This window comes from Geobacillus sp. BK01, from assembly GCF_052220245.1.
GTDB lineage: Bacteria > Bacillota > Bacilli > Bacillales > Anoxybacillaceae > Geobacillus.
This window is the reverse complement of sequence record NZ_JBQPTH010000007.1, coordinates 56,960-113,104: the sequence shown is the minus strand read 5'-3', so window position 1 is coordinate 113,104 and position 56,145 is coordinate 56,960. Positions and strand designations below refer to the sequence as shown.

Genomic DNA, 56,145 nt, shown 5'->3' with positions numbered 1-56,145 from the left:
CGGAAGCGATGGAAACGGTTATTCGCCGGACGTTTTCAACGAAGGCGCCGCACTTGATTGAAGCGAACGTTCGCGCGTTTCGCCGCGGCTACGAAGAAGTGCGGTTTCATACTGCTGCCGCTTCCATGGAGGCGAAGAAGTTCGTTCGGCCGCTCCCCCGGTTCGGCTATGAAACCCAGTTAATCGGCGGGGTCATTGTCGCCGGCGGGAACAGTTTGTTGAAGAATGTAAGCGGTTCCCGGCAAGGGTTTTTGCCGCGCTGGGAGGCGGACAAATGCATTCATTGCGTCGCCTGTGACAATGTCTGTCCCGACCTTTGTTTCGTCTGGGAAGAACGGGTGGACAAAAAAGGGCGGAAGCAAATGTTTTTAGCCGGTCTTGACTACCAATATTGCAAAGCTTGTTTAAAATGCGTCGAAGCGTGTCCGACGGCCGCCTTAACAGCCGAGCGGGAGACGCCGGGGTTTGCCGAAGCGCATTCGCTGAAACATTCGTTTTCGTTTAGGAAAGGGGGAGCGGAAGCATGGCAATGATTGAAAAAGAGGTCGAGCGGACGAATCGCGCTGTGCAGGAGACGACGTTTGCTTCTGGCAATGAAATGGCGGCGTTGGCGGCGAGCCAAATTAACTATCACATTATGGGGTACTTCCCGATTACCCCATCTACGGAAATCGCCCAACTGCTCGATCAAATGAAGGTGCGGGGGGAACACGATACAAAACTCATTCCCGCTGACGGCGAGCACGGTTCGGCGGGGATTTGTTACGGCGCATCGCTGATGGGGGCGCGCGTACTGAACGCGACGAGCGCCAACGGGCTCATGTATATGCTTGAACAGCTGCCGGTGCAATCAGGCACCCGCTTCCCGATGGTGCTCAATCTCGTCACCCGTTCGGTCAGCGGCCCGCTTGACATTCACGGCGACCATTCTGATTTGTATTTTACACTCAACACCGGCTGGGTCGTGCTGTTGGCCCGGACGCCGCAAGCAGTCTACGATATGAACGTCATGGCGCTCAAAATCGCCGAACACGAAGACGTCCGCCTTCCGGTCATCATCGCCTATGACGGGTTTTTTACGTCGCACCAAAAACGGAAAGTTCATTACTTCCGCGACCGCGAAACGGTGCAGGCGTTGATCGGCCCGCGCAAAGAAGGGTTTCCGACCGCGGCCGATCCGAAACGGCCGGTGACGATCGGCGCGCATATGGGCGGCGATGACTTGATCAACAACCATTATCAGCAATCGGTCGCTTTATACCGGGCCGGCGACGTGTTCCGGCAGGTGGCGGCCGAATACGAAAAATGGTCAGGGCGCCGCTATGAGCCGCTTGATTTGTATCGGATGGACGATGCCGACGTGGCGCTGTTTTTGTTGAACTCGGCGGCTGAGACGGCGAAAGATGTCGCCGACCGCTTGCGGAAACAAGGAGTGAAAGCGGGCGTCGTCAGCCCGAACATCATTCGTCCGTTCCCGGCTGATGAAATCCGGCAGGCACTGAAACACGTGAAAGTGCTCTTAATTGGCGAACGGGCCGATTCGTACGGGGCTTACGGGGCGAACATGACGCATGAAGTGAAAGCGGCGCTGCAGGAAGACCGCGACAATGAGACGATCGTGGTAAGCCGCGTCTACGGCCTTGGAGGCAAAGATTTTTACACCGAAGATGCGGAAGCGTTGTTCCGCATGGCCATCGAGGTGATGGAAAACGGCCGGGCCGAAAAGCCGTTTGACTATTTCGGCCATGTGCCCGGACAGCCTGAACAGCAGCCGAAGCGTCTGCTTGAGCCGCTCCACGGCGATGCGTTCCGCACCGGGCTGATCCATGTGGCAATGGATGAAAAAACGAAACGGTTGAATGTGAAAATTCCGCCGCTTAGGGCGCTGACCGCCAAGCCGAAGCGGCTCGCCCCGGGGCATGGGGCATGTCCGGGATGCGGCATTTTCCCAGGGCTTGAACTCTTTTTCAAAGGAATTGAAGGCGATATCGTCGTCTTGTTCCAAACCGGGTGTGCGTATGTCGTCTCCGCCGCTTATCCGTACAGCGCGCACAAACAGACGATGGTGCACAACTTGTTCCAAAACGGGGCGGCGACGCTGTCGGGGATGGTTGAAGCCTTCTTTGAACTGAAACGGCGCGGGGAACTGAACGTATCGGACGATGTAACGTTTGTGATGGTGACGGGCGACGGCGGAATGGACATCGGCATGGGGTCGGCCATCGGGGCGGCGCTGCGCAACCATAAGCTTATCATCATTGAATATGACAATGAAGGCTATATGAACACCGGGGCGCAAATGTCGTATTCCACCCCGATGGGGCACATGACCACCACAACCGGGGTCGGGAACACGCAGCGCGGGAAATCGTTCCACCATAAAGATACGCCGCAAATTATGGCGGCGACGAATATCCCTTATGTTTTCACCGGTACGGAGGCGTTTCCGCAAGACTTGGTGAAAAAGGCGGCGAAAGCGCAATGGTACGCCCAACATGAAGGGACAGTGTACGGCAAGCTGCTCATCACTTGCCCGTTGAACTGGAAATCGGAGGAGCGATACGGGGAAAAAATTTTGGAGGCCGCTGTGAATTCGTGTTTCTTCCCGCTGTATGAAGTGGAACGGGGGAAAACGACGATCACGTACGACCCGGAAGCGAAAGGGCGCCGCGTCCCGTTAAGTGAATGGTTGAAGTACATGGGGAAAACGAAACATTTGTTGCAGAAAGAAAACGAGGGTCTGCTACACGAGTTAGAACAAGAGGTCGAGCGGAGATGGAGCATTTTAAAAGCGAAACATGAGCATCCATATTTATAAGAAGCAGCGGTTCGCTGTTTTTGTTGCACGCTTGTTGCGTGCCCTTTTTTTGCCGAGGTGTGTGATATCGCTCACAACGGCGAAGGCGTCACCCGCGGTATAATGGAGGCAACGAACCGAGCAAAAGGAGGAGTCGATGATGCATTCGTTTTGCCATATGGGAGGACCTGAAGGAGTAAAACTATGCGCCGGGTTGGCGCAACTAAAGCAGGAGCATGGCCCGTTGCGCGCCCAAATGGAGCAGCTGCTCGCCACAGCGGAAGCGATCGGCCAAGGGGCAGACCGTAACTGGCGTGAGCCGCTCGCTGAGCTGCGGAAAAAAACAGCGTCATTTGTTGCGGTGTTGGATCCGCACTCTGAGCGGGAAGAGGGCGTCTTATTCCCGATGATGGCCGAATACATCGGGCGGACGAGCGGGCCGATCGCGGTGATGGAATACGAACACGAGCAGGCGAAAGCGCGTCTTTCGATGTTTTTGGAGAAAACCACCCATTTGCCGGAAACGGTGGACAGCGAACAGGCGTTAACGCTCGCCGGCGCGGTCATTGAGGCGCATCATATTTTGGATGAGCATTTTATGAAGGAAGAAAATGTGCTGTTTCCGATGGCGGAGCGGCTGTTATCGGCTGAGGAGAAAGAGGAGTTGTTGGCACGCATTAACGAGTGACGATGGAACGAAAAACGGGATGCTCCATATAAGGAAGCATCCCGTTTTCTTCATGGCGCGCCGATTGATCAGTTTGGCGCCGGACCGTGATGGAGAGGAACGGGATGCGGATGAACGGCATCCCGTTTTCTGTGATGACGGTCTCGGGTGTGGGTTTCATGCTGTTTCCCGCTTACTGGGCGCGGTCAAGCGAATCAACGGATTTTGGCACCCGCTTCCGGTAGACGACGTAGCTGCGCTGCAAGTAGCGGAGCGGGAAACTGAATACGTGAACGAGACGGGTGAACGGCCAGACGGCGAACAAGCCGAACGCGGACAGAATATGGATTTTGAACCAAAGCGGCACCGTTTCCATGTAGGCTGAATCCGGACGGAACGTGAGAAGGCCGCGGAACCATGGACCGATCGTCGTCCGGTAGTCAAAGCCGTGTGAGTTGACGTTCAGCAGCGTCGATGATAACCCGCTCGCGATCACGGCGAGCAAAAATCCGAGCGCGACCCAGTCGCCGGTGCTGCTTGTCACCCGCACGCGCTTGACCGTCAGGCGGCGGCGGAATAAGATGACCAACCCAACAAACGCGGCCAAGCCAGCCGGAATGCCGCCCGCCAAGGCGATGACGTGGTATGTCTCCTCCGTCACGCCAAGCGCTTCATAAAACGGCTCAGGAATGAGAATGCCCATCACATGGCCGACAAACACGAACAAAATGCCCCAGTGAAAGAGCAAGCTGCCAAGGCGCAGCTGTTTTTTCTCCAACAGCTCGCTCGATTTGGACGTCCAACCAAACTGGTCGCGCTGGTAGCGCCAAATATGGCCGGCGACAAATAGGACAAGCGCCAAATACGGAACAATCACCCAGAGAAATTGGCTAACCATGCCGTTGCACTTCCTTTCGGAATCGGCGTCACGCCGAGTTGAGTTAATGTGTGATTCAACACTTGAAACAGCTGGGCATATGGGCTGCCCGCCGCGGCCAGCCGGTCGCCGATTTCACGGATGTGGCTGGCATAGTCGGCAAGCAAGGCGATGGCATGCTCCTGATCCGCATACGCCATCCATTCGAGCATCAGCGGCAAGTAGTCGGGCAGTTCGTGATCGGGGATGGCGAATCCTGCCGCTTCGTAGCGCGCTTTTAAGGCGACGAGTTCAACCCCGCGCTCCCGCTGCTCGCCGTTCGTCATATACGTCAAGTACAAATTCGTTTTTTTGCCGAAATCAAACGTGTCCACATACCGCTCCATCCGCTTTCGGGCCGGGATGGCGGCGATTTGTTCAGCAAACGACAAAAGCGGCGTACGAACGGCCTCATCGTCAAGCGAGCGGATGGCGTCTAAGCAGTCTGAGAGCGATTCGGCCCACTGTTCGTCCGGATAAGACAACAAATACGACACACACAAAAAGATCGTTTGTTGTTGTTCGCTGTTCATCATAAATCCTCCATTTTTATTGTTCAAGGGGAAAGGGGGCGGGGCCCCGCCTTCTCCCTCTACAGCGTGCCGCAAGCGCCCGGGCCGCCGGCGAATGCCAGTCCGCAGCTGCCTTGTTCCGCATACAAGTCGGCCACTTCTTCGCGGTGCGACGCCGGGATAACAAAGCGGTCTTCGTATTTGGCGATCGCAAGCAGGCGGTACATTTCTTCGATATCTTCGCGGCTTAAGCCGAGCGATTCGATGAGGCGAATGTCCGGTTGTTTGTTTGTTTGTATCGCCCGCATGTACGAACGCATCGCCGCCATTTTTTTCAATGTCGTGCGGATATGCGCCGTATCGCCCGCCGTCAACAAGTTCGCCAAATATTCGATCGGAATGCGCATGTTGTCAATCGCCGGGAAAATGTCATCGGCGCTGGCGTTGCTTCCTTTTCCTTCGATCGTATTCATGATCGGGCTAAGCGGCGGAATGTACCACACCATCGGCAGCGTCCGGTATTCCGGATGGAGCGGCAAGGCGATTTTCCAGTCGACGATCATTTTGTAAATCGGCGAACGCTGCGCGGCGGCGATCCATTCGTCCGGAATGCCGGCTTCTTTCGCGGCGGCGATGACGGCCGGATCGTTCGGATCAAGGAAAATATCAAGTTGGGCGTGGTACAGCTGTTTCTCATCTGCGACGCTCGCCGCTTCTTTCACTTTATCTGCGTCATACAACATCACGCCGATGTAGCGGATGCGGCCGACGCACGTTTCCGAACAAATCGTCGGCAAACCGGCTTCGATGCGCGGGAAGCAGAGGGTGCATTTTTCCGCTTTGTTCGTCTGCCAGTTGAAATACACTTTTTTGTACGGGCAGCTTGTCACGCAATACCGCCATGCGCGGCAGGCGTTTTGGTCGACGAGGACGATGCCGTCCTCGTCGCGTTTGTACATGGCGCCTGACGGGCAGCTTGATACGCATGACGGATTGAGGCAATGTTCGCAAATGCGCGGCAAGTACATCATAAAGACGTCCTCAAATTCCGCCTGAATCGACTCCTCCATTTTGACGACGTTCGGGTCGCGCAGCCCTGTGACGTGGGCGCCGGCCAAGTCGTCTTCCCAGTTCGGCCCCCATGACAGTTCCATCCATTCGCCGGTGATGCTGGATTTCGGCCGGGCAACCGGCTGGTATTGTTTTTGCGGGCTGTTCGTCAATGTTTCATAGTCGTAGTTCCACGGCTCGTAATAATCGTCGATCGTCGGCTGGTACGGGTTGTAGAACAAGTTGACGAGCCGCGTCGCCTTCGGGCCGGACTTGAGCCGCAATTCGCCGTTTTTCAACTCCCAACCGCCTCTATATTTCTCTTGGTCTTCCCATTGTTTCGGGTAGCCGATTCCCGGTTTCGTTTCGACGTTGTTAAAGTACATGTATTCAGCACCAGGGCGGTTCGTCCATGTGTTTTTGCATGTGACGCTGCATGTGTGGCAGCCGATGCATTTGTCCAAATTCATCACCATGCCGACTTGCGCTTTAATCTTCAAGCCAATCAACCTCCTCGAGTTTGCGGATGACGACGTACAAGTCGCGTTGGTTGCCCGTCGGTCCGTAATAGTTAAATCCGTAGCTTAATTGTGCATACCCGCCGATCATGTGCGTCGGTTTCACATGAATGCGCGTCGGGCTGTTATGCGTGCCGCCGCGGTTGTTCGTCAGCTTCGTGCCCGGCACGTTAATATGGCGGTCTTGCGCGTGATGCATGAACGCCATGCCGCGCGGCAGCCGGTGGGAGACGACAGCGCGGGCGACGACGACGCCGTTTTCGTTGAAACATTCGATCCAGTCGTTGTCGCTGATGCCGGCTTCCGCCGCGTCATCTTTGTTCATCCAGACGGTCGGCCCGCCGCGGAAAAGCGTCAACATCGGCAAGGAATCGAAATACATGCTGTGGACCGACCATTTGTTATGCGGCGTCAAATAGTTCAGGACGACTTCTTTGCCGTTTTCTTCAGGGTGTTTGTTTGAAAACGGACGGTGCGGCAACACCGGTTTGAACGTCGCCATCGCTTCGCCGAACTCGTGCATCAGTTCGTGGTCGATGTAATACGACTGCCGGCCGGTTAACGTCCGCCACGGAATGAGCCGTTCGACATTCGTTGTAAACGGCGAGTAGCGCCGCCCGCCTTTTTCCGAGCCGCTGAACGCCGGCGAGGTGATGACCGTTTTCGGCTGGGCGGTGATTTGTTCGAATGTAAAGCATTCTTCTTCGCGCTCTTTCGCTAAATCGGCGAGTTCTAGATCCGTCTTTTTCTCGAGCGCTTCCCACGCTTTGACGGCCATTTTCCCGTTGGTGGTCGACGACAGCGTCAAAATCGCTTCCGCCGCTTTTTTCGCCTCGCTAATGTCCGGGCAGCCATCGGCGATCGAAGCGCGCCGGACGGTGCCGAGCCGGCGTTTCAATTGTTCGTACTCGTCTTTCGCCGACCAAGAAATCCCTTTTGTGCCGATCGGTTGGCGGGCGACGTTCGGACCTAAGGCGGTCATCTGGTCGTAAATCAGCGTATAGTCGCGCTCGATGACGTGAATGTTCGGCATCGTTTTGCCCGGGATCGGTTCGGTTTCTCCCTTGCTCCAGTCTTTCACTTCACCGAACGGCTGCGCGAGCTCTTGCGCCGTATCGTGCAGCAGCGGGGTGGCGACGACTTCTTTCATCGGCTTTAAGCCGGCTTGTTTCGCCACATCGGATACCGCTTTGGCGAGCGATTTGAAAATATCCCAGTCCGAGCGCGCTTCCCAAAGCGGAGGCACGGCCGGGTTGAACGGATGGACGAACGGGTGCATGTCGGTGCTGCTTAAGTCGTGTTTTTCATACCAAGTCGCCGCCGGCAAGACAACGTCCGAGTAAAGCGCCGTTCCGGCCATGCGGAAGTCTAGGTTGACGAGCAAGTCAAGCTTGCCTTCCGGCGCTTCGTCGCGCCAACGGATTTCTTCCGGGCGCAGGCTGTCGCGGTCGTCGTTTAACAAGCCGTTCGTTGTGCCGAGCAAATGTTTTAAGAAATATTCGTGCCCTTTGCCGGAGCTTGAAATTAAGTTGGCGCGCCAGACGATCAAGTTGCGCGGGAAGTTGGCCTCATCGTCCGGATCTTCAATGGCAAACTGCAGCTTTTGCTCTTTCAGCTGTTTCGCGACATAGGCGCCGATTTCTTCCGGCGTGCGGGCTCCATGGCGCACTGCTTCTTCATACAATTCAATGCCGTTTTTGTTAAACGTTGGGTACGACGGCAGCCAGCCGAGCCGCGCAGCCAAGACGTTGTAATCGCCCGGATGCGAGTAGCGCGATTTGTTGGCCAATGGCGAGACGAGCCCATCGACGGGCTGCTGTTCATAACGCCACTGGTCGGTCGCAAAGTAGAAGAACGATGTGCCGTTTTGCAGTTTCGCCGGCCCGACCCAGTCGCGGGCGGTGGCGATCGTTTGCCATCCTTCCGCCGGCCGCAGCTTCTCCTGCCCGACGTAATGCGCCCAGCCGCCGCCGTTCACCCCTTGGGCGCCGACGAACAACACTAAGTTCAACACAGCGCGGTAAATCGTATCGGAGTTGTACCAATGGTTGATTCCCGCGCCGACGATAATCATCGACCGGCCGTTTGTATCAATGGCGTTGTCAGCGAATTCGCGGGCGATTTTGACGACAAGTTCGCGCTTGACGCCGGTGATGGCCTCTTGCCACGCCGGAGTGAACGGAACGTTGTCATCGTACGAGCGGGCGACCGTGCCGCCGATGCCGCGGTCGATGCCGTAGTTGGCCAAAATTAAATCATAGACAGTTGTGACATAGACGTCGCCCGTTTCGGTTTGCACTTTTTTGACTGGAACGGCGCGCTCGATCGTTTTGCCGCCCTCATCAGTGAAATACGGGAGCTGGATGGACATGACCTCATCTTCGCACCCTAAAAACGACAGGCGCGGCTCAAGCGGCTGTCCCGTTTCCTCATCGACAAGGCGCAAGTTCCATTTTCCTTTGTCTTCCCAGCGCGTGCCGATCGTTCCGTTCGGCACGGCAAACGAATCGGTGTTCTCATCGTAGACGACCGGTTTCCATTCAGCGTTTCCGGTTGGTTTGCCAAGATCTTTCGCCAAGAGGAAGCGGCTGGCCGTCCATGCGCCGCCGTCTTGTTTTAAGGTGACGACGAACGGAAAATCGGTGTACGTTTTCGCATATTGTTCAAAATATGGAATGGTTCGTTTGACATAATATTCGTTTAAAATGACGTGCCCCATCGCCATTGCCAAGGCGCCGTCCGTTCCTTGCTTCACCGACAGCCAGTCGTCGGCGAATTTCGTCGACTCGGCGTAGTCCGGGCTGACGGATACAACTTTTGTGCCGCGGTAGCGCACCTCAGCCAAAAAGTGGGCGTCCGGCGTCCGGGTGAGCGGGACGTTCGAGCCCCAGGTGATGATATAGCCGGCGTTGTACCAGTCGCTCGACTCCGGCACATCGGTTTGATCGCCCCAAATTTGCGGCGAGGCCGGCGGCAAGTCGGCATACCAGTCGTAAAAGCTTAACATCGGTCCGCCCATCAGCTGCATAAACCGCGACCCGGCGGCATGGCTGACCATCGACATCGCCGGAATCGGCGAGAAGCCGACGTTGCGGTCCGGTCCATATTTCACAACCGTGTACAACAAGGAAGCGGCAACCAGTGTCAACGCTTCATCCCAGCTGATGCGGACAAACCCGCCTTTTCCGCGCGCCTGTTTGTAGCGTTTTGCTTTTTCGCGGTCTTCGACGATGCTTTTCCACGCTTCAAGCGGGTTGTTCGGATGAGCTGCGAGCGCCTCGCGCCACATGTCGATCAACACGCCGCGCACGTACGGATATTTGACGCGCAGCGGGCTGTACATATACCACGAGAAGCTCGCGCCGCGCGGGCAGCCGCGCGGTTCAAAGTCCGGCATATCCGGCCCGGTCGACGGGTAGTCGAGCTGCTGCCCTTCCCATGTGACGATGCCGTTTTTAACATAAATGTTCCAGCTGCATGACCCGGTGCAGTTGACGCCATGGGTCGAGCGGACGACTTTGTCGTGCTGCCAGCGGCGGCGGTATGCGTCTTCCCAGGCGCGGTCGCCGTAAGTTGTCTCACTGTGGCCGTCGGCTTGGCGCTCAACCGGCCGAATATATTTGAAACGGTTGGTGAGCGGGGATCGTTTTCGTTTCATTTCGTTCACTCCTTATTTGCGTTTTGTACTTTTAACTATAGCCATGATGTCAATAACGCGATGTTAACTTTGTCACACTTCGCGGCATTGTCACAAATTCGTCAAAGAAACGAACAAATATTCTTTCGTGTGGTATAATGGGGAAAACGAGGGAGGTTTGAGGGGATTTTTGTGCGATATTCAAGTCATGTCATTGCTTCGTTATGTCTCGGCGCGGCAGCGGCAGCGCATACGGCGCTGCCGTTTACCGCTGCTTATACGGCGGGGCTTGCCATCGGCAGCTTGCTTCCGGATATTGATGAGCCGTCTTCCTATGTCGGACGCCGTTCGTTTGGCATTTCAGGCAAAGTGAAAGAAGCGTTCGGCCATCGCGGCATGACCCATTCGCTCATCGTCTGGGGGGGGCTCGCCGCGCTCGTCTGGCGCGACTCGGCGTCGCCGTTTGCCGCGGGGCTTGTGCTCGGCTACTTGTTTCATATTGTGGAAGACTTTTTTTCCGTCCAAGGAGTGCCGCTGTTTTGGCCGTTTTCATCGAAGCGGTGGAAAGTGCCGCTCTATCGGACAGGAAAAGGGATGGAAAAAGCGCTTGTGTACATGGCATTAGCCGGATTCGTATACTTTGGCGTCAACGGCTTGTTCCGGGAATGGTGGCGGTCGCTGCTGTTCGGTTGGTAAGTTCGGTTATAGTGGGGAAAAAGAGGAAATAGAAGGGACGGCGGCGAATACGTATAACGAAGGGACAAAAGAGACGGGGGAGAGAGGAAGATGCGCGAACAATATCCGGTGCTTCCCGGCGCCGAGCCGTTTTATGCCGAACATGGGCCGGTCGGGGTGTTGCTCGTACACGGATTCACGGGCACGCCCCACAGCATGCGTCCGCTCGCTCAGGCGTATGCGAAGGCGGGGTATACGGTTTGCCTGCCGCGCTTGAAAGGGCATGGAACGCATTACAAAGAGATGGAGCAGACGACGTTCCATGATTGGATTGATTCGGTTGAGGAAGGATATGAATGGCTGAAAGAACGGTGCGGGACGATTTTTGTCACCGGGCTGTCGATGGGCGGGACGCTGACGCTTTACATGGCGGAACGGTATTCGTCCATCCGCGGCATCGTGCTCATTAACGCGGCGATTGACATTCCGGCCATCCGCACCGGGATGGCGGCCGAAGGCGAAGTGCCGCGATATTTGGACTCAATCGGCTCCGATTTGAAAGATCCGGAGGCAAAAGAGTTGTCGTACGAGGAAACGCCGACCGCTTCGCTCGTGCAGTTGGATGGGCTGATGGAGCTGGTGAAAAGCGAGCTGGAACGCGTGGCATGCCCGGCGTTGATTTTCGTCTCGGACGAGGACCATGTCGTGCCCCCTGAGAACGCCGATATCATTTTTCGCGGCATTCAATCGTCAGACAAAGAGATCGTTCGGCTCGAAAACAGCTATCATGTCGCGACGCTTGATTACGATCAACTGTTCATAATCGAGCGGTCGCTCCAATTTTTCGCCAAGCACTCGGGATAACCGGGTCGATTTTGCGCCCATCCTGGCCAAAACGGGATGGGTCATTTCTTTTTCATTGGTCGTTATGTTTCTCAAAAAAATGGATGGCTGTTTCCGAAAGATTGTTCTAAACTTTAGTAGGTAGCAAGAAGCTTAGACAGATGAAACGAAGGAGTTTCGTTATATGAAAATAGAAACGATCGCATCGCTTGTGAAAGAAAAACGAATCATCGACGCCCTCGCTGAGGTGCGGCCATATCTTGAAACGACCGGGCCGTTTCATTGGCGGTCGCTGCTCGGGGCATGGGACAATGTGGAACCGTTTCAGGCGCTCATCCGCTTGTTCGATTATGCGCTCATGTACCGCCATAGCGGACTTGTCGCCCGGTATGCCCATCGCAAGTTCAACACGCTGCAGACGCTCGCTTGGATGTGTGACGAGTGGCTCGATCAACGCCGGCCGCTTGATGTCGAGGACGCGCTCATGCCGCGGCTTTCGGCCGCGCTCGAAGACAAGAAGGACGAGTCCGATGAATCGATCGCCCGAGCGGCGTTTGCGTTGGTGCGCGCTTTGCTCGATATGCAGCGGATCGACGAGGCGCGCAAATGGATGGAGGTGGTCGCCCGTTATGAAGTTGTACCAATGAACGATAAATGGGGCTATTTTTATATGGAAACGGGCGACCGGAAACAGGCGGAACACGTTCTCCGCGCCGGACTGAACGATCCGGAGCGCGGCGATATGTGCTATTTGCTTCTCGCTGATTTGTACGCGCTTGACGGCCGCCACGACGAAGCGCTGGCGGCGTTGGAAGAAGGAAAGCGGCGGTTTCCGCAAGTGTTGGCGTTTGACGCTGAGCGCGTGCGCCGCCTGCGCGATGTGCGCGCTTACCGGGAGGCGCTTATGGCGATGGAGGAGTTGGACCGGGTGAACCCGTTTCATATGCACCGCCGCTATTTTGCTCATATGCGCGCCGAGTTGTACTACCGGCTTGGCGAATGGGAGAAGCTTCAATCGCTTGTGAGAGAAGAGCCGCCATTGGAAAAAACGCCGTATGCCCGCGCCCTTAGGCGGCGAGACGAGCGGGCGGTCGCGCTGCCGCTTGTGCCGGTCGTGCAAAAGCATAACTATTGCGTGCCGGCGAGTTTGGAAATGATGCTTCGCTTGCTCGGCGCTCCGCGGACGCAAGATGAGGTGGCCGAGCATATTTTTGATGTGCGCGGCTCAAAGTTGTCAACGACCGTTCATTATTTGGAACAACTCGGGTTTGTTTGCCGCTTTTTCACCGGCTCGCCGCCGCGTTGGAAGCGGCTTATTGACGAAGGCGTGCCCGTGCTGCTCAGCGTCGATTACGAGCAGTCGTCCCATGTGCAAGTGCTGTTCGGCTACGACGAACGAATGCAGTCGTTTTACGTTCAAGATCCGAACTTCTTTGACCCGTTTGTCGTCCCAGAAGAGGAGCTCGAAACGTGGTATGCCGGAACACATTATTTGTCGATTGTTGCGCTTCCCCGGGAAAAAGCGGCGCTTGCCGCCGCGCTCCCGGAAGAGGAAGACCGCTATTTCCGCGGGTTGCACGCGTTGGCGGAAAAAATGGATGAGGATGAACAGGCGCATTTTGATGCATTCGTCGCCTTTTTGCGCAAGCATGAGCACATCCCGTACACATGGCTGTATGTGATGAAGCATTTTGGCAGCGATGAGGCGAAGCCGCTTGTATTGGAGTGTACGAATCGTGTTCTAACGGAATACCCCGGGCATAACGATTTGCTGCTGATGGCGGCGAAAGCCTACATGCATGCCCAAGAAATAGAGCGGGCGGAAGAGGTGCTCGAGCGGGTGAAAGGAAAGGCGCAAAGTTCGTTGTACCACTATTTGCGCGGCCGCATCGCCTTTTTTGCCAGCCGTTACGAAGAGGCGGCCCGCTATTTCCGGACTTCGCTCCAGCTTGATCCCGACCAGCCGGAAGTGTGGAGCTATTTTGGACTCGCGCTGGCGTATGCCGGTCAGATCGAAAAGGGGCTGCTCGGGTCGCGCACGGCAGTCCGTTTGTACCCAGGTGATGTGTTTATCGAAACGAATCACGGTGTGCTGTTGTTTCATGCGAAGCGATTTGTGGAAGCGCGCGACTGGTTTGACCGCCTCGTGCGCCGCGAGCGGCGTGATGCGTATCTTTGGTATGAGCGGGCCCGCTGCGACCGGGAGCTCGGCCGCCGGCGCAAGGCAGAGCGCGGCTTTCAGGCGGCGAAAGCGCTCGACCCGCGCGAACCGCACCCGTACTTGGCGCTTGCCGACTTATATGCCGACCTTGGCGAACGCCAAAAGGCGAAGGCCATGCTTGAAGAAGCGCTTTCCGCCGCGGAACGATTGACCCCGCTATACGTCCGCCTTGGCGATCTTTATTTAGAGGAAGGCGAGACGGAACAAGCGGTTTCGTGCTACCGGGAGGCGATCCGCCATGATGGTGAGGACGTGTTCGCGCATCTCGGTTTGGCGGCCGCCCTTGCAGAACGCGGGGATATGGATGAGGCGCGCCGATATGTGATCGAGCAGCGCACCCGGTTTGCCGCCAACAGCGAATATTGGCTGAACGCGGGAAGATGGCTGATCGCTCACGGGTTCGCCGATGAGAAAACAGAACGGGAAACCGCATTGTCATGGTTGGAGGAGGGGCTGCGCCTCGCCGAGTTTGACGCCGAGGAAGCGTACGAATTTTATATCGAGCAGTTAACAACACCCGCCCTTGTGAAGCGCGGCCAGGCGTTTTTGGCACAACTTGTCTCGGCTCGCCCAAAACTCGCTTCAGCCCATTCCGCTCTCGGCGTCCTTTATGAGCGGCAAGGACGGCCGTCGAAAGCCATGGCTTTGTACCGCGAAGCTGCCGCCATGGGCCATGCGTCTTCTCTCTTTCGGCTGGCGGAACTGTGCGCCTCGCTCGGCCGATACGAAGAGGCGAAACGCCATTATGAAACGTGCCTGGCGGCCGACCCGTCGCTTGCTCTCTGCCATTTTCGTTTGGCTGCGCTCAATGAGGCAGAGGGAAATGAAGAACGGCAGCGCGCGCATTTGCTTCAGGCGGTTCGCCTTGCCCCGTTGCGCGCAAATATTGAACAGCTGGCAGCGATCATCGACCCCCAGGCGCTGCTTCAGGCGTTGGCTGACGCCCGTCCGCACGCGGGGGATGCGTGGTACTATGACAGCATCGGATACGTGTATGGAGCGCTCGGGCGCCGCGATCAAGAAAAGGCGGCGGTCGAGAAGGCGCTTGCCCTTGCGCCGGATCATCATGAAGTGCTCCGCCATTTGGCGATGGTGCTCATGAGGGAAGGGCGCCAAAAAGAGGCGGTCAAACTGCTCGAACAGTTGATGGTGCGCCATCCTGACGATGAATCGTTGTATTCGGCGTACGTCGCTCTGTTTCCGAAAACGATGCGCGGCTTAGGGAAGCTTCGCCATCGGTTGGAGCGGCTAAAGACAAGCCGTGAGGTGAAAAGCGTTATGTATCGGAACGCGGCCGCCGCCCTCCTTCCGTATTTGGAAGAGGAACAGAACGAAAACGACGAGCCGGTGCGGTGGTGGACAAAAGCGAAGAGATGGATCGGGACGGTTACCTTGTTTTCTATCGTGACCGACTTGTACGAAGACGCGATCCGCCTCAATCGACGCCATGTGGAAGTGTACGGGCAGCTCGCTCGCTTTTATGCGGCGATCGAGCTGGAGGATGATGCCATCAACACGTGGCGCAAAGCGCTCGCCCGCGTGTGGGATTCTTCATTGGCGCGTGAATTCGTCGAACACTTGTTGAAGGACGACGATGAGAAGAAGCGCCAAGAAGCCAAGCGGTGGCTTGACCGGCTGGCAGCTGATGACCCGGACGATGTCGAACTGCGCGTGTTGCAGGCGGTCGTTTGGCTTCAAGAAGGGCAACACGAAAAAGCTGAGCGGGAGCTGCAGGCGATCGTGGCGGAAGAACCGCTCGCCCGTGAGGCGCTCATATTGCTTGGCGAGCATTATATGGAAACAGACCGCGATCAAGAAGCAGCGGCGCTTTGGGAGCGCTGCGCTGATTGGTACCCTGAGGACGAAGAATTTCACATGCACCTGGCGGCTGCTTATGAAGCAGTGAGCCGCATCGATCAGGCGCTCGCGGCAATTGAACGATGCGTTCACGCGGCTAAAGATGCTCGACTTCGCTATGAACGAGCCCGCTATCTCGCGCTGCTTGGCCGCCTTGACGAGGCGGGGCAAGAGCTTCGGGCGGCGCTGGCGGCCGATGAAAGCGGGGAGCTGGCCGTCTTGGCGGCCGACGAGCCGGCGTTTCAACGCTTAGAGCGGATATGAACCAATTGTTGCTTTTCTTTTCGTTGAAAGTTTGCTATCGTAGGAAAGGGAACAATCGAAAGGCGAAAGAGAGGTGGACGCATGGAAGCGCCTATTGATTTGCTTGCCTATATGTCGCTTGTCGGTGCGCTGTGGATCATCATGAAAGGATATATGGGCGTGCACCGGGCGACGAAATCATTGTTTTATGAGCCAACGTTAGCCTCGGTTCGTGAGCGGGAGGCGGCAGGAGGCGTCAAACGAGCGGCTCTTCCATCGCGCCCCTTGTTTTTGCCGCAGCGGCGGAAAATTCCGGTCCGGGAACGGGCAAACCGGACGGATGAGGATGGAAGGCCTTCGTCTTCATCAACGTAACGCACTTTTGCTAGATGATGAAGGAGGGCTTTTCATGAAAAAATGGTTGTTTGTTCTGCTTGGTGCAGCGCTGCTTCTTTCCGGCTGCAACCGCAATGAACCGATTGACGAACATAGCCAAGGGATTTGGAACCATTATTTTGTTTATCCGATGTCGAAGCTCCTTTTGGCGCTTGGACACTGGTTCGGCGACAACTACGGCATTGCCATTATTGTGTTGACGCTGATCGTCCGGTTTTGCTTGCTGCCGCTCATTTTGAAGCAGTTTCGCGCATCGTTCGCCATGCAAAAACTGCGCCCGGAACTGTTGAAGCTGCAAGAAAAGTATAAAAGCAAAGACCCGGAAACGCAGCGCAAGCTCCAGCAGGAAATGATGCAGCTGTATCAAAAGCACGGCGTCAACCCGGCGAGCGGCTGCCTGCCGGTGCTCATTCAAATGCCGATTTTTATGGCGCTTTATTACGCGATTTCGCGGACGCAGGAAATTAAAACGCATTCGTTCTTATGGGTCGAGCTCGGCCATCGCGATCCGTATTTCATTTTGCCCGTTTTGGCGGCGCTGACGACGTTCATTTCACTTCGCCTCTCGCCGTCAATGACCGAAGAACAACTGCCGCAACTAGCGATGATGTCGTACATCATGCCGGTCATGATTTTTATCGGCGCCAGCTCCGTCCCATCGGCGCTGTCGCTTTACTGGGTTGTCGGCGGCTGCTTCTCGATCATCCAGTCGCTCATTTTGCGCAGCCAGCTGAAGGCGGCGAAAGCGGCGGAAAACAACTAACACCATGATAAATGTCCCCTGTCTGCTTTCCAAACAAGAGAGCAGGCAGGGGATGCTTTTTGTTTCAGGCTATGGCTATACAATGATGATGGCAACTATTCGTAAAGACCATTCGTCAGAAAGGAAGCGCTTTTCCACTGAGCGATGGAAGGCGAGTTTTGCATCATCGAATCGCTTTCTTATGCCATCTTCTGCTTGCTTTTCGCCATACGTTAGGCGCAGAAATAGTGGAATAATGGGGAAAACGTGATAGAATAGACGGTGAACATTGTTTTACTCGGCGGCGCATGCATTCGTGTGTTGGAGGTTGCAAACATGAGCGAAAAATATGCGGATGATAGTTTAATGCTCCATACGGACTTATATCAAATCAATATGGTCGAGACGTACTGGGAAGACGGCCTTCACGAGCGCCGGGCCGTCTTCGAAGTATTTTTCCGCAAGCTGCCGTTTGGCAACGGCTATGCGGTATTTGCCGGGCTTGAGCGGGTCATTCAGTTTTTGCAGCGGTTCCGTTTTTCCGACAGCGACATCGACTATTTACGCAAAGAACTTGGCTACCGCGATGATTTTTTGGACTATTTGCGGACGCTTCGCTTTACGGGTACGGTCCGTTCGATGCGCGAAGGGGAAATCGTGTTTGCGAACGAGCCGATCATGCGCATCGAGGCGCCGCTTGCCGAAGCGCAGCTGATCGAAACAGCCATTTTAAATATCATCAATTTCCAGACGCTCATCGCCACGAAAGCGTCGCGCATTAAACATATCTTGGGAACGGAGCCGGCCCTAGAGTTTGGCAGCCGGCGGGCGCAAGAGATGGATGCCGCGCTCTGGGGCGCGCGCGCGGCTTATATCGGCGGGATTGAGGCGACATCGAACGTGCGGGCCGGGAAGCTGTTTGGCATTCCGGTCGCCGGCACGCACGCCCATTCGATGATTCAGGCGTATCAAGACGAATACGTAGCGTTTCATAAATATGCACGCCGCCATAAAGACTGCGTATTTTTAGTTGATACGTATGATACGTTGAAGTCGGGGGTGCCTAACGCCATCCGTGTCGCCAAAGAACTTGGCGACCAAATCAACTTTATCGGCATCCGCATCGACAGCGGCGATTTGGCCTATTTGTCAAAAGAAGCGCGGAAAATGCTTGATGAAGCGGGATTCCCAAACGCGAAAATTTTCGCCTCTAACGATTTGGACGAAGATACAATTTTAAATTTGAAATCGCAAGGGGCGAAAATTGATGTCTGGGGAATCGGCACAAAGCTCATTACCGCGTACGATCAGCCGGCGCTCGGCGCCGTGTACAAAATGGTGGCGATTGAAAATGAAAACGGCGAGATGGTCGACACGATCAAAATCAGCGGCAACCCGGAAAAAGTGACAACGCCGGGATTAAAGCGGGTGTATCGCATCGTCAACAAAATCAACCATAAAGCGGAAGGGGATTATATCGCGTTGGAAAGTGAAAACCCACAGCAAGAAGAGCGGCTGAAAATGTTTCATCCGGTGTACACGTTCATCAGCAAATTCGTCACCAATTTTGAGGCGCGCGATTTGCATGTGACGGTGTTTGACAACGGCCGGCTCGTATACACGTCGCCGCCGCTTCAGGACATTCAGGCGTATGCAAAGGAAAGTTTGCGTCTCTTTTGGGAGGAGTATAAACGGACGCTCAACCCGGAGCAATATCCCGTCGATTTGAGCCAAGCGTGCTGGGATAATAAAATGGAAAACATCCGCAAAGTGAAAGAAGCGATCGCGCATATGTCCGCGAACGACTGAGCGCCGCATCCGGAGCATAGACAGGCTTAGAAAGCGAAGCGGCCGGGCACAATGCAGAAAAGGCCGCCGTGCCGCCAAAGAGGAAACAGATGAAGCCGGTGGCTGCGAATAAAAGGTGTCCCATCCAACGGGACACCTTTCTCTGCATGGCTAGGCCTGCTTGTTGGCCAGCTGTTTATCAAGCTCGTCAACAAGCGCAGCGAAATGGCGCAAAACGCGTTCGACCGGCTCCGGGCTTGTCATATCGACGCCGGCCCGTTTGAGCAGGCGAATCGGGTCATCGGACGTGCCGGAGCGCAAAAACTGTTTGTACCGTTTCAACGCTTCGCCGCTTTGGTCGTCCTTGATATCGCTCACGATGGCGTAGGAGGCGGCCAGCGATGTTGCGTATTTGTACACGTAAAAGGCGTCGTAAAAATGCGGGATGCGCAGCCAGCCGCGCGCCGCTCCTGGATCGGCGGCGTACGCCGGGCCGTAATACGTTTTCAGCAAGTCAAGCCAAAGGCGGTTCAGTTCGTCCGCCGTCAGGCTGCCGCCCCGGCGCACTTTGTCATGAATCATCCGTTCAAATTCGGAGTACATCACTTGCGTGTACAACGTGCCACGAATTTGCTCGATTTGTTCAATGAGCAGGCGGAGCTTTTCCTCTTTTGTTTTGGCTTGCGCATACAAGTAATCGAGCATCAGCCATTCGTTCGCGGTCGAGGCGACTTCCGCCGTAAAAATCGAATGGCCGGCATAATGGTACGGCTGCGCGCGGTTTGTGTATACAGAGTGCATAGCGTGCCCGAGCTCATGCGCCATCGTCAACACGCTATCGAGCGACCCGTTGTAATTGAGCAAGATGAACGGATGGGTGTCATACGCGCTCGTGTTGTAGCCGCCGGTATATTTTTTCGGGCGCGGGTAGACATCGAGCCATCGCTCTTGAAACGCTTGCTCCACGTGTTTAATGTAGTCGGCGCCGAGCGGTGTCAGTCCTTCTAATATCCATGTTTTGGCTGTTTCAACCGGGATCGATTTCGCCGTTTTGCCGCCAAGCGGCACGTACATGTCATAGCTGTGGACGCGGTCAAGCCCGAGCGCGCGCCGCCGCAGTTCGATATAGCGGTGGAGTGCCGGCAAGTGGCGGCGGGTGGTGGCGATTAAGTTGTCGAACACTTCTTCTGGGACATCGTCGGCGGCAAGGGCGGCGGCGAGGCCGGACGGATAGCGGCGCACGTTCGCGTACAGTTCGTCCGCTTTCACGGATGCGTACAGCGTCGCGGCGGCGGTATGTTCGAGTGCCTCGTAGCTTTTCGCTTTCGCTTCAAACGCCGCTTTCCGGTAACGGCGGTCCGGATGTTGGAGCGCGGCGGCGTAGTTGCCGTCGGTTAGTGTCACCGTTTTTCCGTCCGGCATACGGACGGACGGCGGCTCGTAATCGCCGCGCGAGGCGTGGTCGTAAATGTTTTCCGCCTCGCTAAGCGCCGGCGATAGTTTCGCGAGCAGCCGTTCTTCGCGTTTCGTGAGCGTATGCGGCTTTTGTTCCCGCAGTTCGGTGAAATAATAGCGATACGGCTTGAGCAGCTTGCTTTTTTGCAGCTTGGCGAGCGTCCGCTCCGGAAGGGCGAGCAGTTCCGGCTCGATGTACGCTGTTTTTGCCGCGTATTGGGCGGCGAGCGCTTCCACTTTCGCCCCGAGCCGGGCCGCCGCCTCGTCTTCAATGTTCAGATCGCGTTTTAAATGGGCATAAAGCGACAGTTTTTCAAGCTTGCGGGCCGTTTGTTCGTTTAGGGCGAACAGTTTGGCGATCGTTTTGGCATCGTCAAGTGTACTTTCAAACGCCGCCAGTTTCGGCAGCGCGTTTTGCACTGCCTTGTAGTCGCGCATCCACTCGGCTTCGGATGGATAAATGTCGGCCAGGTTCCATTCGTATGCCGTTTCGGCGGCTGCCGCCGGCCAGGGGGAGGCCAAAAGGAGTACAGCGGCGAACGAAAGAAGCCAGCGTTTCATATGATCACGTCCTTTCCGTTTTTTTCCTCTTGTCGGTAGTATGCGCAAACGGGACGATTTTAGCCAAAAAAGAAAGGAAGACGATCATGGAACGAATTCAGTTGGCAGACGATTTGACGTTTTCCCGTCTCATTCACGGCTGTTGGCGGCTTGCGGATTGGGGATACTCGCGCGAGCAGCTGCTGTCGCTCATTGAATTTTGTCTTGAGCGCGGCATTACGACGTTTGACCATGCCGATATTTATGGCAACTACACGTGCGAATCGCGCTTCGGCGAAGCGTTGGCGTTAAAGCCGAGCTTGCGCGGGCAAATCGAACTTGTCACAAAATGCGGCATTAAGCTGCCATCGAAGTACGGGATGAAATCGTACGATACAAGCAAAGACCATATCATCGCCTCCGTCGAGCAGTCGCTCGCCCATTTCCGCACCGATTATATCGACGTCTTGCTTATTCATCGCCCGGATCCGTTCATGAACCCGGAAGAAGTGGCCGAGGCGTTTTTGAAGCTGAAACAGGACGGAAAAGTGCGCTATTTCGGCGTCTCGAACTTTAAATGTTCGCAGTGGGAAATGTTTCAGTCGTATTTGCCGTTCCCGCTTGTGACAAACCAAATCGAAGTATCGGCGTACCGCCTTGAAAATCTCGAAGACGGCACCGTTGACCTTTGTCTTGAGAAGCGTGTTCCGCCGATGGTATGGTCGCCGCTCGCCGGTGGAGCGATTTTTTCCGCTGACGATGACCGGGCGGTGCGTCTGCGCGGGACGCTTGAGCAAGTGCAAGAGGAACTCGGTGCCGGGACGATCGACGAAGTGCTGTACGCGTGGCTTCTCGTTCATCCGGCGCGGATGATGCCGATTGTCGGCTCGGGGAAACGGGAACGCATCGAGCGGGCGGTGCGGGCGCTGTCTCTCCCGCTTTCCCGCGCGCAATGGTTCGCCATTTTGCAAAGCTCTATGGGGCATGATGTGCCGTAAGGGGAGAAGCCGATGAAAGTCATTATTGCGGAAAAACCGGACCAAGGGGCGACGCTCGCCTCGATTTTTCGGACGAAAAAACGGCAAGGCTATATCGAAATTTTGCCGAATGACTTGTTTCCCGACGGGGCGTATATGACATGGGCGATCGGGCATTTGTTCCAGCTCGCCCCGCCTGAGCGGTATCGGTCGGAGTGGAAGCGATGGACGCTCAGCACGCTGCCGATCATCCCGGAACGGTTCGAGTATGAGATCGAGAAGGCAAAAGCGAAACAGTTTCATGTGGTCAAAGAACTGTTGCGAAAACCGGAAGTGACGGAAATCATCCATGCCGGCGACGCCGGGCGCGAAGGGGAGCTCATTGTGCGCAACATCATCCGGATGAGCGGCGTCCGCAAGCCGATCAGGCGGCTTTGGCTGTCATCGTTGACTCCGAAGGCGATTGAAGAAGGGTTTCGCCGCCTGCTCGATGAGCAGACGACGCGGCCGCTCTATGAAGAAGCGTACGCCCGCGCCTGCGCCGACTGGCTTGTCGGCATGAACGCCTCGCGCGTGTACAGCCTCTTGCTGAAAGAACGCGGGATGAACGACGTCTTTTCCGTCGGGCGCGTGCAAACGCCGACATTGGCCTTGATCGTCCGGCGCGAGCGGGAAATTGAGCAGTTTCGCCCTGAACCGTTTTGGGAAGTCGTCGCCTCGTTTGTCATCGGCGATAAGCGCTATGAGGGAACATGGACGGACGAAAACGGTCAAACGCGTCTCAAGGACGAGGAGACGGCGAAAAGGATCGCTGCCTTTTGCCAAGAAAAACCGGCGGAGGTGGCCGACGTCCGCACGGAACGGAAAACGTTCCAGCCGCCGCTGTTGTTCAACTTATCGACATTGCAGGCGACGGCGAACAAGCTGTACCGCTTTTCACCGAAAAAGACGCTTGATGTGCTGCAATCGCTCTACCAAAAAGGGATCGTTTCGTATCCGCGCTCTGATTCGATGCATGTGACGAAAGGGGAAGCGGAAACGTTCCCGGCGATTTTGCAAAAGTTGTCCGCGTTTCCGGCGTACGCTTCTTATTTTCCGTTGCCGCGGCCATCGATTTTACATAATAAACGTTATGTTAACGAGAAGAAGGTAACGGACCATTACGCCATTATCCCGACTGAGCAAGTAGCGGATCCAGAAAAGCTGTCGGCCGACGAGCGGAAGGTGTACGATTTGGTCGTCCGCCGCCTGATCGCCGCCCACCACCAGGCGGCGGTCATCGATTATACGACCGTCGCAACGCTCGTTGATGGCCGGGCCCGCTTTGTTTCGAAAGGAAGGCGGGTCGTCGAGGAGGGGTGGCGCGCCGTCATCCGTCCGCATGAGGAGGAAAAAGATGCGGTGCTGCCTCCGCTCGAGCAGGGCGAGGCGGGGAAGGTGGCCGCTGTAAAGGTGAAAGCAGGGAAAACCGAGCCGCCGAAACGGTATACGGAGGGTGAACTCATCACCTTGATGAAAACGGCGGGAAAATTTTTGGACGATGAGGAATTGGAAAAAGTGCTGGCCAAAACGGAAGGGCTCGGCACGGAAGCGACAAGGGCGGCCATCATTACAATGCTGAAAGAGCGGAAGTACATTGAAGTGAAAAAGAACCTCGTGTACGCGACTGACAAGGCGAAAGTGTTGATCGAGGCGCTCGGCGGCACGATTCTCGCCTCGCCGGAAATGACGGCGAAATGGGAGCAGCGCTTAAAGGAAATCGGCGAAGGGAGCGCCTCATCAGCCGCCTTTATGGAACAGGCGAAAAAGCTGGCGCAAAAAGTGGTCGCCGACGCCATCGCCGCCGCGCCAAACTGGAAATTCAGCGGACTCGATACCGCTTCGATTCAGCGGGGGAAGGCGAAAAAAACGGCAGGTGAAAAGGTCGGAACATGTCCGCTTTGCGGCGGGACGGTTGTGGATAAAGGAACGTTGTACGGCTGCGACCAGTACGCGAAAACAAAATGCCCGTTTACGATTTCCAAACGCATTCTCGGCAAATCGATTTCGACGGCCAATGTGAAAAAACTGCTTTCGCAAGGAAAGACGAATGTCATCAAAGGATTCAAGAAAGGTGCGAAAACGTTTGACGCTGCGCTTGTCTGGGACGGGAATGAGAAGAAGTTGTCGTTTCAATTTCCGAAGCGGTGACGAAAAGGCGGGCCGATGCGGACCGCCTTTTTGCCGTTTACTCCGTTCGCGGCTCTTGAATCCGCTCCATCAACCACTCCGGCTCGCCCGGCGCGGTGAAGCCGAATTGTTCGTACAGTCCGTGCGCGTCTTTCGTTGCAAGCATCACCTTGCGGACGGCGGCGACGCCGGGATGGGCGAGCACGCACGATAGCAGCCATTTTCCGAGCCCTTGCCCGCGGTACGCTTCGTCGATAAAGACGTCGCAAAGGTAGGCAAATGTTGCTCCGTCGGTGATGACGCGCGCCATGCCGATCTGCCTTTCACCGTGAAAAAGGGAGAAGCAAAGCGAATGGTCGAGCGATTTGACAATCGTTTCGCGGCTGCGCCCGTTCGCCCAGTACGAACGGGCGAGGAAGTAAACCACGCGCTCAAGCTGAACGCGGCGGCGGTCCGTCGTTACGGTAAACGGTCCGTTTTGGTAGTCGGCGATCGTCCACATGATCTTGTCCTCCCCTTTTTTTGAAGAATGAATGGAGCCAAACGAAAATGTATAAACCATAATTATATTATGTAAATACCCCCTAAAGGGCGGTCAATGACGGGGCGGTCGGCGGCACGAAGCGATGCGGGCTGGGCGGTCAGGGTAGTCGGTAAACACGCCGTCCACGCCCATCGCGCATAAGTGTTCTAGATCGTGTGGAGCGTTGACGGTATAGACGTGAACAATAAGCCCGCGGCGATGGGCGGCGCGCACCGACTTTTCAGTGACGACTGAAAACGGCAAGCCGATGCCATCGGCATAGACGGCAATTTGTTGCAACAGGGCATCCCGGCTGCTTCGTGCTTCCTTTTCGCCGATCAATTGAATGAGCGGGATGCCGCGCGGAATAAGCGGACGGAGCGCCTGCAAACTTTCTGGATGGAACGATTGAAACATGACGCTTCCGCGCTGGAGAACGCCGTGTTTTTGCAATAGGCGGGCGACCTCTTGTTCGATGCCGGGCTGTTTCGTTTCGATGTACAACGGAACGTTTACACGTTCCGCTTTCAGCATCCGAACCACCTCATCAAGCGTCGGAACGCGTTCGCCGGCAAAGCGTGGATCGAACCACGATCCGGCATCCAACTTTTTGAGCTCATGCAATGAAAAATCGCTGACCCGCCATGGCGACCGGTGCGGGTAAACCGTTTCGACATTTGTCGTCCGGGCGAGTGTTGCATCATGCAGGGCAACGAGCTTCCCGTCTTTAGTTGACCGCACATCGACTTCGATATAATCGGCATTCATGCGGGCAGAGAGGCGATAGGACGCGAGCGTATGCTCCGGCGCGTGTCCGGACGCGCCGCGGTGGGCGATGACGGCGGTTTTCGGCTGGCTGGGTGGCTGCCAAGCAGCCGAGGCCGCTAAGACGATCGGCAGCGATAACAAAAACAATGCGCAAAGATAGAAGCGAAAAACCGTGATCCGGCGCATGTCCATCTCTCCCTTTCCAAATTCAATGTATCATACTGGGAAAACGAGTGCGAGGGAAAAACGAAATGATATATGGTAGGAAAAGGACGTTTGTATCGATAGTTTCGCACACCAGGCAAAAGGATATTCAGTTTGATGCATAAAGTGCGCCATCATGCCGCATACTGTAAATGACAACAAAACGTTGGGCTATAGCCAAGCGGTAAGGCAACGGACTTTGACTCCGTGATGCGCTGGTTCGAATCCAGCTAGCCCAGCTGAATCGCCGGACGGGGCTCGTTCGTCCCGACGGCCAAAACGGCTTCCGCCATGTCGTGCGGGGCCGTTTTTTTCGTTCGCCGGAAAGCGACGGCGAGCGAATCCTTTTGTCGTTCAGCGGTCCCGCAACGACACGCATCCGATTCCCGAGCAGAAACAGCGCCACAAAAAAATGTGGAGTCGGCAGGATTTTGACGAATGATGACGAATGAAAAAAACGAAAGGGGAGAGGATCATGAAAACAGCTGATTTATGCGATCAATTTTTAGATGAGTTGCAAGTCTGTGAGTTGCCGTTTCAATCGTACGGCGGAAAACGGATGTTTTCCGGGCCGATCGCGACGGTCGACGTGTTTGAAGACAACGTTCTTGTCCGTGAAGCGCTCGAGACGGTGCCGCCGGGGACGGTGCTTGTGGTCGATGGAAAAGGCTCGCGCCGCGTGGCGCTATTAGGCGACCGGTTGGCGCAAATCGCCTGCGACCGGGGGCTTGCCGGCGTCATCATCCACGGCTGCATCCGCGATTCAGCGGAAATCGGCCGCATGCCGCTTGGCGTTATGGCGATCGGCACGTGCCCGGTGAAAAGCAAAAAAGAGGGAAAAGGCGCTCGCGATGTTGTGCTCGAGTTTGGCGGCGTCCGCTGGGAGCCGGGCGCATACGTGTACGCCGATGCGGACGGCGTTGTCGTTGCCCGTGAAGATTTGTCGGCAAAAAACGGTTGACGGCCGCCATCAAGTTGTACTACGATGAAAAAGGATGCTTGTTCCATGACAGTGTACATATGGCGAAGAACGAACAAGGTGCCTAAGCCTGCGGAAAGGCTTGGGTGAAAAGGGAAGACCGGTGAAAATCCGGCACGGTACCCGCCACTGTGATGGGGAGCTTTGCGGCAACAAGTCACTGAAGGATGCTTCGGGAAGGCGCCGCCAAGCGATGATCCTAAGTCAGGAGACCTGCCTTGTTTCGATCGGACGGATGCCTACGGGACTATAGGCAGACGTGCGGGAGAATGATGGCTGCATCAGGCCTGTTTGGGGCCGTTTATGGCTTTCGTATACATTTTTCTGCACCTCTGCGATGGAGGTGCTTTTTCTTTTGCCTGAAACCTGCCCGTCTGTCTGCATCTGAATTCTATTATTCTAGCCAAAAGGGGGGATTCGATGGCGACATGGGACTTAACAGGGATGAAACACCATGTGTTCATCTGCAACGGAGGGACGTGCCTCCGTCATGGCGGGGACGGCGTGACAATTGCGGTCCGCGAGGAAATCACCCGCCTCGGGCTCGATGACGTTGTCCATACGACACGAACGCGCTGCAACGGCCGCTGTCAAGACGCGTGTGTCATGATCGTCTACCCGGATGGCGTCTGGTACCGGCTCATGACTCCCGAGCGGGCGAAGGAAGTCGTGCGCGCCCATTTGGGCGAGGGGGTTCCGTTGCGGGAGTGGGCGACGTATGAATACGAAAGCGGATTGGTGTTGACGCCAGCCGGTGAACGAGAGGCGCCAAGCGGAAAACGAAAAACGGAACATGGCCAGAAAGGAGCAGATAAATGAAAAGGATCATTCGATGGAGCGCGGTCGCCACTTTACTCGCGGTGTATTTTTGGATGACCAGCGAACAGGAAGCGTATGCCATGCATATTATGGAAGGCTTTTTGCCCATCAAATGGGCGTTATTTTGGTGGTTATTGTTTTTACCGTTTTTCGTGCTTGGTTTGCGCCGGCTTGTTCACACCTTAAAGCAACATCCGGAACAAAAGCTTCTGATGGCGCTTGCGGGTGCGTTTACGTTTGTGCTATCAGCGTTGAAAATTCCGTCCGTCACAGGAAGCAGTTCACATCCGACTGGAATCGGATTTGGTTCCGTTTTGTTTGGACCATGGGTGATGGTGGTGATCGGGACGGTCGTCCTTCTTTTCCAAGCAATGCTTCTCGCTCATGGAGGGTTGACGACGCTCGGTGCAAATGCTATGTCGATGGCGATCATCGGTCCGTTCGTTGCGTACGGAGTGTATCAATTGTGCCGAAAAGGGAAAATGTCCAATCGTGCCGCATTGTTTTTGGCGGCCTGCTTGTCTGATTTGGCGACGTATGTGACGACTTCATTGCAGCTCGCTTTGGCATTTCCTGCTCCAGAGGGTGGGATCATCGTTTCGCTTTTGAAATTTGCTGGTATTTTCGCGATCACCCAAGTACCGTTGGCGATAACTGAAGGCATTGTAACGGTGGTTGTCTGGAACTGGCTTGCTTCGTACCAAGCTTCTCCGTTGTTCCAAAAAGAAAAGGAGGTGTGAAAGGATGAAAAAAAATCGTTTGTTATTGTTGTTAGCTGTTTTGCTGATTATGGTGCCGCTTTGGTGGGCACGCGGATCGGAGTTTGGGGGAACAGACGATCAAGCGGAAAAAGCAATTCAGTTGCTCCATCCCCATTACCGCCCATGGTTTGAATCGATTTTCACTCCACCCGGGGGGGAAGTCGAAACATTGTTGTTCTCACTGCAAGCCGCGCTTGGTGCTGGCGTGATCGGCTATGTCATCGGGGTGTACAAAGGGAGGTCGGAGCGGAAGAGCAGTCATGATTCGCGAGTTTGACCGTTGGGCGTATGACAACCGGCTTCGCACATGGCGGGCAGAATGGAAATTGCTGCTGACGTTCGCCATGCTTTTCTTTGCCATGATCGGGGACTGGCGAGAGCAATGGCTTGTTCTTGTTGGAATGGCATATTGGACTATGGGGCGTGCACGGGTGCCGTTTTCTTTGTATGGAAAAGCCATGTTGGCTGCCAGCGCCTTTTTAGGGATTAGCTTGTTGACGTTGGTCGTATCGGTGTCCTTCCCCTTTCGGTTGTCGATCGTTGACAGCCAGTTGCAGCCAGCAGCTGAGCTTGCTATCCGTTCACTTGCCGCTTGGTCGTGCTTGTTTTTTCTCCTGGTTACGACTCCGGTGCCGGAGTTGTTTGCTGTGTTGCGGGGGATGGGGCTCCCAACAGCATTGGTTGAACTTTGTGTCCTCATGTATCGCTTCATCTTTTTGTTGGAACAGGCGGCGGCTGAGCTGATGTTGGCGTTGCGTGCCCGCAATGGGGGAAGGCATTGGCGGCACGGAGGGATGCTCATGTATCAATTGTGGATGAAAGCGTGGCAGTCGTATGAGGCGTTCAGTCGTTCGCTTGCTGCCCGCGGGGGAATGGCTTCCATTGTGTATACATCTCAACCGCCGAAAACGAATATGCACCTTGCCGACATCGCAGCCGGCGTCGTAATGGTGGTGTTGCTCGGTTTGGAATGGTGGGGAGGATGAGGGGGATTTGTTGTTGCGAATGGAACGAGTGCGATATGCCTATGATTCGACGCGCGATGTGCTTAATGGAATTGATTGGGAGATTGCGGAGCAGAAAAAATATGCGCTTATTGGACCGAACGGATGCGGAAAAACGACGCTGTTTCTCCATTTGAATGGGCTATTGCGGGCGCAAGAGGGAATCGTGTATTGGAAAGGCCGGAACATGTATGAACGCGGCGCTGATTGGGCCCAATGGCGGCGTGAAGTCGGCATTGTCTTCCAAAACCCGGAACATCAAATTCTTGCGCCGCTCGTGCGCGATGAGTTGGCCATCAGCCTCGCTCATGCCGGGATGGACATGGAAAATATCGAAGAGATGCTTGTCTCTATTGTAGAAGAATATAAGATCGATTCTTGGTTGGACCGTCCAACCCATCAATTGAGCCTCGGACAGAAAAAATGGCTGACGCTTTGCTGCACCATGGCGACGAAGCCGGATTTGCTTGTGCTTGACGAGCCGACTGCCTACTTGGATCAACACCAGACAAAACGATTTCTCGAGCAAATCGAGACGATTCATCGGGCGGGGACGACCGTGTTAATTACCACGCATGATATGGATTTTGTCTGGCAGTGGGCGGATGTTGTCGCTGTCATGCATGAAGGGCGAATCGTGATGCAAGGGACGCCGGAAGACGTGTTTGCTGACCGCCAACGGCTTTTGGATGTTCGTTTGGATGTTCCGCTGTTTGTGCGGCTTTGGCAAGCGTGGCGACCGGAGGAAAAACAGGTGCCTCGGCGCCTTGTGCAATAGAAGAGAGAGCGTTGCTGACACCGTCGCAGAAGATTTTAACATTTTTCCGAAAGAAGTCTTCCACTTCTAAGCGAAGGGAAAGTGGGAGATGAATGTCGGTTGGCGTTAGACAACGAATAGGGTGGAATATGGCTAGAACGGACAACTTCGGAACGAAGGGAAGCGTAAAGGGTTCTTGTGTGTGGCTTACCGTTCGGCGAACACACAAGTCGCTTGAAGCCCCCACCTCTAAGCGAAGTGTAGGTGGTGGGTAGTTGGCACACGACAACTGCAGTAAACGTTTTGTTTCAACCGGCAAAGGAGGGAATGATGATGAACGGCAAACTGCTCATTATTGGCTTTGGCCCGGGAAGCGCCGACCATATGACGAAACGGGCTCGCGAGGCGATTGAAGAAAGCGACGTCATCATCGGCTACAAAACATATATTGAGCTGGTGCGCGATCTTATTGCTGGAAAGGAAATCATCAGCACCGGCATGACTGAAGAAGTGAGCCGCGCCCAGGCGGCGGTGAAATGGGCCGAGCGCGGTAAAACGGTCGCCGTCATTTCAAGCGGGGACGCCGGGTTGTACGGCATGGCCGGGCTCGTGTATGAAGTGTTGATTGAAAAAGGGTGGACGAAGGACAGTTCGATTGAAGTCGAAGTCATCCCCGGCGTTTCCGCCATTCATTCGTGCGCCGCGCTGCTTGGGGCGCCGATTATGCACGATGCGTGCACGATCAGCTTGAGCGACCATTTGACGCCGTGGGAGCTGATTGAAAAGCGGCTCGAAGCTGCGGCGGCGGCCGATTTTGTCATTGCGTTGTACAATCCGAAAAGCGGGCGGCGCACTCGGCAGATCGCGGAAGCGCAGCGCATCTTGCTTCGTCATCGGGCGCCGACGACCCCTGTTGGACTCGTAAAAAGCGCGTACCGCGAACGCCAACATATCGTCCTCACCGACTTGGCGCATATGCTTGACCATGAGATCGGCATGTTGACGACGGTCATCATCGGCAACTCGACGACGTTCGTTCATGACGGACTGATGATTACCCCGCGCGGCTACCAGCGCAAGTATCAACTCACCGCCGCCATCCAGCCGCTCAAGCCGCATGAGCGGCTGCGCAAAGAAGCGGAGCCATGGGCGCTCGATCAGACGAAGCCGCCAAAAGAGATGCCGGGGGTGTTAGGATCGTCCGAAGCGGCTGTCTTCGCTGAAAACAATCAGAAAGATCACTCGTTCACCGCCTTGGCCACCGCGGTGGCGAAGGAGGCCGAGCCAATGCCGCCGGCTTCCGGTTTGACACAGCTTTCCATACCGCCTGCCAACAAAGCGGGACAGCAGCCGACCGCCCAGCCAAAACGGGTGAAAGAAACGGCCGAAGACGCGCTCGCCGCTTTCGAGAGACGGAGAACAAGAAAGACGACGTCCGTGCTGTTGGAAGCAGCGGTGAGCCCGGGGGTGGCCAATAAACAGTTCACCCCGGAACAGTTGATCGTGATTGCGGAAGTGGCGGGAACGGATGGAAAAATCACGTACACCCCGGATCATTACATACAGATCGAACGGCTGACGGAAGATCCAGATGGACTGATCGCCCGGCTCAAGGCCGTCGGGCTGACCGTCACGCCGGTCGGCGATGTGTTGACGGTGAAGGCGTGTGATTTTTGTGACGGGGAGAAAAAAGACGCCATTCCGTACGCCGAAGAATTGGCGCGGCGGTTAGGCGGCATGGCGTTGCCAAAAGAATTGAAGCTTGGCATCAACGGCTGCGGGATGGCGTGCTACGGGGCGGTGCGCGAAGACATCGGGCTTGTGTACCGGAAAGGGAAATTTGACTTGTTTTTGGGCGGAAAAACGGTCGGCCGCAACGCCCATCCGGGGCGGCTCGTTGCGGAAGGCATTCCGCCGGAGGAGATGGTGGCGGTTGTGACGGACATCATTGAGCAGTACAAAGAACACGCCTATCCGAACGAGCGGTTTCATAAGTTTTTCGCTCGCGTGAAACAAATCGGCCGCTTTTCGCACGAAGAGGCGAAGACGGCGGTCATGATCGAAGCACCCGCATGCGGCGACTAACCGCCAGGTTGAGCGACACGAAAGAGAGGGGAATGAACATGAGGGCCATTTTGTTTGTCGGCCATGGAAGCCGCGACCCGGAAGGAAACGAGCAAGTGCGGGAGTTTGTCGAACAGCTGCGGCCGCGCCTTGCCTCTTCCTTTCACGTTGAAACGTGTTTTCTTGAGTTTGGCCGTCCGTCAATCAGCGAAGGAATCGAACGCTGCGCGGAAGCCGGCGCAACGGAAGTGGCCGTCGTCCCGCTCATTTTATTGCCGGCCGGGCATTCCAAACTGCACATTCCGGCGGAAATTGATGAGGCGAAAAAACGCTACCCGCATATCGCGTTTCAATACGGGCGGCCGATCGGCGTTCACGAAGAGACGTTTGAAATTTTAAAAGAGAGATTGCGAGAAATCGGCGAACAGCCGGAACATCCGGACAGCGAAACGGCGGTCATTTTGCTTGGCCGCGGGGGGAGCGACCCGGATGCGAACAGCGATTTGTACAAGATCGCCCGCCTGTTTTGGGAACAGACTGGGTATGCACTCATTGAACCAGCGTTTATGGGGGTGACGACGCCGTCGCTCGATGACGCCGTCCGCCGCTGTTTGGCGCTTGGCGCGAAACGGATCGTCGTCTTGCCGTATTTTCTGTTCACCGGCGTGCTCATGAAGCGGCTTGAGCGGCAAGTGGCACAATACCAAGCTGAGTACTCGCATATCTCATTTGCGCTTGCTGGCTATTTCGGCTTTCATCCGAAGCTTGAGGCGATCGTGCTTGACCGCCTCCACGAGGTGCTCGGCCAGGCGGTGGCGATGAACTGCGACACTTGTCAATATCGTCTGCACGCCGCCCACCACCATCATCATCACCATCATCATCATTAAAGGGGGAAAGCGTCGATGATTTTGATGTTAGCCGGAACAAGTGACGCCCGCGAATTGGCGATGATGATCCGGCAAGCTGGTTATCGCGTAACCGCGACAGTCGTCACCGACCATGCGGCCGAACAGCTCCGGTCGGCCGGCATTCGCACTTATGTCGGCCGTTTGGCTGCATCCCGGCTTGCTGAACTCGCGAAAGCCGAAGGGGCGAAAGCGATTGTCGATGCGAGCCACCCGTTTGCCGAAGAGGCGTCAAAAAACGCCATGCAAGCGGCAGCGGACAGCGGATTGCCGTACATTCGCTATGAGCGGCAATCGTCAGCCATTGCGTCCGATAAGGTGACATTTGTCGACAGCTATGGAGAAGCGGCTGATCTGGCGGCGGAAAAAGGCGGCGTTGTGATGCTGACGACCGGCAGCAAAACGCTCGACATTTTCGCCGCCCGGCTTCTCGGACGCCCAAACGTGAAGGTGATCGCCCGGATGCTGCCGCGGAAGGACAATTTCGACAAATGCGAGCGGCTCGGGTTTTCGCAAGAGCAGATCGTCATGATGCAAGGGCCGTTCACAAAAGAGCTCGACCGGGCGCTGTACCGTCATTTCGGCGTTACGGTCGTCGTCACGAAAGAAAGCGGCAAGGTCGGGTTTGTCGATGAGAAAATCGCCGCCGCCGAGGAGCTCGGCATCGACGTCATCGTCATCCGCCGCCCACGGTTGTCATACGGCATTGTGCATCACGATTTTGCCGGCGTGCTGGCGGCGTTGAAGCAACATGCACCGCTTCCGCTCGCGTAAAGCAAAAGATCGAGAGGAACAAAGAGAAAAACGGGTTCGGACTTATACGTTCGATGAAGCGAGATGTTTCGAGCTCGTTCTAGCCAAACAACAAAGAGAGGGGAGAACAGAGAATGGAGTTCCATACGACTTTCCGCCCGGTCACCGTCCAACCGGAACAAATTGAAGCGCGCAGCTTTCAAATCATTGATGAAGAAATCGGCGACCATTCGTTTACCGCTGAACAGTATCCGATTGTCCAGCGCGTCATTCACGCGTCCGCTGATTTTGAACTTGGCCAAAGCCTTCTGTTCCATCCCGATGCGGTGCGCGCCGGCATTGCTGCCATCCGCAGCGGCAAGCCTATTGTCGCCGATGTGCAAATGGTGCAAGTCGGCGTCAATCGGACGCGCCTTGCCAAATTTGGCAGTTCGGTGCACGTCTATATTTCTGATGACGACGTCATTGCCGAGGCGAAACGGCTGAATACGACGCGGGCGATCGTCGCCATGCGCAAGGCGGTCAAAGAGGCGGAAGGGGGCATTTTCGCGATCGGCAATGCCCCGACGGCTCTGCTCGAACTCATTCGCCTAATCAAGGAAGGGGAAGCGCGGCCGGGGCTTGTGATCGGCCTGCCGGTCGGGTTTGTCTCGGCAGCGGAGTCAAAAGACGAATTGGCGAAACTCGATGTGCCATTTATTACGAACCGCGGCCGCAAAGGGGGAAGCACGGTGACTGTCGCCGCCGTAAACGCCTTATCGCTGCTCGCCGAGCGAGGGTAAAACGCCATGGAAACAAAAAAAGCGTTGCGTGAAGGGTATACGACCGGATCGTGCGCGACAGCGGCAGCAAAAGCGGCGCTCACCGCACTCATCACCGGCAAGGCCCAGACGGAAGCGACGATCCGTCTGCCGATCGGGCGGGTGGTGACGTTTGCCATGGCGTCGTGCACAGTCGGCGGATCATCGGCGACAGCCTCGGTCATTAAAGACGGGGGGGACGACCCGGATGCAACGCACGGAGCGACGATCGTCTCCACGGTCTCATGGGCGCTCGATTCCGGCGTCCATATTGATGGCGGCGAAGGAGTCGGGCGCGTGACGAAACCGGGGCTGCCGGTGCCGGTCGGCGAAGCGGCCATTAATCCGGTGCCGCGCCAAATGATTCGCGAAACGATCAAGGAAGTGCTCGAACAATACGGCCTCGACCGCGGGGTGAACGTCGTCATTTCCGTGCCGGGCGGCGAGGAGATCGCGAAAAAAACGTTAAACGCGCGCCTTGGCATTATCGGCGGCATTTCGATTTTAGGGACGCGAGGCATCGTCGTTCCGTTCTCGACCGCTGCCTACCGGGCGAGCATTGTGCAGGCGCTCGAAGTGGCCAAAGCGAACGGCTGCCGCCATGTCGTCATTACGACCGGCGGGCGGAGCGAAAAGTATGCCATGAAGGAATACCCCTATCTGCCGGAGGAAGCGTTTATCGAAATGGGCGATTTTGTTGGCTTTACGCTGAAACAATGCAAACGGCTCGGCATGGGGAGAGTGTCGATGGTCGGCATGATGGGGAAATTTTCGAAAGTCGCTCAAGGAGTGATGATGGTGCACGCCAAAAGCGCGCCGATCGATTTTGGTTTTTTGGCGGCCCTTGCCGAGCAGGCCGGCGCTTCTTCCGAGCTGGTGGCGGCGGTGCGTGAAGCGAACACGGCGGCGCAAGTCGGCGACATGATGCAAGAAGCCGGTTGTACGAAATTTTTTGAGCTGCTCTGCGAGGCGTGCTGCCGGGCCGCCCTTCGGGAAATCGGGGGCGGACTGGTAGTGGCGACATCGATTTACACGATGAGCGGACAACGATTAGGAAAGGCGGTGCAAGCAGATGGGGACGATGAAACTGATCGGCGTGGGGGCTGACGGGCCGGCGAGTCTTCCCGATTTGTACAAGCGATGGATCATGGAAAGCGACCTGCTTGTCGGCGGCGAACGCCAGCTTGCGATGTTTCCGGAATACAAAGGAGAAACAATGGTCATCCGCCGCGGGTTGGCCGAGCTTGTCGAGCGGCTGCGCAACGAGACGCGCAATGCGGTCGTGTTGGCGTCTGGCGACCCGCTCTTTTACGGTATCGGCAGCTATTTGGCCGGCAAATTGCCGATTGACGTCTACCCGGCGGTCAGCTCGGTGCAATGGGCGTTTGCGAAACTAGGCGAGGCGTGGCAAGATGCGGCGTTTGTCAGCGTCCATGGCCGTCCGTTAACAGGCTTGGCGCAACGAATCGACGGGCGGCGCAAAGTCGCGGTGTTAACGGATGAGGCGAATTCGCCGGCGGCTATTGCCCGCTATTTGTTGGCATATGGCATGACCGAGTACGAGGCGTTTGTCGGCGAGGAACTCGGTGGCCCGAACGAGCGTTGCCGCCTGCTTTCGTTAGAAGAGATGGCCGAAACCGAGTTTCTTCCATTAAATATAGTCATTTTGCGGCAAATAGCGCCAAGCCCGGTTTGGCCGCTTGGCATTGATGATGACGAGTTTTGCCAGCGCAAGCCGGACAAAGGATTGATTACGAAAAAAGAAATCCGGGTCCTAAGTCTAAGCGCCTTGCGTTTGCGGCCGGACAGCGTTGTTTGGGACATTGGCGCATGTACCGGCTCGGTGGCGATTGAAGCGGCGAAAATCGCCCGCGACGGCGCCGTGTTTGCGATTGAAAAAAACGAACAGGACATCGAACGTTGCCGGCAAAACTTGCGCAAGTTCCGCGTCGACATCACGCTTGTGCACGGCAAAGCGCCAGACGGGCTTGATGCGTTTGCCGACCCGGACGCCATTTTTATCGGCGGCACATCCGGCGCGATGGCGCCATTGCTGGATGTGTGCTGCCGGCGGCTGAAACGAAACGGGCGCATCGTCATCAATGCGGCGACGATCGAGACGCTCGCCGAAGCGTGCCATGGCTTGCGGGCGCGCGGGTTTCAGGTCGATGTGACGCTCGCCCACGTGTCGCGAAGCAAGCCAATTTTAGATTTGACGCGCTTTGAGGCGCTCAATCCGGTGTACATCATAGCCGCGAAGCGGGAGGGAGAGGAATGACGGGAACATTATATGGCATCGGCGTCGGCCCCGGAGACCCGGAGCTGATGACTGTAAAGGCGTACCGCCGCCTAAAAGAGGCGGAGGTGATCGCCTATCCAAAAAAAGGGCGGCAAGCCAAAAGCTATGCGGAACAAATTATCGACGCGTACTTTGCCCCGGATGAAAAGCGACGGCTTGGGCTCCATTTTCCGATGACAAAAGACCCGGCTGTGCTGGAGCCGAAATGGAACGAAGCAGCGGACGCCATTTGGACGGAACTGTCAGCCGGGCGCGATGTGGCGTTTGTCACCGAAGGCGATCCGCTTTTGTACAGCACGTTCATCCATTTGATGCATGTGATGGAGCGACGCTATCCGGACGCGCCGATCGAAGTCGTCCCCGGCATCAGCTCGGCGAACGCCGCCGCCGCTCGGCTTCGCCTGCCGCTTGCGGACGGCGATGAGCAAGTGGCGATCGTGCCGGCACGTGACGACGATGAGGCAATGAAAGCCGCGCTTCTTGCACATGATTGTGTCATCTTTTTTAAAGTAGCGAAAGTGATCGACTTGATGATCCGCCTCCTTCGCGAGCTCGATTTGCTTCATCGGGCGGCAGTGGTGACGAAAGTGACGTCAAGTGAAGAAGTCATTTGGGACGTTGAGCGGCTCGAAGGGGCAGAGCTCGAATATTTGACATTGCTGGTGGTGAGAAAGTGAAACTGTACATTGTCGGAGCGGGGCCGGGGGCGCCGGATTTGATCACCGTTCGCGGCGCTGAGCTGTTGGCCGCGGCGGACGCCATTTTTTACACCGATTCGTTGGTGAGCGACCAGTTGATTGAGCGCTACCGGAAGCCGGAGGCGGAGGTGTTTCATACGGCTGGCATGCATTTGGAACAAATGGTGGCGATGATGGCCGACAAGGTGAGGCAAGGCCGGCTCGTCGTCCGCGTCCATACCGGCGACCCGGCAATTTACGGGGCGACGCTCGAACAAATGGCTTTGTTAAAACGAGAAGGGATCGATGTGGAAATCGTCCCTGGCGTCAGCTCGGCGTTTGCGGCCGCGGCCGCTGTGCAGGCCGAGCTCACCGTCCCGGAATTGACGCAGACGGTTATTTTCACCCGCGCCGAGGGGCGGACGCCGGTGCCGCCGCGTGAGAAACTGCAGGAACTCGCCCGCCACCATTGCACCCTCGTCCTTTTTTTAAGCGCGACCTTGGCGAAAAAAGTGAGTGCGGCGCTGCTTGATGCCGGCTGGAGGGGTGATGCGCCGGTGGCGGTCGTCTATAAGGCGACATGGCCGGACGAGATCATAATTCGCTCAACGGTGGCGACATTGGCTGAGGATATGCGGCGCCACGGCGTGACGAAGCACGCCATTATATTGGCCGGCTGGTCGCTTGATCCGCATATTCATGAACAAGGCTACCGTTCGAAGCTGTATGACCGGACGTTTACGCACGGATATCGAAAGGGGGAGGTGTAAGGTGGGGGCTGCTGCCATAAACAACGAAAGGCACGGCGTCTATGCGGTCGTGGCCATTACGAAACACGGAGTGGAGATTGCCCGAACGCTTGGCCGCCAACTGGATGGGGCGGACGTGTATTATACGGAGAAGTTCGCCCGCGGCGACGAAGAAGAGCATGGCATCCGCCTGTTTTCCGGCAACGTTAAGACGCTGCTGCCGGAGCTGTTCGCCCGTTACGACGGGCTCATTTGCATCATTTCGCTCGGCGCGGTCGTCCGGATGATCGCCCCATTGTTGAAAGATAAAAAGACCGATCCGGCGGTTGTCGTCATTGATGATAAAGGAGAACATGTCATTAGCGTATTATCCGGACACCTAGGCGGCGCCAACGAATTGACGCGGCGTGCGGCCGCCATATTGGGCGCCCGCCCGGTCATTACGACCGCTTCCGACGTGCAGCAGACGATCGCCGTTGATCTATTCGGCCGCGAATTTGGCTGGGCATGGGAATCCGATGACAACTTGACGCCGGTGAGCGCGGCTGTTGTCAATGAAGAACCGGTCGCCATTGTGCAAGAGTCGGGAGAGCCAAATTGGTGGCCGGCGGACCGCCCGCTGCCGAAAAACCTCACCGTGTACGGCTCGATCGCGGAGGCGCTGGCCGCCCGCCCGGCGGCGGCGCTTGTGGTCACTCACCGGCTGCTTGGGCCGGAAGAAGAAGCGATTTTGCAAAACGGCGTTTTGTATCGCCCGAAAGTGATCGCCCTTGGCATCGGGTGCAACCGCGGCACCACAGCCGGGGAAATTGAAACGGTCATCCGCGAGACGCTCCATGAACTTCGTTTTTCGCTCAAAAGCGTCAAAGCGATATGCACGATTGACTTGAAAAAGGATGAGCCGGGGCTTTTGGCGGTGGCGGCCCAATACGGCTGGGAGTTTGTCACCTACCCACCAGAGGAGTTAAACGCCGTACCGATGGAAGCGCCGTCGGAGACGGTGTTCCGCTACACCGGCGCCTACGGGGTGAGCGAGCCGGCGGCGAAATTGTACAGCGGGGCCGATCAAATGGCGCTCGTGAAAAAGAAATCGGGCAACGTGACGATTTCCGTGGCGCTCATCCGCCATGGACGAAAGGAGAATGGGGCATGCGACGATTGGTCATCGCCGCGCCGGGAAGCGGCGCCGGCAAAACGACCGTGACGCTCGGCTTGATGGCGGCGCTCAGGCAGAGAGGTTTGACGGTGCAAGGATTGAAATGCGGACCAGATTACATCGATCCGACGTACCATACGGCGGTCACCGGCCGGCCAGCACGCAACTTGGACAGCTGGATGGCTGGCCGCGCGAACGTGCGTCAAATGTTGGCGAACGGCTGCCAAGGGGCGGATATCGCCATCATCGAAGGAGTGATGGGGCTGTTTGACGGCAAGCAGCCGCTGTCTAATGAAGGATCGACAGCCGATATTGCGGTATTGACGGAAAGCCCGGTGCTGCTTGTCATTGACGCCGCTGGCATGGCTCGCAGCGCTGCTGCCATCGTCCGCGGATTTCAAACGTTTCACCCGGATGTCCGCATTGCCGGCGTGTTTGCGAACCGCGTTGGCAGCGAAGGGCATTTCCGGCTGATTCAGGCAGCCATCGAGCAAATGTGCGGCATCCCGACGGTCGGCTATTTGCCAAAAGACGAGGCGTTGGCGTTGCCAGAGCGGCATTTAGGACTCGTGCCGTCGGTGGAGCGCGGTGAGTTGGCTGATTTTTTTGCCGCCCTTGGGGAAAAAGTAGCGGAAACAGTCGATTGGGAGGCGCTGCTTCGGATCGCCGAGTCCGCTCCGCCGCTAGCGGCGCCTGCCCCGCTTGTCCAACCAAGCCGGACGTATCCGGTGCGCATCGCGGTGGCGAAAGATGCCGCCTTCCACTTTTACTACCCGGAAAATTTGGAAATGTTGGCCGCCTATGGCGCTGAGCTTGTTTATTTCTCCCCGCTCGCCGGCGAGCCGCTTCCGGAAGGCGCTGACGGGCTGTATATCGGCGGCGGCTTTCCGGAAGAGTTTGCCGCTGAGCTGGCGCGGCAGACGGCGGTGAAGCAATCGATCCGCACAGCGGTCGAAGCCGGCTTGCCGACACTTGCCGAATGCGGCGGGTTTATGTTTCTTACCGAACAGCTTGTCACGACAAGTGGGGCTGCGTACGACATGGTCGGCGTCATCCCGGGGCGGGTCGTCATGCAGCGGACGCTGGCGGCGCTCGGCTATCGCGAAGTGTATGGGCGGGACGGGAACTTTCTGTTGCCAAAAGGGGAAGTGGCGCGCGGACATGAATTCCATTATTCGGTGTACGAACCGCGGGGCGAGATGCCGTTTGCCTATGACACGAGCGGCCGGAAAGGAACAAAGCCGGACGGTTGTCTAGTGCACCGGCTTGTCGCCGGCTACGTCCATTTCCATTTCGCGTCCGCCCCGGCGATGGCCGAACGGTGGCTCGCCGCATGCGAGCGGGTGAAACGGGATGGCTAGAGCGCTGCCGATCATGTTTCAAGGCACTCACTCCGACGCCGGCAAAAGCGTCATCGCGACCGCCTTTTGCCGCATTTTCGCCCAAGACGGCTGGAAGACGGCGCCGTTTAAGTCGCAAAACATGTCGTTAAACTCGTACGTGACGCCGGACGGGAAAGAAATCGGCCGAGCGCAAGGCATTCAGGCGGAGGCAGCCGGAGTGGCGGCCCGTGCCGAGATGAATCCGATTTTGATTAAGCCAAGCCGCACCCATGAATCGCAAATCGTCGTGCTTGGCAAACCGTACGGCACGATGCAGGCGTTCGCCTACCGGAACGAGTTTTTCGACCAAGGGCTGGCTGTCATTCGCCAGTCGCTTGAAACGCTGATGAACGAGTATGATCGGATCGTCATTGAAGGGGCGGGAAGCCCGGCCGAAGTGAATTTAAACGACCGCGAGCTCGTCAACATGCGTATCGCCCGTCTCGCCAACGCTCCGGTCGTGTTGATCGGCGATATTGAGCGGGGCGGGGTGTTCGCGAGCCTCGTCGGAACGCTGTCGCTGCTTGAGCCTGAGGACCGAAAGCGGGTCATCGGCGTCATCATTAACAAGTTTCGCGGCGATGTGTCACTGCTTAAACCGGGGCTTGATTGGTTTGAGCAGCACACCGGCGTGCCGGTGCTCGGCGTTGTCCCCTATTTGCCGGATTTGACGATCGATGCGGAAGATTCGCTGTCGCTTGAGCGGTTTGCTTCATCTGTCGGGGGAGAGGAAGCGATTGACATCGCCGTCATCCGCTGTCCGAAAATCGCCAATTTCACCGATATCGACCCGCTTTTGGCCGAGCCGGATTGCCGCGTCCGCTTGGTGACGCATGCTGATGACCTTGGCAACCCGGATGTGATCGTATTGCCGGGAAGCAAAAACACGATCGAAGACTTGATTTATATGAAGAAAAGAGGACTCGCTTCCCGCATTGTGTCGCTTGTCAATGAAGGAAAAGCGAGGGTCGTCGGCTTATGCGGCGGCTACCAAATGCTTGGCGCCGTCATCCGCGATCCGTATGGAGTCGAGACGCCGCTTTTGGAAGTCAAAGGGCTTGGGTTGCTGCCGGTCGAGACGACGCTCGAACGGACGAAAATGACGGTCCGTTCAAACGGGGTGCTTGCGTGGAATGGCGAGCGGTTTCGGGTGAGCGGCTATGAAATTCATATGGGCCGCTCGGCGCCGCTTTCCGGCTATGCGCCATTGATTGAAGCAGAAGACCGATATGAAGGGGCGAAACAGGGGGATGAGCAAGTGTTAGGCACATACATGCATGACTTGTTTCATAACGATGCGTTCCGCACCGCTTTTTTGAACGCCATTCGCCGCGAAAAGGGAATCCCGTTGCGCGGCGCTGTATCGTTTCTCACCCGCAAAGAAGCGGCGTTTGACCGGCTTGCCACTCATGTCCGCGAGCATGTCGACGTCGGGCGGATCGAACAGATGATGCGTCAATTTCAGCAACCGTAATCGTCATGGAAACGCTCACCCGGTGGGGAATGTTCAACATGGATTCTTTTTTGCATGATGGTTAGGGCATCACCGCCTTGCTAGAGACATTGCCAAGCAGATGACGTCTTCCCGCGGCAAGGGATGGCGAAGGAAAACAGCTCTTTCAGATGAGAAAGGAGGAAACGCCTATTCCCGATGAATAGGGGATATCGCGTGTCTATCATGCATGTTTCGATTCCACCGATCCACCGTGAGATGATTGAACAAGCGCGTGATTATATCAATCAATTGACGAAGCCCCCCGGCAGCCTAGGCCGGCTTGAAGAAGTGGCGGCAACGCTTGCCGGCATGACCGGGGAACTGTTCCCGCGTGTTACTCCGCCCGGAGTGCTTGTGTTTGCGGCCGATCATGGCGTGACTGCGGAGGGTGTATCCGCTTATCCGGCCGAAGTGACGGCGCAAATGGTGCAAAACTTTGCCAACGGTGGAGCGGCGATTAATGTGTTTAGCCGGCAAATCGGTGCGCTGCTCCGGATCGTTGATGTCGGGGTGGCCGTGCCGGTCATGGATGAGCGCGTCATTCAGAAAAAGGTCCGCCCCGGAACAAACAATTTCACCCAAGCCGAGGCGATGACGTTGCAGGAAGCTGAACAGGCGCTTCATATCGGTTATGAGCAGGCAGTATTCATGGTAGGACAAGGTGTACGCGCGTTCATTATCGGTGAAATGGGGATTGGCAACACAACGACTGCCAGCGCTTTGTTGGCGACCTTGACTAGCGAACCGCTCGAGCAGATGGTCGGCAAAGGCACGGGCGTTGACGAGGAACAGTTGGCGCATAAGCGCGCCGTCATCCGCCGGGCGCTTTTGCTTCACCAACCGGATCCGTCAAAGCCGCTTGAATGGCTTTCCAAAATCGGCGGATTGGAGATTGCGGCAATGGCCGGCGCGATGCTCGCTGCTGCTGAGCGGCGCATTCCGATTTTGCTCGATGGGTTGATTTGCACGGTCGCGGCCCTTGTAGCCCGCCAGTTTGCTGCGAATGTCATAGATTATATGATTGCCGGACATCGTTCACAAGAGCCAGGGCACAGGATCGCCCTTCGCTTGCTAGGGAAGGAGCCACTGTTGGATCTCGGCATGCGTCTTGGTGAAGGGAGCGGCGCGGCGGTAGCGTTTCCGTTGCTGCTGTCTGCAACGGCGATGGTGAACGAAATGGCGACGTTTTCTTCAGCGGACATTTCGGACAGAGAAACGAAAGGGGGGAAGGAACGATGACCGTCGGCAAAGTGTATTTAGTCGGCGCCGGTCCGGGTGATGAAAAGTTGATTACGGTCTACGGCCGCGAATGTTTGGAACAGGCAGATGTTATCATTTACGACCGGCTTGTCAACCGGAAGTTGCTTCGGTATGCGAAACGAGAAGCTGAACTTCTTTACTACGGCAAAGAGCCGGGAAAGCACGATACCGTTCAAGAACAAATTCATGAACTGTTGCTCGAGCAGGCGCGCCAAGGAAAAACGGTCGTCCGCTTAAAAGGCGGCGACCCGTGTGTCTTTGGCCGCGCCGGTGAGGAAGCGGAACGGTTGGCAAAAGCCGGCATTCCGTTTGAAATCGTCCCCGGGGTGACGTCCGGCATTGCCGCTCCAGCGTATGCCGGCATTCCGGTCACTCATCGCGAACACGCCGCTTCCGTGGCGATCGTCACCGGGCATCGAAGCGAAGCGGTCGACTGGGAGGCGCTCGCCCGCGGATGTGATACGATCGTCGTCTACATGGGAGCGGCCAACCTACCGGATATTTGCCGCCGGCTCGCCGCCGCCGGCAAACCGGATGATACGCCGGCGGCCGCCATTGAATGGGGAACGACCGAGCGGCAGCGCACGGTGGCGGCTACAATCGCGACGCTGCCGGCTGAGGCGGCAAAAGCCGGCATTTCCCACCCGGCGATCATTGTCATCGGCGATGTCGTCCGTTTGCGGGAGACATTGCAATGGTTTCCGGAGCGGCAAGGGGGCATGGTCGATGTCAACGCCTCGTCGTAACGGGCGGGTCATCGTCTACACCGGCGATGGCAAAGGGAAAACGACAGCGGCGTTTGGCCTGGCGCTGCGCGCGGTCGGCCGCGGGATGAACGTCGCCATTTTGCAGTTTGTGAAATCGCCGGAGCGCACGTACGGCGAGCAGCTCGCCCTTCGCCGCCTCGGCGTCGAGGTGCGCCAACTCGGCGCCGGGTTTACATGGACGAAAACACCGGACATCCACCGCGAAGCGCTGAGACACGCGTGGGCGCTAGCGAAACAGTATATTCATTCCGGCCGGTATGACCTTATCGTGCTTGACGAATTGAACAATGCCCTTGCTATCGATCGGTTTCCGATTCACGACATTGTCTCGGTCGAGGAGGTGCTCGAGGTCATCCGGACGCGTCCGCCGGCGCTCCATCTTGTCATTACCGGGCGCAGCGCCCGCCTGGAGCTGATTGCCGCCGCCGATATCGTGACCGAGATGGCGCTCATTAAGCATGATTATGAACAAGGGACAAAGGCCATGAAAGGAATCGAATTTTAGCGGCAAAAAGGCTGACTTAAAAGACCGCCTGTCCTTCGGGGAAAGACAAGATATAAAATGACGAATCGGCTCGATTATATAAGCAGTGAAAAAAGGTGTCTCGTTGCTTTTTGAGACACCTTTTTCCTTTTATTTATCCGCATCCGTTTTGTCGTTTTGCTCTTTATGCTGCCGCCGTCCTTTGCTGTTGTCGCCGGCTATTGGACCGTGAAGCAATGCCATCGGGTCCTGTGTCGGCGCGTTTTGGTTTCGGCTTCCGTTGTTTGGCCGTTTCGTCATACGTCACACCTCCTTTAGGCGCGCTGACCATACCATTAGCATAGACCGACGAACCCTTTTTATTCCGCCGCAACATGAAAAAACGCGGGGAACGCCTTTCCGGCGCTCTCCCGCGGACATGACGGCCGGGTGCTGGCAAACACGGCGGCCGGAGAAGGGGATGACGGCTTAGTAAACGTAGCCGCCGAACGCAGCCCCGACAATAATGAGCAAAATAAACAAGACAACGATCAACGCAAAACCATTGCCATGCCAAGCGCCCATCCCGTTCACCTCCCTGAGAAATCTACTATAAGATATGCTGATCGTTGTACGAAGGAATAGGATAATTGTCGAAAAATGACAAAATAAGAAAAACGCCTTGCCGAGAGAGCGAAAGGCGTTTTTGTTGGAAATAGTTTCCCTTCATTCCCAAATGTAAGGCGTTTCTTGATAGACATAGTAGTTCAGCCAGTTGACAAACAACAAGTTCGCATGCGAGCGCCACGTATTGAGCGGCGGCCGGCTCGGGTCGTCGTTCGGAAAGTACGATTCCGGAATTTGAATCGACAGCCCTTTCGCCAAGTCGCGTTCATACTCGTCTTTTAACGTCGTCGCGTCATATTCCGGATGACCGGTCAAGAAAATTTGCCGCCCGTCGTTCGAAGCGACGAGGGAAACGCCGGCTTTGTCGGCGGTCGACAAAATCGTCAGCTCCGGCACGCTTTCAATGTCTTCGCGTTTAACATCTGTATGGCGGGAGTGGGGCATGCGAAACACATCGTCAAACCCGCGCAACAGTTTGACATTTTTCACTTCGAGCGTATGGTTGAACACGCCGAAGCACTTTTCCGGCAACGGATATTTTGGGATGCCGTAATGATAATACAAGCCGGCTTGTGCACCCCAACAAATGTGTAACGTTGAGGTGACGTTCGTTTTCGTCCATTCCATAATGTCGGTCAGCTCATCCCAGTACGTGACGTCTTCAAACGGCATTTGCTCGACCGGTGCTCCGGTGATGATCATCCCATCGAACTTCCGATGGCGGATGTGCGGAAAAATCGTGTAAAATTGATCCAAATGATGTTTGCTCGTCGTTTTCGGCTCATGGGTTTCCGGGCGCAAAAAGGTGATGTTCACCTGCAGCGGTGAGTTGCCGAGCAGGCGAAGCAGCTGCGTTTCCGCTTTTTCTTTTTCCGGCATTAAGTTTAAAATGACGATATTGAGTGGACGGATATCTTGCGAATACGCTCGTTCTTCGTCCATGACGAAAATGTTTTCTTGTTCGAGAATTTCTTTCGCTGGCAAATCTTTTGGGATGTTGATTGGCAACGATGTCCCCTCCGTTTCGTTCTCGTTTTTTAAATAATTCCATTATAAAAACTTTATTGACTTTCTTCAATTCATTTTTTTCCGTTCAAGGAAATTGAGCGGACACAGTGAGGAAAGGAGGGAAAATGCATGGATCCGACGGCGTTTGACAATTTGAAAACGGTGTTGGAAGGAGCCGTCTATGACGCCGACTTGCAAGGGCGCATTGCCGTCATCGACCGCCGCGATCTCGCCGATTTGGCCCGCCTGTCGCGCGAGTACGCCATTTCCTTTCAACAGGCCGGTGCGCCTGAACCGCCGGTCATCTGCACGGCGCGGCTTGCGATCGATTTTGCCGAACTGGTGAATGAACGGCTCCATTACGGCCGGGCCGGCTGCCGGCTTGCGGTCTCGTTCGCCTTGCCGGTTCGCCGCTTGTCCGCCTGTGCGCTTATTGAGGGGACGCTGCGAACGATTTGGGGAGAGGAACGGGTCGTCCGGCAAATGTTGCGTTGGGAGTTTCCGCACGAACACGGCCCGTATCACAATGAGGCAACGGTCGAATTTGGCCGGCTCATCTACGAGGAAAACGCGGCCGATTTGCCGGAAATGGTGCCGTATATGATTTCCTCGCTCGAACAGCTGCAGCCATTCGCCGGCGAGTAACGGTGCAAAAAGTGGAAACGAACGGGAAAATCCGCTATGATGGGGGTGAGGTGAGAACGATGAGCGTATACGAATTTAGCGCGACAACGATTCGAGGGGAAGAGCAGCCGTTATCCGCCTATGAAGGCAAGGTGCTGTTGATCGTCAATACAGCAAGCCGTTGCGGCTTCACTCCGCAGTATAAAGAACTGCAGGAGCTGTATGACGAATACCGGGATCGCGGGCTGGTCGTGCTCGGATTTCCGTGCAATCAGTTCGGCGGCCAAGAGCCGGGGACGGAAGCGGATATCGAGCAGTTTTGTCAGTTGAATTACGGCGTAACGTTCCCGATGTTTTCCAAAGTCGATGTCAACGGCGACAACGCCCACCCGTTGTTTCAATATCTGAAAGAACAAGCGCCGGGGGCATTGGGGACAAAGGCGATCAAATGGAATTTCACAAAGTTTTTAGTCGACCGCCACGGCCGCGTCGTCGCCCGCTTCGCCCCGCAAACAAAGCCGAGCGAGCTAAAAGAAGACATTGAAAAATTGCTGTAAGACAGCGGGATAGACAAAGGAGGGGATTGCGCTTGCGCATTAAAGCGATTGAACCGACACCAAGCCCGAATACGATGAAAGTGCTGCTTGATGAAGAGCTGCCGTTTGGCACGAGCCATAATTATAAGCCGGATAACGTCGCCGCCGCGCCGCCGATCATCCAAGCGCTCATGCGCATTGACGGGGTGAAAGGCATTTACCATGTCGCCGATTTTCTGGCCGTCGAACGCCATCCGAAGTACGATTGGCGCGACATTTTGGCAAAAGTGCGCGAAGTGTTCGGCGAAGAGGTGGATGAAACGGAAGAAGGAAAGCCGACGGTGAATGAACATTTTGGCGAAGTGAAAGTGTTCGTGCAAATGTTATATGGGCTGCCGATGCAAGTGAAGCTGATCGACGGCGAGCGCGAACATCGCGTCGGGCTGCCGAAGCCGTTTGTGGATGCCGTTATTGAGGCGCAAAAATACGCCGGCAACATCGTCTTAGAGCGCAAATGGGTCGAAAAAGGGGTGCGTTATGGCACGTTTGAAGAAATCGGCCATGAAATCGTCGACGAGCTATCGGCCGCCTATCCGCCGGAGCGGCTCGAGCGAATTGTCAACATGTTCCGCCGCGGCGAGCTGGAAAAAACGGCGCAAAAACGGCCGGGCGTCAAAGTGACAAGCGAGATGCTCGATGACCCGGATTGGCGCAAACGGTACGCCGCGCTCGAACAAATGGCCGAGCCGACCGAAGACGACATTCCGGTGCTGGCCAAAGCGTTGAAAGATGAAAAAATGGCTGTTCGCCGCCTGGCGACGGCATACCTTGGCATGATCGGCGGCAAAAAGGTGCTTCCGTACTTGTACGAAGCGCTAAAAGACCCGGCTGTCGCTGTGCGCCGCACCGCCGGCGACTGTTTGTCCGACATTGGCGACCCGGATGCCATTCCGGCGATGATCGAAGCATTAAACGACGAAAGCAAGCTCGTTCGTTGGCGGGCGGCTATGTTTTTATACGAGGTGGGCGATGAATCGGCCTTGCCGGCATTAAAAGCGGCAGAAAACGATCCGGAGTTTGAAGTGAGCTTGCAAGTGAAAATGGCGATCGAGCGGATTGAGGGCGGCGAAGAGGCGAAAGGTTCCGTCTGGAAGCAAATGACGGAAAGCCGAAAAAAAGAGAACAAGTCGGAGAAATAAAAAGAGGCGCGCCGGTCGGCGCGCCTCTTTCCTTGGTCAAAAAAGCGCTTCTTGTTAAGTCGTCACGGTTGTGCTTGAGGTCGGAGCGAACTGGACAATTTCAAGTACAATAGGGGTATTGGCCGGAATGGAACCGCTGCCGGTCGGAACGGTAATGGCTAGTGATCCGACACCAGTCGCGCCAGGGGTATAGGTGGAAATTCCCTCCATTTGTAAAACGCCGTTGACATACACATTAAAGTAGCTGTTGTTGGTTGCCAGTGCCGGCAATTCCGTCGCTTGGCTGCCGTCGTCTTGGAAAAAGCTGGCCGCATCAATTGTCAACGTTGCCCCTTCCGCCGTTTCCGCTGTCGTAATATAGAAAAACCTTGTGTCGTTTGGCGCAACTTCTGTTGTGGTAGTTGCAGCGACAAATAGTTTGATTAGTTGTAAAGCCATACAGCCATCCTCCTTCTCAATGTGATCGTGAAGGTTGCCGCTGACCCGAAGCCACCCCATCCATCGCCTAGTCCTCCTAGCATTTAGGGATGTTTGTTGGCAACCGGTCGGCGTCATACGTTCGTTCTATTTGTATGAACGGACTAGAACCACCGGCCCGGCGGCTGTCATGGTAAGGGGAAAATGATCATTTCGGACTATATTCGATCCGTGCATCAATCTGCCTTTCATCTGTCTTTTATACTGTTTTTAGGTGGGTTGCTAGTCTGTTTGTCGTTTGCTATTGCGGATGAAGGTGAATGTCATATAGTGATTTTATCGTGCGTCGGTTGTCTTGTCGTCCTATTTGTCATTCACCTTATAGAGAATGTTGAATATGATGGTGCTGAATACGTTGTGGAATCAAATGATAGTGGGACAATACGTTTGGTTGGGTGATGAGATCAGTGAAACGGGGATCTTCATCAAGAAAACATGTTATTGCTGTTCCGAAAGTATATGATTGGACTCATGCTGTACTGACCGTTCCTCTCCATATTGCGCTCCTTTTTCCCCCACGCGTTTTGGCGGCGGAAACATACCAGTACAACGCCATATCGGACGGGGTGAAGACCGTCTATACAGACAGCGATGAACTGAAAGAGTACGGCGATCGCGGCATTTTAGACCCGAAACATGTGTCTTGGATCAACTTATTTATCAACGGAGTGCTGCAACCGGAAAAGTTGTACGAGGTGGAAAAGGGGAAGCTGACATTGAAAACAGCCGAACCGCCGCCGAAAGGGGCGCCGATTATTCTCCAATTTATTACAATGAAAATCGGCTTCTAACTGTTTCGCGCTGCAGTCACTGACCGCAACAAAGCCTTGGAGTTGGTTCCCCCAAGGCTTTGTCCGTCAACTGCCGAAATAATGCTCAACAAGATCTTGAAAGAGCGGAGAAAGCTCGTTTGGCAATTCATGAAGAAAGAAAAATTTTACCTCGAGCGATTCTTCCCCGTCTTCCCTCAGTTCCCCGCCGCGAATATCGTGGGTGCGGTACACAACGGTAACCGAATAATATTGGTCGCCGTTTGGCAGCCGAACAAAATATTTTTGGCCGGAAAACACATCGATGAGTTCGAGTTCACCGATCTCCAACCCCGTTTCTTCCAACACTTCCCGCCGTGCCGCTTCCTCGGTTGACTCGCCGAGCTCCAACAAGCCGCCGGGGACTCCCCACAGCCCGTCGCGGCGCTTTTGCAGCAAAACCCGTCCATAGTCATCGATGATCGCGACACCGACACCGGCTAAAATGAGCGGTCGGGTTCCGACAATTTTTCGCAACTCTTCAATGTACCCCATCGACTGCGCCCCCTTTCGTTTCCCTCCATTCGATGACTTATTATATGTTCGAGGGCGACCGGTGGCCGCGGCGATTGCTAGAAGGAAAAAAAGAAATCGCCCGTTTCAGATAGCAAACGGGCAGGAGTGCGGGGGACATTTGTTCCACTGACGACGTTGAAAGGGGATATTCTCGTTTTCGCTGCCGCCGGCAGCTATCTCCGTTGCTTTTTGTGTTCGAAGTATAGTATGCTGATAGCACAACGATCATCATATGGAGGGATGATAGCTATGTCGATGGCGTACGAAGAGTATATGCGCCAGCTTGTGCAGCCGATGCGCGATGAACTTGTCCGCGCCGGTTTTCGCGAGTTGCGTACAAGTGAGGAAGTCGAACAGTTTATGGAGCAAGCGGAAGGGACGACATTTGTGTTCGTCAATTCGGTGTGCGGCTGTGCCGCCGGACTGGCGCGTCCGGCCGCGACGCAGGCGGTGCTGCGGAGCGAGAAGAAGCCGGATCATCTAGTAACCGTGTTTGCTGGGCAAGATAAAGAGGCAACAGCGAAAATGCGCGAGCACTTTGTCGGCTATGCCCCGTCCTCACCGTCGATGGCGCTCTTAAAAGGAAAAGAAGTCGTCCATTTTATCCCGCGCGAAGACATCGAGTTCCATTCGATGGAGGACGTAATGGAAAATATTTTGGCTGCGTTTGACAAATACTGCGGCTGATGCCTTATGCCGGCCCCGATCTTGCATACCGCTGCCGGTGCCGGGGAACGATAAGGGCGGAGGTGATCGGCGTGCCGAAGCGGAAAAAAGATCGTTCGAAAACGGGTGTCAGCGCCCCTGATGTGAGAGGGCAAGGAACGACACAAACGGAAACGGGCGCCTACGGACTTGATTCTGCGCGCAAAAAAACGAAAATCGACTGAAAACGGAGCTCCGCATCAGGAGCTCCGTTTTCGCTGCCGCTGTTAAGCGTTGGCGATGCAGCTGTAAATGAAATACAACAACGTGATGAGGCTGGCCGCAAAAAAGATGGTTGTCATCTCCGTTTTCCCGCCTTTCTGTCTATGTTTTCCCCTTGAACATATGATACACTATTCATGTAACCATAGTATATACCAATAGAAGCGAAAAGGAAAAGCGGTTTTTGCTTTGGCAGGGGAGAGGAAAGACGATGAAAAAAGCGAAACGAATGAACGCATTTTCCGCATCCATTTTTGCCGAATTGGCGGCGTACCGCCAACAGCGGCGCCATCTTCACGACGAGTGGATCGATTTAAGCGTCGGCAGCCCGGATTTGCCGCCGGCGCCGTTTGTGCGCGAGGCGATCGCCCGCTATGCGAAGGAGCCGAATGCATACGGCTACACGTTAAAAGGCATTCGCGAGTTTCAGGAGGCGGTTGCGCATTATTACCGGACGGCGCACGGTGTGGCGCTTGATCCGGAAACAGACATCACGTATGTCATCGGGTCGCAAGACGGATTGGTCCATTTGCCGATGGTGTTCGCCGACCCGGGTGATATTATTTTACTGCCCGACCCCGGATATCCGGCGTATGCGGCCGGCGTAGCGATGGCCGAAGCGGAGCCGTATTTTCTGCCGCTTCGGAAAGAAAACGGCTTTTTGCCCGATTTGGCCGCCATTCCGGAAGATGTCGCCAAACGGGCGGCCATCCTCTTTTTAAACTTTCCCGGCAACCCGGTGCCGACGTTGGCTCCGGAATCGTTTTATCGCGATGTCGTTGCGTTTGCCAAACGGTACGATATTCTCGTTGTTTCCGATTTTGCCTACGGTGAGCTGTACTATGACGGAAACAAACCGGTGAGCTTCTTGTCCGTCCCGGGGGCGAAAGATGTCGGTGTTGAGATCAACTCGTTGTCCAAAAGCTACAATATGGCCGGCTGCCGGATCGGCTATTTATGTGGCAATGCTGACGTGGTTCGTGCGTTTGCCGAGTTCAAGTCCAATTTGGATTACGGCATTTTTTGGCCAATTCAAAAAGCGGCGGCGGACGTGTTGCGTCATGGGGCCGACTTTTGCGCCGAAAGCCGCACGATGTATCAGGCGCGGCGCGATGCGCTTGTTGCCGGATTGACCGACATCGGTTGGGCGGTTGATCGTCCGCCGGCGGGCATGTTTGTGTGGGCCAAAATTCCCGATGGCTGGACATCGCTTTCGTTCACGAAAGCGTTGATCGATCAAGCCGGCGTCGTCGTAACGCCTGGGCATGCGTTCGGGCCGAGCGGTGAAGGCTATGTGCGCATCGCTCTCGTTCAGCCGGAAGCGGTGTTGCGCCGCGCGGTTGAAAAGCTTAACGAGAGCGGCTTGTTCAAGCAGTTGACCGCTGACCAACCATCGCGGAGGTGGACGCGATGAGGCTGCCGGCATGGCTTCGAAAAACGCTCGTTGCTGCGATTACCGTCTGTACGTTTGGGTTTGTGGCGCCGCCTGCTTCGTTGCTCGCGGCCAAAGAGCCGCCTCCGGACGACGCCTCGTCTTCGGATTGGCAGCACAGCTCAGCGCGCTCTGCAGCGGAAGCTGTTTTGTTAACCCGTGAACAATTTATCGAGGGGACGATGGAAAAGGCGGTGGCGCAGTCATACGAAAAGTTCGGCCGCAAAATCGCCCCGGTCATCGAGGATGAGTTTCACGCTGTCATCTTGCCGCGCATCGAAGAAGTGATCGCCGAGCTGGCTGAACGCTGTCCGGAAGAAGAGCTCCGTTATTTGGCCGTATCCGAAAATCCGTCTGGTGGGCAAGGAGAACGCATTTTCCATTTGTATCGCATGGACACAGGGGAAGATCTTGTTCGCTTTCACGTCCGCCGCGAGCATCCGCCGCAAGACGGGTACTGGTTTCAGTTTCACTATCACATTTATGATGACGGATTTCAAGATCATCATGAATTAGGGAAAATTTACTGGTCAAAAAATACGCCGCCAAACTGGCGGACGTAGCGACCGGTGGGTTCTTCCTTATTTTGCGCGTTTTTCCCCGCTTCGTTCTATGATATCATTTTCATAGAATAAAAGAAGCGGGGGAATGCGAATGAAACGATGGTTCACTAGTTTACTAGCGGCGCTGTTCGCCGTTCCGCTTCTGTCGCTTTCGCCGTACCCGGCTGCGCACGGCGTGCTGCTTCAAGGAAGCGGCCTTGATATTCAGGCAATCCCGTCGCACGATGTGTTAGGCCGCATCATCATCGTACCGGAAACGGACTTTTCGCTTGAGGAAGCAAACGAGACGATTCGAACAATCGCCCGCATTGACCGAAGCATTTTGGAACAAGCGGCGAACCATCATATTTACATTCAGTTGTTGACCGGAAAAATTACTGATGAACCGACAGTCCGCCATTTGCGCGGGAAAACACCGCGCGGCTACGTGCCGGGGTCCAAAACGTGGGATGAAGTGCCGGGCATCGGGGGATCGCATTTAGTGCTCGTCCGCCTCGGCCATAGCGAAAAAGGGAAAGGACACGGCTCGGTCAATTTAGAACTGCATGAATTTGCCCATTCGCTTGATTATATCGTGTTTGACGAAATTCACGAAACGGATGAGTTTCAGACGATTTGGCGGGAAGAAGCGCCACGGCTGTTTCCAGGCGAGTATTATTTTTTGACATATCCAGAAGAGTATTTTGCTGAATCGTTCGCCTATTATTATGCGAGCGACAAGACACGGGAAACGCTGCAGACGGCGGCCCCGGACACATACGGATTTATTCGCCAGTTGGCGGAACGGGCCTCATAGAAGGCTCTTTTTTTTCGTGATGAGGGCGGTGCTTTATGATATGATAAGCGTGAGGTGAGGACATTGCGGCAATACTTGCAGCTTTTAGAAGATATTTTGGAAAACGGTGTGGAAAAAGAAGACCGCACCGGCGTCGGCACCTTGTCCGTGTTCGGCCGCCAGCTCCGCTTTGACTTGCAGGACGGCTTCCCGCTTGTGACGACGAAAAAGTTACATATTCGCTCGATCGTTTATGAACTGCTTTGGTTTTTAAAAGGCGACACCAATGTCCGTTATTTACAGGAAAACGGCGTGACGATTTGGGATGAGTGGGCCGATGAAAACGGCGATCTCGGCCCGATCTACGGCGCGCAATGGCGGTCATGGAAAGGAGCTGACGGGAAAACGGTCGACCAAATTGCGTCGGTCGTCGATGAAATCAAGCGCAACCCGAACTCGCGCCGGCTGCTTGTCAGCGCCTGGAACGTGGCGGAATTGGATAAGATGAAGCTGCCGCCGTGCCATTACGCTTTCCAGTTTTACGTCGCGAATGGACGGTTGTCATGCATGTGGCAGCAGCGCTCCGTTGACACGTTTTTAGGGCTGCCGTTTAACATTGCCAGCTATGCGCTTTTGACGCATATGATCGCCCAACAGTGCGATTTGGACGTCGGTGAACTGATTTTCACCGGCGGGGACGTCCATTTGTACAAAAATCATCTGGAACAAGCGAAACTGCAGCTGACGCGCGAGCCGCGCCCGTTGCCAAAGCTCGTCATGAAACGGAAGCCACCGTCCATTTTTGACTATGAATACGACGATTTTGAAATCGTCGGCTACGACCCGCATCCGGCGATTAAAGCGCCGGTGGCGGTGTGAAGGGGAGGATGCGATGATTTCGCACATTGTAGCGATGGACGAAAACCGGGTGATCGGCAAGGACAACCGTTTGCCGTGGCATTTGCCGGCCGATTTGGCGTATTTTAAACGGGTGACAATGGGACATGCCATCGTGATGGGGCGGAAGACGTTTGAGGCGATCGGCCGTCCGCTTCCCGGCCGGGAAAATATCGTCGTGACACGCAACCGTTCGTTTCGCCCGGAAGGCTGTCTTACGCTTCACTCGCTTGATGACGTGAAACAGTGGATCGCCGGCCGCGGCGACAAAGAAGTGTTCATTATCGGCGGGGCCGAACTGTTTCAGGCGACGCTGCCGCTTGCCAGCCGGCTGTATGTGACGAAAATTTTTGCCTCGTTCTCCGGCGATACGTTTTATCCGCCGATTTCCGAACAAGAGTGGGAACTCGTTTCGTATACGCAAGGAACGGTCGATGAAAAAAACCGATACGATCACGCCTTTCTCATTTACGAGCGAAAAACAGGGCGCGCTTAGCTTTGGCTAAGTGCGTCTTTTTGCATAGAAGCGGAGCGAACAAGGAACGATAACAAGTAGACCAACAATGGAAGTGGAGGAAGACAAATGAAGCATATCGTTCCTTTTATCGTCAAGCTCGCAGCTTGGAGCGTCGTCTTATTTTCCATGTTTACCATTTTCAACGCTCCGCTTTCGTTGATTTCGCTCATGACAATCATCACCGCGCTCGTTTCTTACATGATCGGCGATGTGTTCATCTTGCCGCGCGTTGGAAACTTCACCGCCGCCGTTTTGGATGTGCCGCTGTCCTTTTTGCTTGTATGGGCTGTCAGCTTTGCGCTGATTGCGCCAACTGTTAACATGGCGTACGCCGCCTTTTTTAGCGCGCTTGCCATCGGGGCGATTGAAACGTTTTTCCATTTGTATATGGAAAATCATGTGCTCGAGGAAGCGCGCCGGGAAGAAGCGCATCGCTGGTATGATGAAGGAAGATGGGCGACCGAGTTCGCCGAAGAAGAGGAGTTCAACAAAGAAGACGACCGGACGTAGCGCCGGTCGTTTTCTTATCAAGAACAAAAACTTTTTCGAAAATTTCCTTTTCTTTTTGCGAATTTGTGATATAATCTACAAATCAAAGATAACTTACTAAGGAAAGGGAACGAGAGCATGGAACAACAGCTAAAACG

At 55.6% G+C, this 56,145-nt stretch carries 57 protein-coding genes, 1 tRNA gene and 1 riboswitch (2 of these 59 only partly in view); of the genes, 45 read left to right on the top strand and 13 right to left on the bottom strand.

Annotation, left to right across the window (positions count from 1 at the left end):
- The 3 genes from ACTVDO_RS09845 to ACTVDO_RS09835 all read left to right on the top strand — a co-directional run.
- Positions 1-533, top strand: partial view of a 2-oxoacid:acceptor oxidoreductase family protein gene (locus ACTVDO_RS09845; protein WP_442901436.1) — the 3' portion only. Its footprint begins 484 nt before the window's first position; the window shows 533 of its 1,017 coding nt (coding positions 485-1,017); its start codon lies off the left edge, out of view; its stop codon occupies positions 531-533.
- Positions 524-2,818, top strand: coding sequence for a thiamine pyrophosphate-dependent enzyme (locus ACTVDO_RS09840; RefSeq protein WP_442901435.1), 2,295 nt, complete (start codon positions 524-526; stop codon positions 2,816-2,818). Before ACTVDO_RS09845 ends, ACTVDO_RS09840 begins: the two co-directional genes overlap by 10 nt.
- A gap of 139 nt (positions 2,819-2,957) precedes the next feature.
- Positions 2,958-3,485, top strand: coding sequence for a hemerythrin domain-containing protein (locus tag ACTVDO_RS09835; RefSeq protein ID WP_020959958.1), 528 nt, complete (start codon positions 2,958-2,960; stop codon positions 3,483-3,485).
- On the opposite strand, the gene ACTVDO_RS09830 is transcribed toward ACTVDO_RS09835, so the two are convergent.
- From ACTVDO_RS09830 to ACTVDO_RS09810, 5 genes are read right to left on the bottom strand one after another with little or no spacing between them, the layout of a single operon-like run.
- On the bottom strand, positions 3,475-3,645 hold the full coding sequence (locus ACTVDO_RS09830) for a hypothetical protein (RefSeq protein ID WP_020959957.1): 171 nt from the start codon (positions 3,643-3,645) through the stop codon (positions 3,475-3,477). The genes ACTVDO_RS09835 and ACTVDO_RS09830 overlap by 11 nt on opposite strands.
- A 12-nt stretch (positions 3,646-3,657) precedes the next feature.
- Positions 3,658-4,362, bottom strand: a complete 705-nt coding sequence (gene narI, locus ACTVDO_RS09825) for a respiratory nitrate reductase subunit gamma (protein WP_442901434.1) — start codon at positions 4,360-4,362, stop codon at positions 3,658-3,660.
- Positions 4,338-4,913, bottom strand: coding sequence for a nitrate reductase molybdenum cofactor assembly chaperone (narJ, locus tag ACTVDO_RS09820; RefSeq protein ID WP_020959955.1), 576 nt, complete (start codon positions 4,911-4,913; stop codon positions 4,338-4,340). Before narJ ends, narI begins: the two co-directional genes overlap by 25 nt.
- Before the next feature lie 59 nt (positions 4,914-4,972).
- Positions 4,973-6,442: a nitrate reductase subunit beta gene (gene narH, locus ACTVDO_RS09815; RefSeq protein WP_020959954.1), complete on the bottom strand. Its 1,470-nt coding sequence runs from the start codon at positions 6,440-6,442 to the stop codon at positions 4,973-4,975.
- Positions 6,432-10,118: a nitrate reductase subunit alpha gene (locus tag ACTVDO_RS09810; protein ID WP_442901433.1), complete on the bottom strand. Its 3,687-nt coding sequence runs from the start codon at positions 10,116-10,118 to the stop codon at positions 6,432-6,434. Before ACTVDO_RS09810 ends, narH begins: the two co-directional genes overlap by 11 nt.
- A 171-nt stretch (positions 10,119-10,289) precedes the next feature.
- Between ACTVDO_RS09810 and ACTVDO_RS09805 the strand changes: the two genes are divergently transcribed.
- The 6 genes from ACTVDO_RS09805 (at position 10,290) to ACTVDO_RS09780 (ending at position 18,883) form a co-directional block, all read left to right on the top strand.
- Positions 10,290-10,793 carry a metal-dependent hydrolase gene (locus tag ACTVDO_RS09805; protein WP_020959952.1) on the top strand — a complete coding sequence of 168 codons (504 nt, stop codon included), beginning with the start codon at positions 10,290-10,292 and terminating at the stop codon, positions 10,791-10,793.
- A gap of 90 nt (positions 10,794-10,883) precedes the next feature.
- Positions 10,884-11,636, top strand: a complete 753-nt coding sequence (locus ACTVDO_RS09800; protein WP_442901432.1) for an alpha/beta hydrolase — start codon at positions 10,884-10,886, stop codon at positions 11,634-11,636.
- Between the two features lie 163 nt (positions 11,637-11,799).
- The gene (locus ACTVDO_RS09795; protein ID WP_442901431.1) at positions 11,800-15,957 is read left to right on the top strand and encodes a tetratricopeptide repeat protein; all 4,158 of its coding nucleotides are present in this window, start codon (positions 11,800-11,802) and stop codon (positions 15,955-15,957) included.
- Between the two features lie 81 nt (positions 15,958-16,038).
- On the top strand, positions 16,039-16,311 hold the full coding sequence (locus ACTVDO_RS09790; RefSeq protein WP_020959949.1) for a hypothetical protein: 273 nt from the start codon (positions 16,039-16,041) through the stop codon (positions 16,309-16,311).
- A gap of 34 nt (positions 16,312-16,345) precedes the next feature.
- Entirely contained in the window at positions 16,346-17,095 is a 750-nt protein-coding gene (gene yidC / locus ACTVDO_RS09785) for a membrane protein insertase YidC (RefSeq protein ID WP_442901430.1), read from the top strand.
- A 315-nt stretch (positions 17,096-17,410) separates the two neighbouring features.
- Positions 17,411-18,883 carry a nicotinate phosphoribosyltransferase gene (locus tag ACTVDO_RS09780; protein WP_442901429.1) on the top strand — a complete coding sequence of 491 codons (1,473 nt, stop codon included), beginning with the start codon at positions 17,411-17,413 and terminating at the stop codon, positions 18,881-18,883.
- Between the two features lie 150 nt (positions 18,884-19,033).
- Here the strand turns inward: ACTVDO_RS09780 and pepF are convergent, their stop codons facing one another.
- Entirely contained in the window at positions 19,034-20,878 is a 1,845-nt protein-coding gene (gene pepF / locus ACTVDO_RS09775; protein ID WP_442901428.1) for an oligoendopeptidase F, read from the bottom strand.
- 86 nt (positions 20,879-20,964) lie between these two features.
- On the opposite strand from pepF, the gene ACTVDO_RS09770 reads away from it, so the two are divergent.
- Together ACTVDO_RS09770 and ACTVDO_RS09765 are read left to right on the top strand one after the other, a co-directional pair.
- Positions 20,965-21,855, top strand: coding sequence for an aldo/keto reductase (locus ACTVDO_RS09770; RefSeq protein WP_020959944.1), 891 nt, complete (start codon positions 20,965-20,967; stop codon positions 21,853-21,855).
- A gap of 12 nt (positions 21,856-21,867) precedes the next feature.
- Positions 21,868-24,024: a DNA topoisomerase III gene (locus ACTVDO_RS09765; protein WP_442901427.1), complete on the top strand. Its 2,157-nt coding sequence runs from the start codon at positions 21,868-21,870 to the stop codon at positions 24,022-24,024.
- 37 nt (positions 24,025-24,061) lie between these two features.
- On the opposite strand, the gene ACTVDO_RS09760 is transcribed toward ACTVDO_RS09765, so the two are convergent.
- On the bottom strand, positions 24,062-24,505 hold the full coding sequence (locus ACTVDO_RS09760) for a GNAT family N-acetyltransferase (RefSeq protein WP_023817625.1): 444 nt from the start codon (positions 24,503-24,505) through the stop codon (positions 24,062-24,064).
- A gap of 93 nt (positions 24,506-24,598) precedes the next feature.
- Positions 24,599-25,480 (bottom strand): glycerophosphodiester phosphodiesterase family protein, encoded by an 882-nt coding sequence (locus ACTVDO_RS09755; RefSeq protein ID WP_020959941.1) that lies wholly within the window; start codon positions 25,478-25,480, stop codon positions 24,599-24,601.
- 185 nt (positions 25,481-25,665) lie between these two features.
- Here ACTVDO_RS09755 and ACTVDO_RS09750 point away from each other — a divergent pair.
- The 21 genes from ACTVDO_RS09750 to cobO all read left to right on the top strand — a co-directional run bounded on the left by ACTVDO_RS09750 (position 25,666) and on the right by cobO (position 44,633).
- Positions 25,666-25,737, top strand: a tRNA-Gln gene (locus tag ACTVDO_RS09750).
- A gap of 236 nt (positions 25,738-25,973) precedes the next feature.
- Complete coding sequence (gene rraA / locus ACTVDO_RS09745) at positions 25,974-26,459, top strand: ribonuclease E activity regulator RraA (protein WP_020959940.1); 486 nt, start codon at positions 25,974-25,976, stop codon at positions 26,457-26,459.
- 59 nt (positions 26,460-26,518) lie between these two features.
- Positions 26,519-26,712: riboswitch (cobalamin riboswitch) on the top strand.
- 185 nt (positions 26,713-26,897) lie between these two features.
- Positions 26,898-27,296 (top strand): (2Fe-2S) ferredoxin domain-containing protein, encoded by a 399-nt coding sequence (locus ACTVDO_RS09740; protein ID WP_020959939.1) that lies wholly within the window; start codon positions 26,898-26,900, stop codon positions 27,294-27,296.
- Positions 27,293-28,036, top strand: a complete 744-nt coding sequence (locus tag ACTVDO_RS09735) for an energy-coupling factor ABC transporter permease (RefSeq protein WP_020959938.1) — start codon at positions 27,293-27,295, stop codon at positions 28,034-28,036. Before ACTVDO_RS09740 ends, ACTVDO_RS09735 begins: the two co-directional genes overlap by 4 nt.
- Before the next feature lie 4 nt (positions 28,037-28,040).
- Positions 28,041-28,334, top strand: a complete 294-nt coding sequence (locus ACTVDO_RS09730) for an energy-coupling factor ABC transporter substrate-binding protein (protein ID WP_020959937.1) — start codon at positions 28,041-28,043, stop codon at positions 28,332-28,334.
- The gene (cbiQ, locus tag ACTVDO_RS09725) at positions 28,318-29,043 is read left to right on the top strand and encodes a cobalt ECF transporter T component CbiQ (RefSeq protein WP_020959936.1); all 726 of its coding nucleotides are present in this window, start codon (positions 28,318-28,320) and stop codon (positions 29,041-29,043) included. Before ACTVDO_RS09730 ends, cbiQ begins: the two co-directional genes overlap by 17 nt.
- A gap of 19 nt (positions 29,044-29,062) precedes the next feature.
- On the top strand, positions 29,063-29,839 hold the full coding sequence (locus tag ACTVDO_RS09720; protein WP_442901426.1) for an energy-coupling factor ABC transporter ATP-binding protein: 777 nt from the start codon (positions 29,063-29,065) through the stop codon (positions 29,837-29,839).
- Between the two features lie 312 nt (positions 29,840-30,151).
- Positions 30,152-31,903 (top strand): precorrin-3B C(17)-methyltransferase, encoded by a 1,752-nt coding sequence (gene cobJ, locus ACTVDO_RS09715; protein WP_442901425.1) that lies wholly within the window; start codon positions 30,152-30,154, stop codon positions 31,901-31,903.
- A gap of 38 nt (positions 31,904-31,941) precedes the next feature.
- Positions 31,942-32,772 (top strand): sirohydrochlorin chelatase, encoded by an 831-nt coding sequence (locus ACTVDO_RS09710; RefSeq protein ID WP_442901424.1) that lies wholly within the window; start codon positions 31,942-31,944, stop codon positions 32,770-32,772.
- A 15-nt stretch (positions 32,773-32,787) separates the two neighbouring features.
- Positions 32,788-33,564 (top strand): precorrin-6A reductase, encoded by a 777-nt coding sequence (gene cobK, locus ACTVDO_RS09705; RefSeq protein ID WP_020959932.1) that lies wholly within the window; start codon positions 32,788-32,790, stop codon positions 33,562-33,564.
- Between the two features lie 113 nt (positions 33,565-33,677).
- Entirely contained in the window at positions 33,678-34,325 is a 648-nt protein-coding gene (locus ACTVDO_RS09700; RefSeq protein ID WP_020959931.1) for a precorrin-8X methylmutase, read from the top strand.
- A gap of 6 nt (positions 34,326-34,331) precedes the next feature.
- Positions 34,332-35,450: a cobalt-precorrin-5B (C(1))-methyltransferase gene (locus ACTVDO_RS09695; protein WP_020959930.1), complete on the top strand. Its 1,119-nt coding sequence runs from the start codon at positions 34,332-34,334 to the stop codon at positions 35,448-35,450.
- Positions 35,416-36,621 (top strand): precorrin-6y C5,15-methyltransferase (decarboxylating) subunit CbiE, encoded by a 1,206-nt coding sequence (gene cbiE / locus ACTVDO_RS09690; protein WP_020959929.1) that lies wholly within the window; start codon positions 35,416-35,418, stop codon positions 36,619-36,621. Before ACTVDO_RS09695 ends, cbiE begins: the two co-directional genes overlap by 35 nt.
- The gene (gene cobI / locus ACTVDO_RS09685; protein ID WP_020959928.1) at positions 36,618-37,319 is read left to right on the top strand and encodes a precorrin-2 C(20)-methyltransferase; all 702 of its coding nucleotides are present in this window, start codon (positions 36,618-36,620) and stop codon (positions 37,317-37,319) included. The genes cbiE and cobI overlap by 4 nt, the downstream gene beginning before the upstream one ends.
- Positions 37,316-38,089 (top strand): precorrin-4 C(11)-methyltransferase, encoded by a 774-nt coding sequence (cobM, locus tag ACTVDO_RS09680; protein ID WP_442901423.1) that lies wholly within the window; start codon positions 37,316-37,318, stop codon positions 38,087-38,089. Before cobI ends, cobM begins: the two co-directional genes overlap by 4 nt.
- Before the next feature lies 1 nt (position 38,090).
- Positions 38,091-39,272, top strand: coding sequence for a cobalt-precorrin 5A hydrolase (locus tag ACTVDO_RS09675; protein ID WP_442901422.1), 1,182 nt, complete (start codon positions 38,091-38,093; stop codon positions 39,270-39,272).
- Positions 39,218-40,585: a cobyrinate a,c-diamide synthase gene (locus tag ACTVDO_RS09670; RefSeq protein ID WP_442901421.1), complete on the top strand. Its 1,368-nt coding sequence runs from the start codon at positions 39,218-39,220 to the stop codon at positions 40,583-40,585. Before ACTVDO_RS09675 ends, ACTVDO_RS09670 begins: the two co-directional genes overlap by 55 nt.
- Complete coding sequence (locus ACTVDO_RS09665; protein WP_442901420.1) at positions 40,578-42,080, top strand: cobyric acid synthase; 1,503 nt, start codon at positions 40,578-40,580, stop codon at positions 42,078-42,080. Before ACTVDO_RS09670 ends, ACTVDO_RS09665 begins: the two co-directional genes overlap by 8 nt.
- Before the next feature lie 204 nt (positions 42,081-42,284).
- Complete coding sequence (cobT, locus tag ACTVDO_RS09660; protein ID WP_041267911.1) at positions 42,285-43,340, top strand: nicotinate-nucleotide--dimethylbenzimidazole phosphoribosyltransferase; 1,056 nt, start codon at positions 42,285-42,287, stop codon at positions 43,338-43,340.
- A complete protein-coding gene (cobA, locus tag ACTVDO_RS09655) occupies positions 43,337-44,107 on the top strand; it encodes a uroporphyrinogen-III C-methyltransferase (RefSeq protein ID WP_020959922.1) in 771 nt (256 codons plus the stop codon). Before cobT ends, cobA begins: the two co-directional genes overlap by 4 nt.
- Positions 44,088-44,633 carry a cob(I)yrinic acid a,c-diamide adenosyltransferase gene (cobO, locus tag ACTVDO_RS09650; RefSeq protein ID WP_020959921.1) on the top strand — a complete coding sequence of 182 codons (546 nt, stop codon included), beginning with the start codon at positions 44,088-44,090 and terminating at the stop codon, positions 44,631-44,633. Before cobA ends, cobO begins: the two co-directional genes overlap by 20 nt.
- Positions 44,634-44,762: 129 nt before the next feature.
- Here the strand turns inward: cobO and ACTVDO_RS09645 are convergent, their stop codons facing one another.
- The 3 genes from ACTVDO_RS09645 to metA form a co-directional block, all read right to left on the bottom strand.
- Positions 44,763-44,912, bottom strand: a complete 150-nt coding sequence (locus ACTVDO_RS09645) for a hypothetical protein (protein WP_442901419.1) — start codon at positions 44,910-44,912, stop codon at positions 44,763-44,765.
- Between the two features lie 168 nt (positions 44,913-45,080).
- On the bottom strand, positions 45,081-45,176 hold the full coding sequence (locus tag ACTVDO_RS09640; protein ID WP_020959919.1) for a YjcZ family sporulation protein: 96 nt from the start codon (positions 45,174-45,176) through the stop codon (positions 45,081-45,083).
- A 141-nt stretch (positions 45,177-45,317) separates the two neighbouring features.
- The gene (gene metA, locus ACTVDO_RS09635) at positions 45,318-46,226 is read right to left on the bottom strand and encodes a homoserine O-acetyltransferase MetA (protein ID WP_020959918.1); all 909 of its coding nucleotides are present in this window, start codon (positions 46,224-46,226) and stop codon (positions 45,318-45,320) included.
- A gap of 129 nt (positions 46,227-46,355) precedes the next feature.
- Between metA and ACTVDO_RS09630 the strand changes: the two genes are divergently transcribed.
- From ACTVDO_RS09630 to ACTVDO_RS09620, 3 genes are read left to right on the top strand one after another with little or no spacing between them, the layout of a single operon-like run.
- Positions 46,356-46,871, top strand: coding sequence for a hypothetical protein (locus ACTVDO_RS09630; protein WP_442901418.1), 516 nt, complete (start codon positions 46,356-46,358; stop codon positions 46,869-46,871).
- A 59-nt stretch (positions 46,872-46,930) separates the two neighbouring features.
- Positions 46,931-47,407 (top strand): glutathione peroxidase, encoded by a 477-nt coding sequence (locus tag ACTVDO_RS09625; protein WP_041267910.1) that lies wholly within the window; start codon positions 46,931-46,933, stop codon positions 47,405-47,407.
- Between the two features lie 32 nt (positions 47,408-47,439).
- Positions 47,440-48,585, top strand: a complete 1,146-nt coding sequence (locus ACTVDO_RS09620; RefSeq protein WP_020959915.1) for a conserved virulence factor C family protein — start codon at positions 47,440-47,442, stop codon at positions 48,583-48,585.
- A 54-nt stretch (positions 48,586-48,639) separates the two neighbouring features.
- Here ACTVDO_RS09620 and ACTVDO_RS09615 read toward each other — a convergent pair whose 3' ends face one another.
- Positions 48,640-49,023 carry a DUF4183 domain-containing protein gene (locus ACTVDO_RS09615; RefSeq protein WP_020959914.1) on the bottom strand — a complete coding sequence of 128 codons (384 nt, stop codon included), beginning with the start codon at positions 49,021-49,023 and terminating at the stop codon, positions 48,640-48,642.
- 446 nt (positions 49,024-49,469) lie between these two features.
- Between ACTVDO_RS09615 and ACTVDO_RS09610 the strand changes: the two genes are divergently transcribed.
- Positions 49,470-49,853 carry a DUF4183 domain-containing protein gene (locus tag ACTVDO_RS09610; protein ID WP_020959913.1) on the top strand — a complete coding sequence of 128 codons (384 nt, stop codon included), beginning with the start codon at positions 49,470-49,472 and terminating at the stop codon, positions 49,851-49,853.
- A 66-nt stretch (positions 49,854-49,919) separates the two neighbouring features.
- Here the strand turns inward: ACTVDO_RS09610 and ACTVDO_RS09605 are convergent, their stop codons facing one another.
- Positions 49,920-50,366 carry an NUDIX hydrolase gene (locus ACTVDO_RS09605; protein ID WP_020959912.1) on the bottom strand — a complete coding sequence of 149 codons (447 nt, stop codon included), beginning with the start codon at positions 50,364-50,366 and terminating at the stop codon, positions 49,920-49,922.
- 270 nt (positions 50,367-50,636) lie between these two features.
- Between ACTVDO_RS09605 and ACTVDO_RS09600 the strand changes: the two genes are divergently transcribed.
- From ACTVDO_RS09600 to ilvA, 9 genes are all read left to right on the top strand, one after another.
- Positions 50,637-51,074: a BrxA/BrxB family bacilliredoxin gene (locus ACTVDO_RS09600; protein WP_020959911.1), complete on the top strand. Its 438-nt coding sequence runs from the start codon at positions 50,637-50,639 to the stop codon at positions 51,072-51,074.
- 71 nt (positions 51,075-51,145) lie between these two features.
- Positions 51,146-51,277: a YuzL family protein gene (locus ACTVDO_RS09595; protein ID WP_442901417.1), complete on the top strand. Its 132-nt coding sequence runs from the start codon at positions 51,146-51,148 to the stop codon at positions 51,275-51,277.
- A gap of 248 nt (positions 51,278-51,525) precedes the next feature.
- Positions 51,526-52,728 (top strand): LL-diaminopimelate aminotransferase, encoded by a 1,203-nt coding sequence (locus ACTVDO_RS09590; RefSeq protein WP_442901416.1) that lies wholly within the window; start codon positions 51,526-51,528, stop codon positions 52,726-52,728.
- Between the two features lie 2 nt (positions 52,729-52,730).
- Positions 52,731-53,309 carry a YpjP family protein gene (locus ACTVDO_RS09585; RefSeq protein ID WP_442901461.1) on the top strand — a complete coding sequence of 193 codons (579 nt, stop codon included), beginning with the start codon at positions 52,731-52,733 and terminating at the stop codon, positions 53,307-53,309.
- 91 nt (positions 53,310-53,400) lie between these two features.
- The gene (locus tag ACTVDO_RS09580) at positions 53,401-54,105 is read left to right on the top strand and encodes an anthrax toxin lethal factor-related metalloendopeptidase (RefSeq protein ID WP_020959907.1); all 705 of its coding nucleotides are present in this window, start codon (positions 53,401-53,403) and stop codon (positions 54,103-54,105) included.
- Between the two features lie 63 nt (positions 54,106-54,168).
- Positions 54,169-54,963 (top strand): thymidylate synthase, encoded by a 795-nt coding sequence (gene thyA, locus ACTVDO_RS09575; RefSeq protein ID WP_020959906.1) that lies wholly within the window; start codon positions 54,169-54,171, stop codon positions 54,961-54,963.
- Between the two features lie 13 nt (positions 54,964-54,976).
- On the top strand, positions 54,977-55,477 hold the full coding sequence (locus ACTVDO_RS09570) for a dihydrofolate reductase (protein ID WP_442901415.1): 501 nt from the start codon (positions 54,977-54,979) through the stop codon (positions 55,475-55,477).
- An 87-nt stretch (positions 55,478-55,564) separates the two neighbouring features.
- Positions 55,565-56,008, top strand: coding sequence for a YndM family protein (locus ACTVDO_RS09565; RefSeq protein ID WP_020959904.1), 444 nt, complete (start codon positions 55,565-55,567; stop codon positions 56,006-56,008).
- Positions 56,009-56,125: 117 nt separating this feature from the next.
- Positions 56,126-56,145, top strand: partial view of a threonine ammonia-lyase IlvA gene (gene ilvA, locus ACTVDO_RS09560; protein WP_020959903.1) — the 5' portion only. The gene runs 1,252 nt beyond the window's last position; the window shows 20 of its 1,272 coding nt (coding positions 1-20); it begins with the start codon at positions 56,126-56,128; the stop codon falls past the right edge of the window.

What these genes read in the sequence shown, in the direction of transcription:
- ACTVDO_RS09840 (WP_442901435.1), top strand. Translation starts at nt 524, where the DNA reads ATGGCAATGATTGAAAAAGAGGTCGAGCGGACGAATCGCGCTGTGCAG.
- ACTVDO_RS09835 (WP_020959958.1), top strand. Translation starts at nt 2,958, where the DNA reads ATGCATTCGTTTTGCCATATGGGAGGACCTGAAGGAGTAAAACTATGC.
- ACTVDO_RS09830 (WP_020959957.1), bottom strand. Translation starts at nt 3,645, where the DNA reads ATGAAACCCACACCCGAGACCGTCATCACAGAAAACGGGATGCCGTTC.
- narI (WP_442901434.1), bottom strand. Translation starts at nt 4,362, where the DNA reads ATGGTTAGCCAATTTCTCTGGGTGATTGTTCCGTATTTGGCGCTTGTC.
- narJ (WP_020959955.1), bottom strand. Translation starts at nt 4,913, where the DNA reads ATGAACAGCGAACAACAACAAACGATCTTTTTGTGTGTGTCGTATTTG.
- ACTVDO_RS09810 (WP_442901433.1), bottom strand. Translation starts at nt 10,118, where the DNA reads ATGAAACGAAAACGATCCCCGCTCACCAACCGTTTCAAATATATTCGG.
- ACTVDO_RS09800 (WP_442901432.1), top strand. Translation starts at nt 10,884, where the DNA reads ATGCGCGAACAATATCCGGTGCTTCCCGGCGCCGAGCCGTTTTATGCC.
- ACTVDO_RS09795 (WP_442901431.1), top strand. Translation starts at nt 11,800, where the DNA reads ATGAAAATAGAAACGATCGCATCGCTTGTGAAAGAAAAACGAATCATC.
- ACTVDO_RS09790 (WP_020959949.1), top strand. Translation starts at nt 16,039, where the DNA reads ATGGAAGCGCCTATTGATTTGCTTGCCTATATGTCGCTTGTCGGTGCG.
- yidC (WP_442901430.1), top strand. Translation starts at nt 16,346, where the DNA reads ATGAAAAAATGGTTGTTTGTTCTGCTTGGTGCAGCGCTGCTTCTTTCC.
- ACTVDO_RS09780 (WP_442901429.1), top strand. Translation starts at nt 17,411, where the DNA reads ATGAGCGAAAAATATGCGGATGATAGTTTAATGCTCCATACGGACTTA.
- pepF (WP_442901428.1), bottom strand. Translation starts at nt 20,878, where the DNA reads ATGAAACGCTGGCTTCTTTCGTTCGCCGCTGTACTCCTTTTGGCCTCC.
- ACTVDO_RS09770 (WP_020959944.1), top strand. Translation starts at nt 20,965, where the DNA reads ATGGAACGAATTCAGTTGGCAGACGATTTGACGTTTTCCCGTCTCATT.
- ACTVDO_RS09765 (WP_442901427.1), top strand. Translation starts at nt 21,868, where the DNA reads ATGAAAGTCATTATTGCGGAAAAACCGGACCAAGGGGCGACGCTCGCC.
- ACTVDO_RS09760 (WP_023817625.1), bottom strand. Translation starts at nt 24,505, where the DNA reads ATGTGGACGATCGCCGACTACCAAAACGGACCGTTTACCGTAACGACG.
- ACTVDO_RS09755 (WP_020959941.1), bottom strand. Translation starts at nt 25,480, where the DNA reads ATGCGCCGGATCACGGTTTTTCGCTTCTATCTTTGCGCATTGTTTTTG.
- rraA (WP_020959940.1), top strand. Translation starts at nt 25,974, where the DNA reads ATGAAAACAGCTGATTTATGCGATCAATTTTTAGATGAGTTGCAAGTC.
- ACTVDO_RS09740 (WP_020959939.1), top strand. Translation starts at nt 26,898, where the DNA reads ATGGCGACATGGGACTTAACAGGGATGAAACACCATGTGTTCATCTGC.
- ACTVDO_RS09735 (WP_020959938.1), top strand. Translation starts at nt 27,293, where the DNA reads ATGAAAAGGATCATTCGATGGAGCGCGGTCGCCACTTTACTCGCGGTG.
- ACTVDO_RS09730 (WP_020959937.1), top strand. Translation starts at nt 28,041, where the DNA reads ATGAAAAAAAATCGTTTGTTATTGTTGTTAGCTGTTTTGCTGATTATG.
- cbiQ (WP_020959936.1), top strand. Translation starts at nt 28,318, where the DNA reads ATGATTCGCGAGTTTGACCGTTGGGCGTATGACAACCGGCTTCGCACA.
- ACTVDO_RS09720 (WP_442901426.1), top strand. Translation starts at nt 29,063, where the DNA reads ATGGAACGAGTGCGATATGCCTATGATTCGACGCGCGATGTGCTTAAT.
- cobJ (WP_442901425.1), top strand. Translation starts at nt 30,152, where the DNA reads ATGAACGGCAAACTGCTCATTATTGGCTTTGGCCCGGGAAGCGCCGAC.
- ACTVDO_RS09710 (WP_442901424.1), top strand. Translation starts at nt 31,942, where the DNA reads ATGAGGGCCATTTTGTTTGTCGGCCATGGAAGCCGCGACCCGGAAGGA.
- cobK (WP_020959932.1), top strand. Translation starts at nt 32,788, where the DNA reads ATGATTTTGATGTTAGCCGGAACAAGTGACGCCCGCGAATTGGCGATG.
- ACTVDO_RS09700 (WP_020959931.1), top strand. Translation starts at nt 33,678, where the DNA reads ATGGAGTTCCATACGACTTTCCGCCCGGTCACCGTCCAACCGGAACAA.
- ACTVDO_RS09695 (WP_020959930.1), top strand. Translation starts at nt 34,332, where the DNA reads ATGGAAACAAAAAAAGCGTTGCGTGAAGGGTATACGACCGGATCGTGC.
- cbiE (WP_020959929.1), top strand. Translation starts at nt 35,416, where the DNA reads ATGGGGACGATGAAACTGATCGGCGTGGGGGCTGACGGGCCGGCGAGT.
- cobI (WP_020959928.1), top strand. Translation starts at nt 36,618, where the DNA reads ATGACGGGAACATTATATGGCATCGGCGTCGGCCCCGGAGACCCGGAG.
- ACTVDO_RS09670 (WP_442901421.1), top strand. Translation starts at nt 39,218, where the DNA reads ATGCGACGATTGGTCATCGCCGCGCCGGGAAGCGGCGCCGGCAAAACG.
- ACTVDO_RS09665 (WP_442901420.1), top strand. Translation starts at nt 40,578, where the DNA reads ATGGCTAGAGCGCTGCCGATCATGTTTCAAGGCACTCACTCCGACGCC.
- cobT (WP_041267911.1), top strand. Translation starts at nt 42,285, where the DNA reads ATGCATGTTTCGATTCCACCGATCCACCGTGAGATGATTGAACAAGCG.
- cobA (WP_020959922.1), top strand. Translation starts at nt 43,337, where the DNA reads ATGACCGTCGGCAAAGTGTATTTAGTCGGCGCCGGTCCGGGTGATGAA.
- cobO (WP_020959921.1), top strand. Translation starts at nt 44,088, where the DNA reads ATGTCAACGCCTCGTCGTAACGGGCGGGTCATCGTCTACACCGGCGAT.
- ACTVDO_RS09645 (WP_442901419.1), bottom strand. Translation starts at nt 44,912, where the DNA reads ATGACGAAACGGCCAAACAACGGAAGCCGAAACCAAAACGCGCCGACA.
- ACTVDO_RS09640 (WP_020959919.1), bottom strand. Translation starts at nt 45,176, where the DNA reads ATGGGCGCTTGGCATGGCAATGGTTTTGCGTTGATCGTTGTCTTGTTT.
- ACTVDO_RS09630 (WP_442901418.1), top strand. Translation starts at nt 46,356, where the DNA reads ATGGATCCGACGGCGTTTGACAATTTGAAAACGGTGTTGGAAGGAGCC.
- ACTVDO_RS09625 (WP_041267910.1), top strand. Translation starts at nt 46,931, where the DNA reads ATGAGCGTATACGAATTTAGCGCGACAACGATTCGAGGGGAAGAGCAG.
- ACTVDO_RS09615 (WP_020959914.1), bottom strand. Translation starts at nt 49,023, where the DNA reads ATGGCTTTACAACTAATCAAACTATTTGTCGCTGCAACTACCACAACA.
- ACTVDO_RS09605 (WP_020959912.1), bottom strand. Translation starts at nt 50,366, where the DNA reads ATGGGGTACATTGAAGAGTTGCGAAAAATTGTCGGAACCCGACCGCTC.
- ACTVDO_RS09600 (WP_020959911.1), top strand. Translation starts at nt 50,637, where the DNA reads ATGTCGATGGCGTACGAAGAGTATATGCGCCAGCTTGTGCAGCCGATG.
- ACTVDO_RS09590 (WP_442901416.1), top strand. Translation starts at nt 51,526, where the DNA reads ATGAAAAAAGCGAAACGAATGAACGCATTTTCCGCATCCATTTTTGCC.
- ACTVDO_RS09580 (WP_020959907.1), top strand. Translation starts at nt 53,401, where the DNA reads ATGAAACGATGGTTCACTAGTTTACTAGCGGCGCTGTTCGCCGTTCCG.
- ACTVDO_RS09570 (WP_442901415.1), top strand. Translation starts at nt 54,977, where the DNA reads ATGATTTCGCACATTGTAGCGATGGACGAAAACCGGGTGATCGGCAAG.
- ACTVDO_RS09565 (WP_020959904.1), top strand. Translation starts at nt 55,565, where the DNA reads ATGAAGCATATCGTTCCTTTTATCGTCAAGCTCGCAGCTTGGAGCGTC.